Annotated in this window: 52 protein-coding genes and 3 pseudogenes (1 of these 55 only partly in view); 33 read left to right on the top strand and 22 right to left on the bottom strand. The window is 65.0% G+C overall.

The window, feature by feature from the left end; translation table 11 throughout:
• The 8 genes from ggt to GDH07_RS17000 all read left to right on the top strand — a co-directional run.
• Positions 1–1267, top strand: the 3' portion of a protein-coding gene (gene ggt, locus GDH07_RS17035; RefSeq protein WP_343038273.1) for a gamma-glutamyltransferase. 569 nt of this gene lie to the left of the window's left edge; the window shows 1267 of its 1836 coding nt (coding positions 570–1836); its start codon lies off the left edge, out of view; it ends in the stop codon at positions 1265–1267.
• A 140-nt stretch (positions 1268–1407) separates the two neighbouring features.
• Positions 1408–1908: a GNAT family N-acetyltransferase gene (locus GDH07_RS17030; RefSeq protein ID WP_152898356.1), complete on the top strand. Its 501-nt coding sequence runs from the start codon at positions 1408–1410 to the stop codon at positions 1906–1908.
• Positions 1909–1916: 8 nt separating this feature from the next.
• Positions 1917–1997, top strand: a complete 81-nt coding sequence (locus GDH07_RS32770) for a DUF3077 domain-containing protein (protein WP_343038310.1) — start codon at positions 1917–1919, stop codon at positions 1995–1997.
• Positions 1998–2235: 238 nt separating this feature from the next.
• Positions 2236–2538, top strand: a complete 303-nt coding sequence (locus GDH07_RS17020; protein ID WP_152898355.1) for a type II toxin-antitoxin system HigB family toxin — start codon at positions 2236–2238, stop codon at positions 2536–2538.
• Positions 2539–2543: 5 nt separating this feature from the next.
• On the top strand, positions 2544–2915 hold the full coding sequence (locus tag GDH07_RS17015; protein WP_152898354.1) for a helix-turn-helix domain-containing protein: 372 nt from the start codon (positions 2544–2546) through the stop codon (positions 2913–2915).
• A 78-nt stretch (positions 2916–2993) separates the two neighbouring features.
• On the top strand, positions 2994–3806 hold the full coding sequence (locus GDH07_RS17010) for a MerR family transcriptional regulator (protein ID WP_152898353.1): 813 nt from the start codon (positions 2994–2996) through the stop codon (positions 3804–3806).
• A gap of 121 nt (positions 3807–3927) precedes the next feature.
• A complete protein-coding gene (locus tag GDH07_RS17005; protein ID WP_031320518.1) occupies positions 3928–4653 on the top strand; it encodes a purine nucleoside phosphorylase YfiH/LACC1 family protein in 726 nt (241 codons plus the stop codon).
• Between the two features lie 79 nt (positions 4654–4732).
• On the top strand, positions 4733–5314 hold the full coding sequence (locus GDH07_RS17000) for a hypothetical protein (protein WP_343038272.1): 582 nt from the start codon (positions 4733–4735) through the stop codon (positions 5312–5314).
• A gap of 2 nt (positions 5315–5316) precedes the next feature.
• Here the strand turns inward: GDH07_RS17000 and GDH07_RS16995 are convergent, their stop codons facing one another.
• From GDH07_RS16995 to GDH07_RS16985, 3 genes are read right to left on the bottom strand one after another with little or no spacing between them, the layout of a single operon-like run.
• The gene (locus GDH07_RS16995; RefSeq protein WP_022640916.1) at positions 5317–5670 is read right to left on the bottom strand and encodes a gamma-glutamylcyclotransferase family protein; all 354 of its coding nucleotides are present in this window, start codon (positions 5668–5670) and stop codon (positions 5317–5319) included.
• A 32-nt stretch (positions 5671–5702) separates the two neighbouring features.
• Positions 5703–6797: a D-alanine--D-alanine ligase gene (ddlA, locus tag GDH07_RS16990; RefSeq protein ID WP_022640917.1), complete on the bottom strand. Its 1095-nt coding sequence runs from the start codon at positions 6795–6797 to the stop codon at positions 5703–5705.
• Between the two features lie 33 nt (positions 6798–6830).
• Positions 6831–7310, bottom strand: coding sequence for a GNAT family N-acetyltransferase (locus GDH07_RS16985; protein ID WP_053132067.1), 480 nt, complete (start codon positions 7308–7310; stop codon positions 6831–6833).
• A gap of 179 nt (positions 7311–7489) precedes the next feature.
• On the opposite strand from GDH07_RS16985, the gene GDH07_RS16980 reads away from it, so the two are divergent.
• The 5 genes and pseudogenes from GDH07_RS16980 (at position 7490) to GDH07_RS16960 (ending at position 12277) form a co-directional block, all read left to right on the top strand.
• The gene (locus tag GDH07_RS16980; protein WP_022640919.1) at positions 7490–7825 is read left to right on the top strand and encodes a DUF190 domain-containing protein; all 336 of its coding nucleotides are present in this window, start codon (positions 7490–7492) and stop codon (positions 7823–7825) included.
• Positions 7826–7898: 73 nt separating this feature from the next.
• Positions 7899–8705, top strand: coding sequence for an AraC family transcriptional regulator (locus GDH07_RS16975; protein WP_152898352.1), 807 nt, complete (start codon positions 7899–7901; stop codon positions 8703–8705).
• A gap of 79 nt (positions 8706–8784) precedes the next feature.
• A complete protein-coding gene (locus tag GDH07_RS16970; protein WP_022640921.1) occupies positions 8785–9180 on the top strand; it encodes a cupin domain-containing protein in 396 nt (131 codons plus the stop codon).
• 251 nt (positions 9181–9431) lie between these two features.
• Positions 9432–10043: pseudogene (locus tag GDH07_RS16965) on the top strand (biliverdin-producing heme oxygenase); the annotation flags it as partial.
• Positions 10043–12277 carry an ATP-binding protein gene (locus GDH07_RS16960; RefSeq protein WP_152898350.1) on the top strand — a complete coding sequence of 745 codons (2235 nt, stop codon included), beginning with the start codon at positions 10043–10045 and terminating at the stop codon, positions 12275–12277. The pseudogene GDH07_RS16965 and the gene GDH07_RS16960, both read left to right, overlap by 1 nt.
• A gap of 3 nt (positions 12278–12280) precedes the next feature.
• On the opposite strand, the gene GDH07_RS16955 is transcribed toward GDH07_RS16960, so the two are convergent.
• Positions 12281–13180 carry a LysR substrate-binding domain-containing protein gene (locus GDH07_RS16955; RefSeq protein WP_152898349.1) on the bottom strand — a complete coding sequence of 300 codons (900 nt, stop codon included), beginning with the start codon at positions 13178–13180 and terminating at the stop codon, positions 12281–12283.
• A 102-nt stretch (positions 13181–13282) separates the two neighbouring features.
• Here GDH07_RS16955 and GDH07_RS16950 point away from each other — a divergent pair, with 102 nt between their 5' ends.
• Positions 13283–14212 carry a DMT family transporter gene (locus GDH07_RS16950; RefSeq protein WP_152898348.1) on the top strand — a complete coding sequence of 310 codons (930 nt, stop codon included), beginning with the start codon at positions 13283–13285 and terminating at the stop codon, positions 14210–14212.
• A gap of 5 nt (positions 14213–14217) precedes the next feature.
• On the opposite strand, the gene GDH07_RS16945 is transcribed toward GDH07_RS16950, so the two are convergent.
• Positions 14218–15624 (bottom strand): MFS transporter, encoded by a 1407-nt coding sequence (locus GDH07_RS16945; RefSeq protein WP_152898347.1) that lies wholly within the window; start codon positions 15622–15624, stop codon positions 14218–14220.
• Positions 15625–15719: 95 nt separating this feature from the next.
• Here GDH07_RS16945 and GDH07_RS16940 point away from each other — a divergent pair, with 95 nt between their 5' ends.
• Positions 15720–16604, top strand: a complete 885-nt coding sequence (locus GDH07_RS16940) for a LysR family transcriptional regulator (RefSeq protein ID WP_152898346.1) — start codon at positions 15720–15722, stop codon at positions 16602–16604.
• Between the two features lie 6 nt (positions 16605–16610).
• On the opposite strand, the gene GDH07_RS16935 is transcribed toward GDH07_RS16940, so the two are convergent.
• A complete protein-coding gene (locus GDH07_RS16935; protein ID WP_152898345.1) occupies positions 16611–17105 on the bottom strand; it encodes a YbaK/prolyl-tRNA synthetase associated domain-containing protein in 495 nt (164 codons plus the stop codon).
• 12 nt (positions 17106–17117) lie between these two features.
• A complete protein-coding gene (locus tag GDH07_RS16930; RefSeq protein ID WP_152898344.1) occupies positions 17118–17723 on the bottom strand; it encodes a flavin reductase family protein in 606 nt (201 codons plus the stop codon).
• Positions 17724–17885: 162 nt separating this feature from the next.
• Between GDH07_RS16930 and GDH07_RS16925 the strand changes: the two genes are divergently transcribed.
• The 3 genes from GDH07_RS16925 (at position 17886) to GDH07_RS16915 (ending at position 20253) form a co-directional block, all read left to right on the top strand.
• Entirely contained in the window at positions 17886–18659 is a 774-nt protein-coding gene (locus GDH07_RS16925; protein WP_152898343.1) for an SDR family oxidoreductase, read from the top strand.
• Between the two features lie 90 nt (positions 18660–18749).
• Positions 18750–19655 carry a LysR family transcriptional regulator gene (locus GDH07_RS16920; RefSeq protein ID WP_022640932.1) on the top strand — a complete coding sequence of 302 codons (906 nt, stop codon included), beginning with the start codon at positions 18750–18752 and terminating at the stop codon, positions 19653–19655.
• Positions 19656–19704: 49 nt separating this feature from the next.
• Positions 19705–20253, top strand: a complete 549-nt coding sequence (locus GDH07_RS16915) for a GNAT family N-acetyltransferase (protein WP_022640933.1) — start codon at positions 19705–19707, stop codon at positions 20251–20253.
• 44 nt (positions 20254–20297) lie between these two features.
• Here GDH07_RS16915 and GDH07_RS32875 read toward each other — a convergent pair.
• Both GDH07_RS32875 and GDH07_RS32870 read right to left on the bottom strand, forming a co-directional pair.
• Positions 20298–20729 (bottom strand): annotated as a pseudogene (locus GDH07_RS32875) (methyl-accepting chemotaxis protein); the annotation flags it as partial.
• A 162-nt stretch (positions 20730–20891) separates the two neighbouring features.
• A pseudogene (locus tag GDH07_RS32870) lies at positions 20892–21524 on the bottom strand (PAS domain-containing protein); the annotation flags it as partial.
• A gap of 305 nt (positions 21525–21829) precedes the next feature.
• On the opposite strand from GDH07_RS32870, the gene GDH07_RS16905 reads away from it, so the two are divergent.
• Positions 21830–22324, top strand: a complete 495-nt coding sequence (locus tag GDH07_RS16905) for a RidA family protein (protein ID WP_022640935.1) — start codon at positions 21830–21832, stop codon at positions 22322–22324.
• Between the two features lie 75 nt (positions 22325–22399).
• Here the strand turns inward: GDH07_RS16905 and GDH07_RS16900 are convergent, their stop codons facing one another.
• A complete protein-coding gene (locus tag GDH07_RS16900) occupies positions 22400–22732 on the bottom strand; it encodes a DUF2790 domain-containing protein (protein ID WP_031320521.1) in 333 nt (110 codons plus the stop codon).
• 328 nt (positions 22733–23060) lie between these two features.
• On the opposite strand from GDH07_RS16900, the gene GDH07_RS16895 reads away from it, so the two are divergent.
• The 3 genes from GDH07_RS16895 (at position 23061) to GDH07_RS16885 (ending at position 25601) form a co-directional block, all read left to right on the top strand.
• Positions 23061–24389: an OprD family porin gene (locus GDH07_RS16895; RefSeq protein WP_053132092.1), complete on the top strand. Its 1329-nt coding sequence runs from the start codon at positions 23061–23063 to the stop codon at positions 24387–24389.
• Positions 24390–24564: 175 nt separating this feature from the next.
• Positions 24565–24771: a hypothetical protein gene (locus GDH07_RS16890; RefSeq protein ID WP_022640938.1), complete on the top strand. Its 207-nt coding sequence runs from the start codon at positions 24565–24567 to the stop codon at positions 24769–24771.
• Between the two features lie 371 nt (positions 24772–25142).
• On the top strand, positions 25143–25601 hold the full coding sequence (locus GDH07_RS16885) for an REP-associated tyrosine transposase (RefSeq protein WP_022640939.1): 459 nt from the start codon (positions 25143–25145) through the stop codon (positions 25599–25601).
• Positions 25602–25685: 84 nt separating this feature from the next.
• Here the strand turns inward: GDH07_RS16885 and GDH07_RS16880 are convergent, their stop codons facing one another.
• From GDH07_RS16880 to GDH07_RS16870, 3 genes are all read right to left on the bottom strand, one after another.
• Positions 25686–28820, bottom strand: coding sequence for a CusA/CzcA family heavy metal efflux RND transporter (locus GDH07_RS16880; protein WP_152898342.1), 3135 nt, complete (start codon positions 28818–28820; stop codon positions 25686–25688).
• A gap of 27 nt (positions 28821–28847) precedes the next feature.
• Complete coding sequence (locus GDH07_RS16875; protein WP_022640941.1) at positions 28848–30077, bottom strand: efflux RND transporter periplasmic adaptor subunit; 1230 nt, start codon at positions 30075–30077, stop codon at positions 28848–28850.
• A 199-nt stretch (positions 30078–30276) separates the two neighbouring features.
• Positions 30277–31545: a TolC family protein gene (locus tag GDH07_RS16870; protein WP_053132101.1), complete on the bottom strand. Its 1269-nt coding sequence runs from the start codon at positions 31543–31545 to the stop codon at positions 30277–30279.
• Positions 31546–31927: 382 nt separating this feature from the next.
• Here GDH07_RS16870 and GDH07_RS16865 point away from each other — a divergent pair, with 382 nt between their 5' ends.
• Positions 31928–32602, top strand: coding sequence for a heavy metal response regulator transcription factor (locus tag GDH07_RS16865; protein WP_053132105.1), 675 nt, complete (start codon positions 31928–31930; stop codon positions 32600–32602).
• Between the two features lie 9 nt (positions 32603–32611).
• Here GDH07_RS16865 and GDH07_RS16860 read toward each other — a convergent pair whose 3' ends face one another.
• The gene (locus GDH07_RS16860; RefSeq protein ID WP_053132110.1) at positions 32612–33508 is read right to left on the bottom strand and encodes a cation diffusion facilitator family transporter; all 897 of its coding nucleotides are present in this window, start codon (positions 33506–33508) and stop codon (positions 32612–32614) included.
• Between the two features lie 211 nt (positions 33509–33719).
• Here GDH07_RS16860 and GDH07_RS16855 point away from each other — a divergent pair, with 211 nt between their 5' ends.
• A complete protein-coding gene (locus GDH07_RS16855; RefSeq protein ID WP_053132113.1) occupies positions 33720–34139 on the top strand; it encodes a lysozyme inhibitor LprI family protein in 420 nt (139 codons plus the stop codon).
• A gap of 15 nt (positions 34140–34154) precedes the next feature.
• Here the strand turns inward: GDH07_RS16855 and GDH07_RS16850 are convergent, their stop codons facing one another.
• A complete protein-coding gene (locus GDH07_RS16850) occupies positions 34155–35471 on the bottom strand; it encodes an MFS transporter (RefSeq protein ID WP_103326751.1) in 1317 nt (438 codons plus the stop codon).
• An 88-nt stretch (positions 35472–35559) separates the two neighbouring features.
• Entirely contained in the window at positions 35560–35793 is a 234-nt protein-coding gene (locus GDH07_RS16845) for a Pathogenicity locus (RefSeq protein ID WP_053132117.1), read from the bottom strand.
• A 115-nt stretch (positions 35794–35908) separates the two neighbouring features.
• Between GDH07_RS16845 and GDH07_RS16840 the strand changes: the two genes are divergently transcribed.
• The 5 genes from GDH07_RS16840 (at position 35909) to GDH07_RS16820 (ending at position 43987) form a co-directional block, all read left to right on the top strand.
• Complete coding sequence (locus GDH07_RS16840) at positions 35909–37327, top strand: short-chain fatty acid transporter (protein WP_085594650.1); 1419 nt, start codon at positions 35909–35911, stop codon at positions 37325–37327.
• Between the two features lie 188 nt (positions 37328–37515).
• Entirely contained in the window at positions 37516–39216 is a 1701-nt protein-coding gene (locus tag GDH07_RS16835) for an acid phosphatase (protein WP_152898341.1), read from the top strand.
• Positions 39217–39382: 166 nt separating this feature from the next.
• Positions 39383–41080: a molecular chaperone HscC gene (locus tag GDH07_RS16830; RefSeq protein ID WP_152898340.1), complete on the top strand. Its 1698-nt coding sequence runs from the start codon at positions 39383–39385 to the stop codon at positions 41078–41080.
• Positions 41081–41089: 9 nt separating this feature from the next.
• Positions 41090–42697: a J domain-containing protein gene (locus GDH07_RS16825; protein ID WP_152898339.1), complete on the top strand. Its 1608-nt coding sequence runs from the start codon at positions 41090–41092 to the stop codon at positions 42695–42697.
• Positions 42698–42814: 117 nt separating this feature from the next.
• Positions 42815–43987: a hypothetical protein gene (locus GDH07_RS16820; RefSeq protein WP_152898338.1), complete on the top strand. Its 1173-nt coding sequence runs from the start codon at positions 42815–42817 to the stop codon at positions 43985–43987.
• A gap of 52 nt (positions 43988–44039) precedes the next feature.
• Here GDH07_RS16820 and can read toward each other — a convergent pair whose 3' ends face one another.
• Complete coding sequence (gene can, locus GDH07_RS16815) at positions 44040–44684, bottom strand: carbonate dehydratase (RefSeq protein ID WP_053132134.1); 645 nt, start codon at positions 44682–44684, stop codon at positions 44040–44042.
• Positions 44685–44836: 152 nt separating this feature from the next.
• Here can and GDH07_RS16810 point away from each other — a divergent pair, with 152 nt between their 5' ends.
• On the top strand, positions 44837–45169 hold the full coding sequence (locus GDH07_RS16810) for a hypothetical protein (protein ID WP_053132136.1): 333 nt from the start codon (positions 44837–44839) through the stop codon (positions 45167–45169).
• A 22-nt stretch (positions 45170–45191) separates the two neighbouring features.
• On the opposite strand, the gene rimI is transcribed toward GDH07_RS16810, so the two are convergent.
• The gene (rimI, locus tag GDH07_RS16805) at positions 45192–45644 is read right to left on the bottom strand and encodes a ribosomal protein S18-alanine N-acetyltransferase (protein WP_053132139.1); all 453 of its coding nucleotides are present in this window, start codon (positions 45642–45644) and stop codon (positions 45192–45194) included.
• 8 nt (positions 45645–45652) lie between these two features.
• Positions 45653–46438: an energy transducer TonB gene (locus GDH07_RS16800; protein WP_152898337.1), complete on the bottom strand. Its 786-nt coding sequence runs from the start codon at positions 46436–46438 to the stop codon at positions 45653–45655.
• Positions 46439–46616: 178 nt separating this feature from the next.
• Here GDH07_RS16800 and mksB point away from each other — a divergent pair, with 178 nt between their 5' ends.
• The 3 genes from mksB to mksF are packed head-to-tail and all read left to right on the top strand — an operon-like array spanning position 46617 to position 51437.
• Positions 46617–47894: an Mks condensin complex protein MksB gene (mksB, locus tag GDH07_RS16795; RefSeq protein ID WP_053132175.1), complete on the top strand. Its 1278-nt coding sequence runs from the start codon at positions 46617–46619 to the stop codon at positions 47892–47894.
• Entirely contained in the window at positions 47884–48591 is a 708-nt protein-coding gene (gene mksE, locus GDH07_RS16790; protein WP_053132143.1) for an Mks condensin complex protein MksE, read from the top strand. The genes mksB and mksE overlap by 11 nt, the downstream gene beginning before the upstream one ends.
• Positions 48588–51437: an Mks condensin complex protein MksF gene (mksF, locus tag GDH07_RS16785; RefSeq protein WP_152898336.1), complete on the top strand. Its 2850-nt coding sequence runs from the start codon at positions 48588–48590 to the stop codon at positions 51435–51437. The genes mksE and mksF overlap by 4 nt, the downstream gene beginning before the upstream one ends.
• Positions 51438–51501: 64 nt before the next feature.
• Here mksF and GDH07_RS16780 read toward each other — a convergent pair whose 3' ends face one another.
• From GDH07_RS16780 to GDH07_RS16770, 3 genes are read right to left on the bottom strand one after another with little or no spacing between them, the layout of a single operon-like run.
• Positions 51502–53832 (bottom strand): PqiB family protein, encoded by a 2331-nt coding sequence (locus GDH07_RS16780; protein ID WP_053132148.1) that lies wholly within the window; start codon positions 53830–53832, stop codon positions 51502–51504.
• Entirely contained in the window at positions 53825–54448 is a 624-nt protein-coding gene (locus GDH07_RS16775) for a paraquat-inducible protein A (protein WP_053132151.1), read from the bottom strand. The genes GDH07_RS16780 and GDH07_RS16775 overlap by 8 nt, the downstream gene beginning before the upstream one ends.
• The gene (locus GDH07_RS16770; protein WP_152898335.1) at positions 54435–55094 is read right to left on the bottom strand and encodes a paraquat-inducible protein A; all 660 of its coding nucleotides are present in this window, start codon (positions 55092–55094) and stop codon (positions 54435–54437) included. The genes GDH07_RS16775 and GDH07_RS16770 overlap by 14 nt, the downstream gene beginning before the upstream one ends.
• Positions 55095–55308: the final 214 nt, after the last annotated feature.

Genomic DNA, 55308 nt, shown 5'->3' with positions numbered 1-55308 from the left:
CGCCATCTCGCCACGGCTGCACACCATGATCAGCAGCGACAGCGCCCTGCCGCGCTCGCCGGACATGGCCGCCTACTTCCTCAACGCCGATGGCACGCCCAAGGCCGTCGGCACCCTGCTGAAGAACCCGCAGCTGGCCGCAGTGCTCAAGCGCATCGCCCAGGAAGGCCCGGACGCGCTGTACAAGGGGCCGATCGCCGCCGAGATCGTGGCCAAGGTCCAGGGCCACGCCAACCCCGGCAGCCTGTCGCTCGCCGACCTGCAGAACTACCGCGCCAAGGAGCGCGCGCCACTGTGCAGCGATTACAAGCGCTGGCAGGTCTGCGGCATGCCGCCGCCCTCCTCCGGGGGCGTGGCAGTGGCGCAGATCCTCGGCACCCTGCAAGCCCTGGAGCAGCGTGATCCACGCTACACCCTGGCCAATCTCAAACCGCAGAAAACCCAACAGCCGGCCGGCCTGGAACCGGCGCCACAAGCGGTACACCTGATCGCCGAGGCCGAGCGCCTGGCCTACGCCGACCGCGGCCTGTACGTGGCCGACAGTGACTTCGTGCCAGTGCCGGTAGCCGGCCTGATCGCCCCGGACTACCTGGCCAGTCGTGCCGCCCTGATCGGCGAGCGCAGCATGGGCCAGGCCGAGCCCGGCAAACCGCGGGGCATCCAGGTGGCCTATGCACCGGACCGTTCGCCGATGCGCATCTCCACCTCCCAGGTCGTGGCGGTGGATGACCAGGGCGGCGCGGTGTCCATGACCACCACGGTGGAAGCGGCGTTCGGCTCGCACCTGATGGTCCAGGGCTTCATGCTCAACAACCAGATGACCGACTTCTCCTTCATCCCCGAGGAGAACGGCCAGCCGGTGGCCAACCGCGTGCAGCCGGGCAAGCGCCCGCGTTCGTCCATGGCGCCGACCCTGGTCTTCGATCGTGCCAGCGGCGAGCTGCTGGCCAGCGTCGGCTCTCCCGGCGGCTCGCAGATCATCGAGTACGTGGCCAAGTCGGTGATCGGCATGCTCGACTGGAACCTCGACCCGCAAGCCGCCGTTGGCCTGCCCAACTTCGGCAGCCGCAACGGCCCCACCGAGCTGGAGCAGGGCCAGTTCAGCCCGGCGCTGAAACAGGCGTTGCAGGCCCAGGGTCACCAGGTGAATGAAATCGACATGACCAGCGGCACCCAGGCCATCGTTCGCGTGCGTGATGCGAAGGGCAAGGCGTCCTGGGCCGGTGGCGCCGACCCACGGCGTGAAGGCGAAGCGCTGGGGGACTGAGGGTTCTGCGCTGCGCCCGAGGGCTGGCCGTGAGGCCGGCCCTTTTTTGTGGGCCTGTATGCTGTTTTTTGCAGCGCTCTGTATCTGATCGGGCAGGAAGTTCTGCCCTAGCATCAGCGCTTGCCAACGAGGAACAGACAATGCAGCCGATCCCCGCCGATATCACCGTCCCAGGCCTGAGCGTGCGTCGCCTGGGCCTCCAGGACCTGGAACTGGTGTGCGCCCACCGCCAGGCGATGTTCCTCGACGCCGGCCACCCGCCAGCCACCTTGCAGGTCATGACCGAACACTTTCGTCCCTGGCTGCATCAACGCCTGGTGGACGGTCGTTACTACGGCTTCGTGCTGCTGGAAGCCGAGCAGCCCGTGGCCAGCATCGGCCTGATGAACATCGACTGGCCGCCCCACCCGGCTCACCCGACCCAGGATCAACGCGGCTACGTGCTCAATGTCTACGTCGAGCCCAGCCACCGCCGCCGGGGCCTGGCCACGGCGCTGATGCAACTGGCGGATGCCGAGTTCCGGCAACGTGGCCTGGATTTCGCCATCCTGCATGCCACTCGCTCCGGCCAACCCCTCTACCAGGGCCTGGGCTGGGCCGCCACCAGTGAAATGGCCAAGCCCCTGCAACCCTTCGCGTAAGCACGCCCCTGACCACCCACGGTGAAATCCGCTTTTCCCTGTGCGGCGAACACCTGCATCCGCTGTTTCGCGTGAAGGCCGATGTATAGATCGGCGACGCCCTGGAGGCGGCCATGGAGCCACGGTGCGACCGCTATGCTTGGGCGGCACACGTTCCTGGCAGAGATGGGCAAGGCACCGATGGACGACGTGCACGCCACGCTCTCTGCATGGCTTGATCGTCACTCAAGTCGGCGGCCTGTACGGGTAGATCCAACGATCTGCCCGCACACCGCTCGACTCACTCAGTGACTTGTTCAAGTCCCAGGGCGGGACCAGGGTCGCGCCATGAGAATTACTGCAGTCAGCCAGTTGAAGGCCTTCTGGGAGCGCTACCCGGACGCAGAACAGCCCCTGCTGGCCTGGATCGATGAAGCAAGGAATGCAGAGTGGTCCAACCCTGCGCAGATCAAGGACCAGTACCGCAACGCCAGCATTCTCAAAAGCCGCAGGGTGGTCTTCAACATCAAGGGCAACGAGTATCGACTGATCGTTGTCGTGGCCTATCGTTTCGGCGCGCTCTACATCAGATTCGTAGGTACGCACCAACAATGCGATGCCATCGACGCTGACAGCGTAGACATGGAGTAACCCGCATGAACATCCGCCCCATCCACACCGACCGGGACTATCGCGCAGCGCTGAAAAGCGTCTCGCCAATGTTCGACAACGAACCACAACCGGGAACCCCTGAAGGCGATTACTTCGATGTGATGATCACCCTGATCGAAGCTTACGAAGCCAGGCAGTTCCCCATCGACCTGCCCAACCCGATCGAGGCGATCAAGTTCCGCATGGAACAGTCCGGGCTGTCCGCCGCCGACCTGGCCCCCGCCATCGGCCGTACCAACCGCGTCTATGAAGTGCTCAACGGCAAGCGCGCGCTCACCTTGCCCATGATCTGGAAACTGCACCAATTGTTCGGCATTCCCGCCCAGAGCCTGATCAAGCCCATAAAGTCATCCTGAGCACCACGGCCGGGCTTGAGCTTGCCCTTAGGTAAAGGCCCAATATGCCGGCAAGCCCAACAACACCCAGGACGCTCCATGCTCACCATCGGACAAATGGCTCGCTGCCACGGCCTCACCACCAAGACCCTGCGCCACTACGACAGCATCGGCCTGTTCGCCCCCATGCTCACCGGGCGCGACAACGGCTACCGCTACTACAGCCCACAGCAGATCGCGACCCTCGGGCGGATCGTCTGGCTGCGCCAGTTGGGCATGTCCCTGGAGGACATCCGCACCCTGGCCGACCAGGGTGGCCTGGACAGCCCACTGGCCATGGAGCAGGCGCTGCAAGGGCAGGCGCGGCAATTGGAAAGCGAGATCGCTCGCGGCCAGAAGGTGCTGGGCCAGCTGCAACGCTATCTGGCCCAACCCCCACGCCAGCTCCCCAAGGCCCAGGTGCCGGAACGGGTATTTCTCAGCGCGCAGCGGATCATCGGCATGGCCTGGCAGCAGGGCGATGCGGGCTCCATCCCCGAGTTGTGGCAACGCTTCGAACCCCGCGAGCAGGAGATCCAGCGCCTGGCCGACCCCATGGGCACCTACGGCATCTGCCAGCCCCTGGACGACAGCCAATGGCGCTACATAGCCGGCCTGCCGGTGGCCGCCGACGCGCCCCTGGTACCCGGCATGGTGGAGCTGGAAATCCCCGCTCGCCACTACGCTCGGGTGGAGCACCATGGCACCGTGCAAACCCTGCCGGAAACCTTCCGCGCCGCCTACAGCGAATGGCTGCCCACCGCCGGACTGGTACCCGTGGATGCGGTGGAGTTCGAGTACAGCGGTGAACGCTTCCTCGGCCCGATGCACCCCGACAGCGTGGTGGAGTTGTACATCCCGCTCGGCTCCTGAGGCTCTGGCATCGGGGCGACCGCTGGTCACCCCCCTCGCCCCACGGCTTGCCGGTCAGCAAAAATGCATCGGATACCGCTATGCTCTGCCCCCATCCCCGAGGTAACCGAGCGCAGGCCCGATGAGTTTCCAGGCAAACGTGTTGAAGCAGATCGCAGGTATCCGCCATGAGTTCTCCACCATTGGCGCGACGCTACCGGCCAGCCTGTTCTTCTGCTCCCAGGTGCACAGCGGCGATGTCATCGAGGCCAGCACGACCTTGCCCAGCGGGATCATCCGTGGCGATGCGGTGCTGACTCGCTCCAACCGCCCGATCGCCGTGGTCACCGCCGACTGCCTGCCGATCCTGATAAGCAGCGACGACGGTTCCTGGGTCGCAGCAGTGCATGGCGGCTGGAAGGGCCTGCACGGCGGGATCATCGCCAATGTGCTGCAACACCTGGCAACCAAGGGGGTTGAAGCACACCAGGTACGGGTCGCCATCGGCCCCTCGATCAAGCCTTGCTGCTATGAGGTCAGCGCCGACTTCATCGCCCCGTTCTCGACGGACCCGCAGCGCCCCTGGCCTGCCAGCCAGGCCCCCTGGAGCCATGAGCAGCCGGCACCGCTGCTGCCATCGCAGATCACTCCGCCTTCGGCCAGCCAGCAAGGCTCGTTGTGGTTCGATCTGAGCCGCTACGCCGTGCATCTGCTGCATGCCGCTGGCGTGGCGGACGAGCAGATCGAGATCAGCCCGCTCTGCACCTACTGCTCCACCCCCAGCCTGGCCAGCTACCGGCGCCGAGGCCACCGGGGCGAGGAAAAGACCTTCCAGTATTCCTGGATCGGTCGCACGGCCACGCGCTGAACACAAACATCGAGATGGGCTTGTCCCGCAGGGTGGGGTAACGTGGCCGCCTTTTTCAGGCCCAACCCAAGGAGTGCTCGTGTCTGACAACCTCTATGCCCCGCCCCAGGCGGACCTGGCCACCTCCCTGCCGGAGGCGAAGCAGCCGCCGTTCTACGTGGTATCCCGGGGCAAGTTCCTCACCCTGTTCATCCTCACCTTCGGCCTCTACCGGGTGTACTGGGCCTACAAGAACTGGAAGCAGTTCAAGCAGGACAGCGGTGAGGAAATGTGGCCTGTGGCCCGGGCAATCTTCGCCATCTTCTTCACCCATGCTCTGTACCGCGAGGCCGATGCCCGGCTCAAGCGCGATGGCCAGGATTTCAAATGGGAGCACGATGGCCTGGCGACCCTGTTCGTGGTCGTATCGGTGGCCAACAACGTCCTGGACAGCCTGGCGCGCAACAACATCGGTTTTCCGCTGGTGGATATCGCCAACCTGCTGCTGATACCGGCCCTGGCCTGGATCACCTGGCTGGGCCAGCGCGGCCTGAATGCCGCGGCTGGCGACTTGCACGGCCAGAGCAACGCCCGCTTCACCCCGATCAACTACCTGTTCATGGTGCTCGGGACGCTGCTACTGGTAGTGGTGTGCCTGGGGATGATGGTCATGGCGCGCTGAACTCAGGCGCTGACGTAGACCCAGGCCTGGATACCGGAAGACAGGGTCACGCTGACTCGCTTGTAGTCCGAGACTTCATAGCGGTCGGCGGCTGCCAGTTCCTCGGCAGTGATGCGAAACACCATGCCGGGGATCGGTGCGCTGTCCGCCGACCCCGGACGCAGGATCGGGTGATGGGTCTTGCCGCTACTGGCCAGCACTTGCGGGTCGGTGATTTCCACCCAGTGCTGGTCGTAGCCGAGCATGGCGTCATGGCGACCCTCCAGTTCGCGGCCGAAGTTGGCCAGTTGCACCGCCTTGTCCTGCAGGGTGCCGTAGGAAAAAAGATAAACCGATGCCGGTGTTGCCGCACTCATCCGTAGTGTCCCAATCAAGGTTGTGATCCGCTTCAGCGGGTGATTTTCAGCGCCTGCCGCTCGTCGTGCCGCTCCAGAGCCAGCTCGATCAACCGGCTGACCAGTTCGCTGTAGCTCATGCCCGCGGCCTGCCACAGCTTGGGGTACATGCTGATGCGCGTGAACCCCGGCAAGGAGTTGACCTCGTTGATCAACACCTGGCCACTGTCGGTGAGAAACACATCGACCCGCGCCAACCCGGAGCAACCCAGCACCTGGAAAGCCTCGATGGCCAGGGCGCGAATCCGCTCGCTGGCTTCATGGTCGATGGCCGCCGGCACTACCACTTGGGCCGCCTGCTCGTCGATGTACTTGCTGTCATAGGAATAGAAACCGCTGCCGACCACGATCTCGCCACAGCCACTGGCGATGGGCTGGTCGTTGCCCAGTACCGCGCACTCGATCTCCCGGCCACGCACCGCCGACTCCACCAGCACCTTGTGGTCGAAGCCCAGGGCCAGCTCTACCGCGGCCTGGTACTGAGCCTCGTCCTCGACCTTGCTCACCCCCACCGACGAGCCCTGGTTGGCCGGCTTGACGAACAACGGCAGGCCAAGCGCCGCCCGGACCTGGGCAAAGTCATGGCGCGCCCGGTTGGCGCGGGTCAGGGTGACGAAGGGCGTCACCGCAAGGCCGGCATCGCGCAGCAGGCGCTTGCTGATGTCCTTGTCCATGCACACCGCCGAGCCCAGCACGTCGGAGCCGACGAAGGGCAAGTCGGCCATGCGCAGCAGGCCCTGCAGGCAACCGTCTTCGCCCAGGGTGCCGTGGACGATGGGGAAGATCACATCGACGTGCCCCAGCAGCTCCTGGCTGGAGGTCTCCACCAGTTGCCCGCTGGCCTTGCCCGGCACCACCGCCAGTTCGCGGTTGGACTGGTTGAGGGCGATCAGCGCCGGATTCTCCTGGTTGATCAGGAAGTTCGAAGTGTCGTTGAGGTGCCAGTGGCCCTGCTTGTCGATACCGATCAACACCGGTTCGAAACGCGAGCGATCCAGGGCATCGACGATGTTGCGTGCCGATTGCAGCGACACTTCATGCTCGGCCGAACGGCCACCAAAGATAATCCCGACCCGCAGCTTGCTCATGAATGGCTTCCGTCTTGAAAAAGATTCCCGGCCTCAGCTCGGGCTGTAGCGCAGGTGGATCAGCGCCACCCGCTCGTGTTGCTTGTCCTTGCGTTCCTCGATGGCGAAGGGCACGAACCCCAGCTTCGGATAGAACAACAGCCCCGCCACATTGCTGTTGAAGCAGGACAGGGTCACGTCGCTGGCCTGGTGCCGGCTGCGGGCGAGATAGATCATCTGCCCGATCAACTGCGCGCCCAGCCCGACGCTGCGCACATCCGGGTCGACGATCACGTTGCCGATGGTGCAGGTACCGCCCTGTTCCCAGCGATAGAAATTGGCGAAACCCACCACCTGCCCGTCACGCTCGATCACCGTGGAATCGCTGCGCTGGGCGATAGAGTCGCGCAACTGCTCATGGGTCAAGGGCCAGGTGGCGGCGGGGAAAAAGAAGAACAGCTCCTGGGCACTGCGCACAAAGCCGCAGATACGCGGGATATCGGCGTCCACCACCGGGCGGAAGGTCACTGCCATGTTCGGACTCCTGCGGGACGTAGCGTCCTGGTCGAGGTTCGCGTCATGGGCCTCAAACGCTGCCGCATGAGCCTGTAGCGAGGTGGTGGACGCTACTCCTCTCGTTGCGCCCAGGCAACCACCGGGCCGGCCGCCAGCTATGCTCAATTAACGGGCTGCCATGTCGTGGGAGGGCAATCATGCAAGGCTACCTGGTGACCTTCTTCACCCAGCAGAACCGGCGTTACCACGGTCGGATGCTCGGCGACTGGATCATCGACCTGGCCCGGGAAATGGGCCTGCAGGGCGCCACCCTTTCCAGCGCCGTCGAAGGGTTCGGCCATTCCCGGCAACTGCATTCAGTGCATTTTTTCGACCTGGCCGACCAGCCCCTGGAAATCCGCCTGGCCATCAGCGAAGCAGAAGCCCGGCAATTGTTCGAACGCCTGGCCCAGGAAGACTTCGCGCTGTTCTACACCAAGGTCCCCATCGAGTTCGGCCACCTGGGCCGGCAGGCACAACTCGATAGCGCGTGATGGGCCGGGCAAGACAGCCGGTACGGCCTCGGGTTAACGTGCCGGTTTCAGCTACCTGCTCCTGGATTGCCCCATGGCCGGACCGATCATCACCGACTGGGTTCACCGCGCACCGCCCGCCCGGGGCCTGGAACGCATCGAAGCCTACTTCGCCGGCCATGGCTACGACATGCATCGCCACGATACCTACGCCATCGGCCGCACCCTGCACGGGGTACAGAGCTTCCAGTACCGCGGCGGCTGGCGCCATAGCCTGCCGGGCGGAACCATGGTCCTGCACCCCGACGAAGCCCACGATGGCGAAGCCGGGACCCAGGATGGCTTTCACTACCGCATGCTGTATGTCGAGCCGGCGTTGATCCAGCAGATCCTCGGCGGCCAGCCCCTGCCCTTCATCGCTGGCGGCCTGTCCGCCGATCCACGGCTGTTCGCCGCAACCCAGACCCTGCTGCGCAATGTCGACAGCCCCCTGGACCCGCTGGAGCAGCAAGATGCCCTGTTCGACCTGGCCCACGCGCTCAACCGGGTATCCGGGGTCGCGGCGCCCCGGCAACGCTTCGACTACCAGGCCGCCGAACGTGCCCGGGAATACATCCACAGTGCCCTGGACCGCACCCTGACCCTCGATGAGCTGGCCACCCACAGCCAGCGCGATCGCTGGAGCCTGTCCCGGGATTTTCGCCTGCTGTTCGGCACCAGCCCCTACCGCTACCTGAGCATGCGCCGCCTGGACCTGGTCCGGGCGCTGCTGGTGCAGGGCCAGCCCCTGGCCCACGCAGCGCTGGCTGCCGGCTTCGCCGACCAGAGCCACATGACCCGCCAGTTCCGCCAGGCCTATGGCCTGCCGCCGGCACGCTGGCTGAAGATGCTCGGCCGCTGAACCACGCACAATCGTTCAAGAATCCACAGCCGCGGGTTGCCTACCCTGGGCGCTCTTTCACCAGCGATATGGAGCCCCCATGGACAATCCCGCCAGCAGCACCGCGCAACGCCAGTACCAGAGCATCAACTTCGCCCAGAAGCTCGGCCTGTTCAGCGAACAGTGGACCCCCAAGGTGATCGCCGAGATGAACGACTACCAGTTCAAGATCTCCAGGCTGCAAGGCGAGTTCGTCTGGCACTCCCACGCCGAGACCGACGAAACCTTCATCGTGCTCGATGGCCTGCTGCACATCGACTTCCGTGACGGCCAGGTGTCCATCGCCAGCGGCGAGATGTTCGTCGTGCCCCGGGGCGTGGAACACAAGCCCTGGTCGGAACAGGAGGTCAAGCTGCTGCTGATCGAGCCTCGGGGCGTACTCAACACCGGTAACCAGGGCGGCGCGCGCACCGCCTTGAACGACGTCTGGATCTGACCCCGCCCGACAGCCGGCCAGGGGAATTAATGCCGTGCTGTCGGAGTCAGAGCTGCGGTAGGCCGTCGATCGACTACCCTTGAACGATACCAGGAGCGTCGAAAAGCCTGCGTCGTTCCTGAAACCACAGGTAGAGTGGCGCTCCTGTTTTTCTCCGTGCGCTGACTCGATTGCAGGGACCGCAACCTGGTCCCGGTGTTCGATGTCGCCCATGGCGCATCCACCTACCGCAGCGACTCCCGGACCCCTGAATGCCCCAACCGCATCAAGACACTGCCGCTTCCTTCCTGCTCCAGGACCTGCGCGCCGGCACCGCGACCCTGCATGTGGCCCTGGAACAACGCCTGCCATTTTTCTCCGAGCAGCTCGACGCTGCCTGGTACCAACGCCTGATCCAGGCCTACTACGGGTTCTACCAGCCCCTGGAGGCGGCCCTGGATCAAAGCGGGCTGATTCCGGCCGGGTACGAGCCGCAACTGCGGCGCAAGACTCCAGCGCTGAACGGCGACTTGCTGGCCCTGGGCCTGAGCCAGGCCGAGATCGACCACCTGCCACGCTGCCCGCAACTGCCCCGACTGGGCACTCCGGGCGCCTGCCTGGGCACTCTCTATGTGCTGGAGGGCGCGACCCTGGGCGGGCAGATCCTGCGCCGCGAAATGGCCCGGCGCCTGGCCCTGGATGCCGGCAATGGCGGGGCCTTCCTCGACGTCTACGGCGCCCTCACCGGCCGGCGCTGGAAGGATTTCCTCGACTACCTGGGCCGCATGCCCAGCCACACCAGCGCCCGCCAGCAAGTGGTGGACGCCGCGCAATCCACATTTGCCTGTTTCGAGCGCTGGCTCGACAGCCGCGAGGTGCTGCTATGCCCCCCCAGGATTCCCAGGCCTTCGAGCAGTTGCTGGCCAACTGCGCCAACGAACCCATCCGTTCCCCGGGCGCGATCCAGCCCCATGGCGTCCTGCTGACCCTGGACGAGCCAGGGCTGCGCATCCGCCAGGTCAGCGCCAACGTCGAGACCCTGCTGGGCCAGCGCGCCGAGCAGGTCGTCGAGCAGCCCCTGGACAGCCTCCTGGGCGCCGAACACACCCAGAGCATTCGCCAACTGCTGCAACTGCAACGCTTGCTCGATGCCCCGCCGCTGTACCTGGAGCTTCATGGCAGGCGCTTCGAAGCCCTGCTGCATCGGCACCAGGGCGTATTGATCCTGGAACTGGAGCACCAGCTCGAACAGCACCAGGCCCCGGAGCTCAAGCAGCGCACCGACAACCTCGGGCGCCTGCTGCGCCGCCTGCAGACCGCCAAGACCCTGCAAGAGCTGTACGCCATCAGCGTCAGCGAGATCCAGGCCATGACCGGCTACGACCGGGTGCTGATCTATCGCTTCGAAGACGAAGGCCACGGCCAGGTGATCGCCGAGGCCACGCGGCCGACCATGGAAGTGTTCAACGGCCTGTTCTTCCCCGCCTCGGACATTCCCCAGCAGGCCCGCGAGCTGTACCGCAGCAACTGGCTGCGGATCATTCCCGATGCCGACTATCAGCCGGTGCCGCTGGTGCCGACCTTGCGCCCGGACACCGGCCAGGCCCTGGACCTGAGCTTCGCCACCTTGCGCAGCGTGTCGCCGATCCACTGCCAGTACATGAAGAACATGGGCGTGCTGTCGTCCATGAGCATCTCCTTGCTCAAGGACGACCAGCTCTGGGGCCTGATCAGTTGCGGCAACCGCCAGCCACTGCTGGTACCCCACGAGTTGCGCATCGCCTGCCAGACCATCGGCCAGGTGCTGTCGCTGCAGATCAGCGCCATGGAAGCCCTGGAAGTCAGCCGCCAGCGCGAGGAAAAGCTCGCCACCCTGGCCAGCCTCAACCAGGCCATGGCGCAGGCCAGCGGCAGCGTGTTCGCCAGCCTGGCCCAGGAGCCCGGGCAACTGCTGGAGCTGACCCGGGCCGGCGGCGTGGCGATCATCGAGGATCGCCAGCTGCACTGCTTCGGTAACTGCCCGCCGGAGGCTGAAATCCGCGCCCTGCACCGCTGGTTGCAAGAGTCCGGGCAACCGGTGTTCGCCACTCACCACCTGGCCAGCGTCTACCCGCCGGCGGCCAGTTATCAACAGGTGGCCAGCGGTGTCCTGGCCATGAGCCTGCCCAAGCCTGTGGATAACGGCGTGCTGTGGTTCCGGCCCGAGGTGAAGGAAAACATCAACTGGAGCGGCAACCCGCAAAAGCCCCTGGACCTGGAGAACTCCGACGCCGGCCTGCGCCTGCGACCGCGTACCTCGTTCGAGATCTGGAAAGTGGAAATGGCCGGGATCTCCAGCAAGTGGAGCCACGGCGACCGCTTCGCCGCCAACGACCTGCGCCGCTCGGCCCTGGAGCACGACCTGGCGCGCCAGGTGCTGCGCGAACAACAGGCAGTGCGCGCCCGGGACGAGCTGGTGGCGGTGGTGTCCCACGACCTGCGCAACCCCATGACCGTGATCTCCATGCTATGCGGCATGATGCAAAAGGCCTTCAGCTCCGACGGCCCGCACACCTCGCGGCGCATCTCCTCGGCCATCGACACCATGCAGCAGGCCGCCAGCCGCATGAACATCCTGCTGGAGGATCTGCTGGACACCTCGAAGATCGAGGCCGGGCGCTACCGCATCGCCCCCCAGCCGCTGGACGTCGCGCAGATCTTCGAGGAAGCCTATTCGCTGCTGGCGCCCCTGGCCCTGGACAAGTCCATCGATATCAGTTTCCACGCCGAACCGGACCTGACCATCCACGCCGACCCCGAGCGGCTGTTCCAGGTGCTGTCGAACCTGGTGGGCAACGCCATCAAGTTCACCCCCAAGCAAGGCAAGGTCGGGGTGGTGGCGATGTCCGACGGCGAGCAGATCGTGTTCAGCGTCCGCGACTCCGGGGAAGGCATCCCCGCCGACCAGCTGCCGTTCATCTTCGACCGCTACTGGACCATGAAGGAAGGCAACCCCAACGGCACCGGCCTGGGTTTGTACATCACCCAGGGCATCGTCCAGGCCCACGGTGGCACGATCCAGGCCTACAGCGAGGTGGGCAAGGGCAGCGAATTCCGCTTCAGCGTGCCCCGGGCCTGAGCCTCACTCGGCGCCGTGGGCCACCAGCCAGTCATGGAACAACTGGCCGCTGGCCGACAGGCGCCGGTTGCGCAGGTGCACCAGGAAGTCCGCCTGGCCGGTATGGAAGGCCCAGTCGCCAACCCGTAGCAACTCGCCCTTGGCCACCCCGTCGCGGGCCATGAAATCCCAGCCCAGGCCCACCCCCAGCCCCTGCTGCACGGCACTGAACATCAAGGTCAGCTGATTGAAGCCCAGGGCTCCCGGCGGCGCGCTGTAGTCCAGGCCGAAGTGACGGAACCAGTCCCGCCAGTCGATGCAGTTCCAGGCCGAGGCGTCCAGCTGGATCAGCGGCAAGGCCGCCAGTTGCCCAAGCTCGCTGACCACCGGCAACTCCAGGCGCCGGCTGGCGATGGGGTAGACGATCTCGGCAAACAGCGGCGTGGCCGCCAGGGACGACCAGTGCCCCGGCCCGTAGAGAATGCCGAAGTCATGCTCGGCCACGCTGGACTCGTCCATGTCGTTGTTGGCGTGGATGCTCACGGTGATCTCCGGGTGCTGCTTGTTGAATGCCAGCAAGCGCGGGAACAGCCAGAACTGCGCCACCGCATGGGTGCATTGCACGGTGATGGTGTTGGCGTCACGCCCGGCTCGCAGGCGTGTGACGCTGCGCAGCAAGGCTTCGAGCTGGGTGCTGACCTGGGCGAACAGCGTCGCGCCGCTGGCGGTGAGCTTCACCCCGCGGGCCTGGCGCTCGAACAATTCGGTCTTGAGCGACAGCTCCAGACTGCGGATCTGCTTGCTCACCGCGCTCTGGGTCAGGCACAGCTCGGTGGCGGCCCGGGTGAAGCTGGCGTTGCGGCCCACCGCTTCGAAGGTCACCAGGGTTTCCAGTGGCGGCAAGTGCCGGGCGAAGCGACTCATTAGGTATTCCCCAGGAGAATAGGTAGGTGCCTATATATCCTTTGTCCATCCGGTCAGCAATGACTAGCCTGCGCACCTTGATGAATCGCTGCGAGTGTGTGCATGAAACGCGGAGTTGCTTATGCGGTCCTGGCCGGTGCGGTCTGGGGCCTGGCCATTGTGGTGCCCAGCCTGTTGCCGGAGTTCAGCCCGCTGATGCTCAGCTGTGCCCGCTTCACCCTGTATGGTGCATTCTCCCTGCTCCTGGCTGCGCCCCAGGCACGCGAGCTTCTGCAACGCTTGACCTGGAACGACGCACTGCTGCTGGTGAAGCTGGCACTGACCGGCAACCTGATCTATTTCATGCTGCTGGCCAGCGCCATTCAGTGGGCCGGGGTGACCAGTACCGCGCTGATCGTCGGCCTCTTGCCCCTGACCATCACCCTGGCCGGGCGCGGGGATGCCGACGCAGTGCCGTTGCGGCGCCTGCGCTGGCCGCTGCTGCTGGTGTTCGGCGGGATCTGCTGCATCAACCTCGACACCCTGCTCACCGCCCAGGGCGATTCGCCGGAGCTGGGCCAGCGCGCCCTGGGCCTGCTGTGTGCCTTCGGCGCGCTGCTGTGCTGGACCTGGTTCGCCAAGGACAACGCCCGCTACCTCAAGAACAGCCGTTTCGACAGCGGTCAGTGGTCGAGCCTGTGGGGCATCACCACCGGCCTGATGAGCGCCGTGGTCTGGCTGCTGGCCCAGGGCCTGGAGTTGCCGGGAACGCGGATCGAGGCCAGCGACCAGCGCTGGATGCTGTTCTGGGGCCTGAGCCTGTGCAGCGCGGTGCTCGGCTCGTGGTTCGGCAATCGCATGTGGAATGCCTCGACCCGGCGCCTGCCGCTGACCCTGAGCGGCCAGTTGATCGTGTTCGAAACCCTGTTCGCCCTGCTCTACGGCTTCATCTGCCTGCAGCACCTGCCGAGCTTGCTGCAAGCCAGCGCGGCGTTGTTGTTGCTGGCCGGCGTGCTCTGGGCCGTGCGCCGGCACCTGCCCCAGGCTCACTGAGGGCCTCAGCCCGAGGCCGCAGAACAACCCGGCAGCGCCACCGGGGAATGGGGCAGGCGCAGGGCCAGCAAGGCGCCCAACAACGCCAGCAGGGCACTGGCGGCGGTGGCCAGCTCGATGCCATAGGCCTGGTTGCCCACCGGGCCCAGGGTGTTGGCCAGGGACACCAGCAAGGCCAGGCCCAGGGCACCGCCGATCTGCTGGCTGGTGGAAGCCACGCCTGCCGCCACGCCCTGCTCGGTTGCGGCAATGCCCTGCCCTGCCGAGATCCACATGGTGTTCCAGGTCATGCCCTGGCCGATGCTCATGATCACGATCCCGGGTAACAGGCCGACAAAACCACGGCTGCCCGGTAGCGCCAGGTAGATCATGCCGATGCCCAGGGCCCCGGCCAGCAAACCGCAGGCCAGGACCGCCCGCAGGCTGACGCGCCGCAGCGCCCGCTCGCCCAGCCAGATGCCCAGGGTGCAGAGCACCGTCGAGGGCAGGAAGGCCAGGCCACTGTGCAACACACTGAACTGGTAGACCTGCTGGAAGTACAGGCTGAGAAAGTAGTACTGCACGCCGAAGCTGCTCATGAACAACGCGGTGATCAGCATCGCCATGCGCAGCTGTGGATAACCCAGCAGACGCAGGGGCATCAACGGGTCTCGCCCCAGGCGCTCGATACGCAGGAACAACCCGAGCAAGGCCAGCGCCAGCAGCAGGCAGGCCAGGGTCGCCGGGGCGGCCCAGCCCCATTCCGGCCCCTGGACGATGGCGAACACCAGCAAGGTGCCGCCCAGGGTCACGCTCAAGGCGCCCGGCAGGTCGAACTGGCGCCCGCGCTGGCGCGGAGGATCGGCGGGAATCCAGCGCCGGGCCAGCAATGCACACGCACCGGCCAGGGGTACGTTGACCAGGAACACCGCCGCCCAGCCCCAGTACTGGGTCAGCACGCCCCCCAGCAGCGCCCCCAGGGCCAGCCCGGCCGCCGACGCTGCGCTCCACACCGCGAAGGCACGGTTACGCGCCGGGCCTTCGGCGTAGTAGGTATTGATCAGGGCCAGGGTCGCAGGGAACAGCATCGCCCCTCCCACACCCTGCACCGCTCGCGCCAGCACCAGCAACAAGGCGCTGCCCCCCAGCCCCCCGGCCAGGGACGCCAGGGCATAGAGCCCCTGGCCGACGATGTAGAAACGCCGCTTGCCCAACAGGTCCGCCGCCCGGCCGCCCAGCAGCAGGAAGCCGCCGAAGGTCACGCTGTAGGCACTGACCACCCATTGCAGCTGCTGGGCGGAAAAGCCCAGGCGCTGGCCGATCTCCGGCAAGGCAACGAAGACGATGGTGGCGTCCAGGGCAATGATCAGCTGGGCCGTGGCCAGCAACAGCAGCATCCAGCCCGACGGCTTGGCTAGTGGGTTCACGGACATCGCGGGACTCCTCGGATGAAATGACGGCGGCCAGTTTCATCGATGCGTTTTAAATGATAAACAAGCCATTCTTTCTTTCAGTAATGACTTTAATCATGGATCTGAACGCCCTGCGCCTGCTGGTCCGAGTGGCCGAAACCCGCAGCTTCACCCGCGCCGCCGGGGACCTGGGGCTGACCCAGTCCGGCCTGTCCCGGGCCATCTCGCGCCTGGAACAGCAGTTGGGCGTGCGCCTGCTACAACGCAACACCCGCAGCGTCAGCCTGACCCCGGACGGCCAGATGCTGGTGGAGCGTGCCGGACCGCTGCTGGCGGAACTGGTCCAGACCGAGAGCCTGCTGTTGGAACGCCGCGACTCGCCCACCGGCGTGCTGAAGATCAGCGCTCCCTCGCTGTTCGGACGCAAGGTGGTGATGCCGGTGATCGGCGGCCTGACCGAGCGTTATCCGGCCTTGAGCATCGAGGCGGTGATGACCGACCGGATCGTGGATATCGTCGATGAAGGCTTCGATGCCGTGCTGCGTACCGGAACCATCCAGGACCAGCGCCTGATCGCCCGCCCCCTGGCGCCGCTGCGCTGGGTCACGGTGGCGGCGCCGGCCTACCTGGAACGCCACGGCACACCTCGGGACCTGGCCGAGTTGCAGCGCCACAACTGCCTGACCGTGCGCAACCTGCGCAGCGGCCGGCTGGTGGAATGGCAATTCATGGACCAGGGCAGGCCCCTGGACCTGGCGGTCACGGGACGTTTGATCTTCGATATCGGCGATGCCCTGGTGGACGCCGTGCTGGGTGGTTTCGGCATCGCCCAACTGATGGAGTTCGCCGTGCGCGAGGCCCTGGACGACGGGCGCCTGCGGCCCATTCTCCAGGCGTACGACGGGCGCAGCCGCGAGCTGTCGCTGGTCTACCCGCCCTCGCGCCAGTGCTCGGCAAAACTCACCACATTCGCCGCGGCCCTGGGCCAGGTGAGCTGGTAAGGCACGTCAGCCCTCTTCCGGCACATCCTGGGTCACATCGAGCAAGCGCGGCTGGGCGATCCGCAGGTAGTCCTCGGTGGCCAGCACCATGGATGCATCCAGGCGCCCGGCATTGAAGGCGATTTGTTCATAGCGCGAGGTCAGCTGCGGATCGACGATCAACGCAATCCGTGGATCGAAGCTCAGCGGTGGAATGGCTCCGATCACGCAGCCCGTCAGTTCCCGGGCCAGCTGCGGCGCCACGAGCTGGGCTTTCTTGCCTCCCAGGGCCGCGCCGACTTTCTTCATGTCCAGCTTCTGGTCCCCGGACAGGATCACCAGGGCGTAGGCATCGCCACCGCCCTTGAGGCCGCACAGCATGGCCTTGGCCCCCTGGCCCGGCTCGGTGCCGCGAATCTCGGCGACCCGCGCCGACTGCCCTTCTGCCGGATGCTCGATCACCCGGTAACGGGCCTGGTGACTGTCCAGCAGCGCCACCAGGCGTTGGAAAACCTCGTGCATGCAACCTCCTGTTCAGGCCTCGCCGGCCAAGGGCAACTGGCGCCCGTCGATACTCTGGCCAATGGTCAGGAAATGCCCACCGGCCACATGGTGCAAGGTGCGCAGCCGATCATGGCCGTCGAAGTGCCAACGCCCCTCGCTGAACACCCGCGAGTCGGCCTGGGCGGCAATCACTTCGCCGAGGAACAAATCGTATTGCTGGTGGTTGTGGGGCTCGGGCAGCAACCGGCACTCCAGCCAAGCCACGCAACCTTCCAGCAGTGGCGCGACAAGGGCCTGGCCGGTGAAGGTGGCCAGGCCGTAGGCGCTGAATTTGTCGCGACCGCCCTGGTGCAGTTCCAGCCCGGAGCTGTTGCCCAGGCTCTGGGTGATGTCGACCTGCTCCACGCAGGGCACGTTGAGCACGAAGCTGCCGGAGGCCTCCAGCAGTTGCCGGGTCCAGGTGGTCTTGTCGAGCACCACCGCGACCTTCGGCGGTTGGAAATCCAGGGGCATGGCCCAGGCGGCGGCCATGATGTTGCGCTGCCCTTCATGGGCGGCGCTGACCAGTACGGTGGGACCGTGGTTGAGCAGACGATAGGCCTTGTCCAGGGGGACCGAACGACGAAATGCGGGCATGGCAGGCTCCTGAAAAAAAGCGATTGTAGCGCCAAGCCCTGGCCGTGCAGATGGGTCGATTGGACGGATTTCCTGGATGATCCGTCCAGCCCTTGGCGGCTTATCCACAGCGCCCCCCGGACTAGACTCATCCTTCATTTCAACACTTGAAGGATGCGCACCATGGCTGACCATTCCCTGAACGACAAAGTCGTGTTGATCGCCGGCGGCGTGAAGAACCTCGGCGGCCTGATCGCCCGTGACCTCGCCCGCCACGGCGCCCGGGCCGTGGCCGTGCACTACAACAGCGATGCCAGCGCCGCCGATGCCCGGACGACCCTGGCCGCCCTCCAGGAGCTGGGAGTCCAGGCCCAGGCCTGGCAGGCCGACCTGACCCGTGCCGGTGCCGTGGAGCGCCTGTTCGACGAGGTCAAGGCACGCTTCGGCAAGATCGATATCGCCATCAACACCGTGGGCAAGGTGCTGAAGAAACCCATAGTCGAGATCAGTGAAGAGGAGTACGACCAGATGTTCGCGGTCAATGCCAAGAGCGCATTCTTCTTCATCAAGGAGGCCGGCAAACACCTGGAGGACAATGGCAAGCTGGTGACCCTGGTGACTTCGTTGCTGGGTGCGTTCACGCCGTTCTATGCCGCCTATGGCGGCGCCAAGGCGCCGGTGGAGCACTTCACCCGGGCGGCGGCCAAGGAGTTCGGCGCCCGGGGCATCTCGGTCACTGCCGTGGGTCCGGGGCCGATGGACACGCCGTTCTTCTACCCGGCCGAAGGCGCCGATGCCGTTGCCTATCACAAGGGCGCCGCGGCGCTGTCGCCATCGAGCAAGACCGGCCTGACCGACATCGAGGACGTGGTGCCCTTCATCCGCCACCTGGTGACCGAGGGCTGGTGGATCACCGGCCAGACCTTACTGATCAACGGCGGCTACACCACCAAGTAATCCTCGCGTCCAAGGGGTACATTGGCCTGCCGGACCGGCGCCACGGTCCACTCCCCCCAGGCATGCCCGCGAACCAGGACAGTTGCGACGATGGATAAACTTGAGCAGTACCGGGTGTTCATCCAGGTGGCCGACATGGGCAGTTTCATCAAGGCCGCCCATGTCCTGGAGTTACCCAGGGCCACGGTGTCCTCGGCGGTGCAGCAGTTGGAAACCGGCCTCGGCACAAGGCTGCTGCACCGCACCACCCGCCAGGTGCAACTGACCGCCGACGGCGCCATCCTGCTGGAACGGGCCCGGCGCCTGCTGGCCGACGCGGCGGAACTCAACCAGCTGTTCCAGCATCGCCAGGTGGATGTCAGCGGTCGCCTGAACATCGATGTGCCCAGCCGCATCGCCCGGCGCCTGATCGTGCCCGCCCTGCCCCAGTGGCTGGCTCAATACCCCGGACTGCAACTGGCCCTGGGCGCCTGCGACCGCAGCATCGACCTGGTGCAGGAAGGAGTCGATTGCGCGATCCGCGTCGGCAGCCTGGCCGACAGCAGCCTGATCGCCCGTCCCCTGGGCCAGCTGGGGTTGATCAACTGCGCCAGCCCCGCCTACCTCGCCGCCCATGGTGAACCCCACAGCCCCCAGGACCTGCAGCAGGGCCAGTGGATGATCGGTTATGCCTCACCGGACACCGGCCGCGAGCAACCCTGGGAATACCTGCTCGAAGGCCGCGAGCACCTGATGAGCCTGCCCAGCCGGGTGATCGTCAACAACGTGGAAAACTACATCGCCTGCTGCCGCCAGGGGCTGGGCCTGATCCAGGTTCCACGCTTCGATGTGCAGCACCTGCTGGACCGTGGCGAGCTGGTGCAAGTGCTGCACGGGCTGCCAGTGGCGCCGATGGATATCTGCGCGCTGTATCCCGACCGGCGCCATCGCTCGCGCCGCCTCAATGTGTTCATCGAATGGTTCGCCGAGCTGATCCAACCACACCTGCAGACTTGAGCCCCGGGCTTGCCCGAGGGCGGCGAATCGTGAGATGAAAGCGCCCCCAATGGATGGAGGTACCTGGACCATGGCGCACCTGCGGATCGCTGCTCCACAGCTCGACGACCTGAATGACCTGCTGGCCTTCGAAGAGCAGAACCGTGCGTTCTTCGAAGCCTCGATCAACGCCCGGTCGCCCAGCTACTACTGCAGCGAGGGCGTCGCCGAGGCGATCGTCCAGGCGCGGCAAGACGCCGAGGCGGACCGTGGCTACCAGTTCCTGATTCGCCAGGACGGCCTGCTGGTGGGGCGGGTCAACTTGCACCGGGTGCAACGGCACTACTTCAATTGCGCCGAGCTGGGTTATCGGGTTGGCGAGCGCTTCATCGGCCGCGGGATCGCCAGGACGGCGGTAGCCCAGGTACTGCAACGGGCGTTCGGCGAGCTGGGCCTGAGCCGCCTCGAGGCCAACGCCCGGCCGGAGAACATCGGCTCGGTACGCGTGCTCGAGGCCTGCGGTTTTTCCCGCTACGGCCATTCACGCCGCAGCTTCCTGCTCCACGGGCAGTGGTTCGATCGCCTGCACTATGAATGCCACGGGCCGTTGCAGCCCTGAACCGGCCGGCGCCCGCCTGAACGGGCGCCCCTGGCCAGGTGGCGTCAAGTCGAGAGCTGGTTGGCGAACTGCCCCACCGCGCTGACCACCTTCTGGGCGCCGTCCTGGATCTCGACGATCACCGTACCGGCTTCCGCCGCCAGGGCCAGGCCCTGCTCGGCCCGTTGCTTGCCTTCGACCATCAGCTCCACCGCGGTGCGGGCCATGTCCTGGTTCTGGCGCACCACGCCGACGATCTCGTCGGTGGCGTTGCTGGTGCGCGAAGCCAGTTGCCGGACTTCGTCGGCCACCACCGCGAACCCTCGTCCCTGCTCACCGGCCCGGGCCGCCTCGATGGCGGCGTTGAGCGCCAGCAGGTTGGTCTGCTCGGCGATCCCGCTGATGGTCTTGACGATGCTGGCGATCACCAGGGACTGCTCGCTCAGGGCCTCGATGCCGTTACCGGCATCCTGCATGTGCCTGGCCAGGTCCTGCATCACCGTCACCGCTTCGGTGACCACCGCAGTGCCGCGCTGGGCGCTGCTGTCGGTCTGCAGCGAGGTGTTGTAGGCGATGCTCGCCGCCTCGGCCACCGCCAGTTCCTGATTCACCTGGTCGGTGATCACGGTGGCGAACTTCACCACCTTGTAGAGCTTGTTGTTGGCGTCCAGCACCGGGTTGTACGAAGCCTCCAGCCAGACCACCCGACCATGGGCATCGACCCGCTTGAAACGCTCGGCGATGAACTCGCCGGCGTTCAGGCGCCGCCAGAAGTCCTGGTAGGCCGCGCTGTTGTACTCCTCGGGCTCGCAGAAGATGCGGTGATGCTTGCCCTGGATCTGCGCCAGGCTGTAGCCCATGCTCGACAGGAACCGCTCGTTGGCGCTGAGGACGTTGCCGTTGAGGTCGAACTCGATCACGGCGGTGGAGCGCACCAGGGCGCCGATCAGGTTCTCGTGCTCGCGGGATGCCTCGATGGTGCGGGTCAGGTCGCTGGAGAAAATCGCGAAGTATTTGATCCGTCCCTCGGAGTCGCGCACCGGCTGGGAAATCGAACGCAGCCAGGCTTCCTGGCCATTGCCACGCAACAGGCGCACCGCCCCGGCGAAATGCTCGCCCCGGGTCAGGGTGCTTTTGAACCGCAGGTGGAACTCGTCGTGCTTGACGTGGGCCGGGACGATATCTTCCAGAGGACGCCCCACCAGGTCGCCGCTCTTGTAGAGCATTTCCTGGGCGAAGTTGTGGTTGACCGATTGAATCCGTCCATCGGCGCTCAAATTGATCACGAGCATCTCGCTTTCAAGGCTTTCCTTCACTTGCTGAAGGCTCGAAAGCTCTTCACGAATGGTCGCCAGCTCTTGCTTCAAGCGTTTATTGAACATGTGGGTGTACCGGGGGACTGGAAAAAATAGGCTGCCTTGGGCCTAACATCGGCGCTGAAATACATTTCTTAATAGCCGTGCGAGGCTGTCCGACGAAAATAATTCGATGGCTGCCACCCCCCGTGAAACGGGGCTTTGGCCGGGGATTGTGCGGCGCAGGGCAATGGGTATAGTGCGATTTCGCGAATTTCACTGGCGATCGACGGAGTTGGCTCATGGATGCATCACGCAAGGCACTTTTCCTCCAGGCGGCCGAACGGGTCGGCCACAGTTTCGAAGGCCAGATGCGCATTGGCGGCAACTACGTGCCGGCGGTACGAAACGGCGACGAGGTCTACGTCAGCGGGCAGATCCCGCGGGTCGACAACACGGTGATGGTGGTGGGCCGGGTCGGCGCCGAGACCTCCCTGGAACAGGGCCGGCACGCCGCGCGGATCTGCACCCTGCGGGCCCTGGCCATCCTCGAGCAGATGCTCGGCGACCTTGGGCGGATCAAGCGAATCCTGCGGATCAACGTCTACGTCCAGAGCGCGGCGGACTTCACCCAGCAAAGCGAAGTGGCGGACGGCGCTTCGGAAATTCTCTATGCGGTATTTGCCGAGGCCGGCGTGCATACCAGGACTTCGTTGGGGGTCTACCAACTACCGAAGAACGCTTCGGTGGAGGTCGACATGATCGTCGCCTTGCATCCCGGATCGGCGCAGGACTGAAGACGCCGGCAGCGGCCGGGCCGCCCTCGGGGACCCGGCCGGCACATCGCGGGCACGGCAGTGGCCATCCATGGATCAACTGCCATTGTTACGGCACTGGCCCATGATCTGGTACTCGATGGTCTTGAGCTGGCCACTGGAATCTTCATAGGTCATGCGTGAAGGCACCACCTGACAAGACTTGATCGGTGGAGTGATGTTGACCACCTTGACGATATCCAGCTCCATGCCATAGCGGTAGTTCTGCACCACCGGCGCGGTCTTGCCCTGCTTCGCGGCGTAGCGCTCCATGGCTTTTTCGTTCTCCTGCATGGCCCGGGCGAAGGTACGGTCACCGCCACCTTCGGCCAACGCCAGGGAAGAGATGGCAAAGAGCATCGCGGCGATGCTCAAGTTAAGTAGTTTCATGACAGCCTCCTCGTTCTGTTGATGTCCACGAGGATAAAAAACCGACCCTGTCAGAATCATCGCGCGCGCATTACTTATCTGTAAGGCACCTCTCCCACCTTCGGCCAGATTCACGAAAAGCCCGGCCCACAAGGGCTGCAGCTCATCCGAGCGATCTCTGGCCAGCCATTTTCTTGCGCAATTGTAATTGTCGGGTCACCCCGTCGTTATCTGCGGTTTGCAACTATCGACAACGGTTCCGGGCGCGGCGATGCCCCGGCGGCCAAACCAATAAGAACGCCTGCGGCGATATAAAAACCGATAGCTGCACACTCAGGAGCGCCCTCCCATGCGTATCAACCCACTTGTGTCCCTGTCCGCACTCACTGCGGCACTGGGGCTCGGTCCTATGGCGGCGGTAGCTGCCGAGGAACGTCCCGAAGGCTTTATCGAAGGCAGCCAGCTCAACCTGCTGCTACGCAACTTCTATTTCAATCGCGATGACCGCAAGGGCCAGTCCAGCCCCACCGGCAATGGCTATTCCGAAGCCTGGACCCAAAGCCTGATCGGCAAGTTCGAATCGGGCTTCACCCAGGGCACCGTGGGTTTCGGCCTCGATGCTTTTGTCATGCATGCCTTCAAGCTCGACTCCGGAACAGGGCGCAGCGGCGGCAAGGGGTCGTTCGCCATGCTGCCGGTGAACGGCAGGAACGAACCGGCCGACAGCTATGGCAAGGCGGGAGGCGCGGTGAAGGTGCGAGCCCTGGATACCGTGGCCAGGATCGGCGATGTGTTCCCCATGACACCCGTACTGCACTATGGCGACTCCCGGGTGATGCCCCAGAGCTTTCGCGGCTTCACCCTGGAGAACACCAGCCTCGACGACCTGAAACTGCAAGCCGGGCGCCTGCATGCCGTGGGCTCGACGAACCAGAGCAGCCTGCGCGAGGGCTTCGTCACCTTCTACAAGGGCAAGGTGGACTCTCCCTGGGTCGGCTACTTCGGTGGTGACTACCAAATCGACCCCAACCTCAGCGTCAGCCTCTACGGCAGCCGCCTCAAGGAGGTCTGGGACCAGCGCTACTTCGGCCTCTCGGGCAAGTATCCGTTGTCCCAGGACCTCACGCTGCTGGGCGCCTTCAACTACTACAACGTGGTGGACGAAGGCCGCAAAGAGCTGGGCGAGCTGAACAACAACATTTGGAGCGCCAAGATCGGCGCCACCTTCGGCGCCCACACCCTGGCCCTCTCCCACCAGCGCAACAACGGCAACAACCCCTTCGATTACCTGCGCCAGTCGGACTCGATCTTCCTCGACAACTCGCTCCAGTACAGCGATTTCAACGCCCCCAAGGAACGTTCATGGATGCTGCGCTATGACCTGGACATGCAGACCCTGGGCGTCCCCGGCCTGAGCTTCATGGCCCGCTATGGACGCGGCCGGGGCGCCGATTACAGCCATGCCAACGCGCAGTACATGCAACGCGACGCGGCGGGCAATCCACTGACCGGCCAGCGGCGCTGGGAACGGGATATCGAAGCCAAGTACGTATTCCAGAGCGGACAGCTCAAGGACCTGGCCCTGCGCATCCGCCAGGCCACCGTCCGCTCCAGCCGATTCGAGTCGGACCTGGAGGAATTCCGGCTGATCGTCGAATACCCACTGGCACTGCTCTGATTGCTCTGGCCGGGCAGGTTGCGGCCTGCCCGGTGTTAAAACTTCTTCACAGACTCATGTCTTGCAGAACTGTAATATCCACCTCACCTTCTCGTTAGGTTGGTCTCCTTATACTCCTTGGCAGATTCGGATCCGCTGGTTTTTCGAAGGCGGCCAACCTGTCAGGAGAAACATCATGCGTCCCAGCCAACTGTTGTTCATCGGCCTTCTGGCCAGCACCAGCCTCGGTGCCTGGGCCGCCGACGGCAGCGAACGTTCGCAGCAAGCCCGCGAAGCCTTCCTGGTCAGCCAGGAACAGATTCATGGCGAATCCGAGCAGAAAACGGAAACCGCCACCACCGACGCCCCTTCCACACCCAGCAAGGCTGGCGAAGATATTTGACGGCGTTGGCCCACAGAGCACATTCATCTCTTGAAGCGTTTTCATGATGCTCCTTTGGAAAGAGATGAATCTTCAGCGCCCCCTCGGGGCGCTTTTTTTTGCCTTCCTCACGCACCGCCTTCATGGCGACACCCGCGATCTCGCGCCCCGCAAACCTGTGGCCGCTGCCGCAGGCTGCGCCCGGGCGCGTAGCGGCCGCAACATGAAGTCGCCCGGTCGATCGCCGAAGGCCCTACGGGCCTTGTCGTAGCCTCGCGTTGCTCGGCAGCGGCTACAAGGTTGGGACATACGGGGAAACCGGATACATCTGCCAACAAGCCGGGTCAGGGCTAGGTTGAGACAAATCGTTCAACCTGATGGAGCGCAAGGAAATGAGGGGCCGGCCTGATGGTTTCCGTCTGTTCAAGGGACGGCGTTCGGAGATTGGCAGGATCTATTCCGTGACGGTTGTCACCGAGCACCGGCGCAGAGTATTCGACGACTTCCAGCTCGGCCGTCTGGTGGTCGAGCAACTCAAGGATCAGCACGAGGCAGGCCTGACTCGGACCCTTGCATGGGTAGTGATGCCCGACCACTTGCATTGGCTGTTCCAGCTGCAGAAATGCTCTCTGGAGGAGGCGTTGTGCCGGCTCAAGTCCAGGAGCGGACGCAATATCAACCTGCGCCTGAATAACCGTGGCCGACTTTGGCAGAAGGGGTACTGCCAACGGGCGGTGCGCCAGGAGGAAAACCTCAAGACAATTGCCCGTTACATCATCTGCAACCCGGTCCGCGCCGGCCTGGTCCTGCGTGTAGGCGACTACTCCCTTTGGGATGCGGCTTGGCTCTGACCTGTAACCGCGGCCGCTGCGCTTCCGTGCGCAGCCTGCGGCAGCGGCTAAACGAAGCCACTCCCGGGAGCGATCACACAGGCATCACTCCTCCCGGCGGTGGGCCCACTGGTACAGCGCGGGCAGTACCAGCAGGGTGAGGATGGTGGAGGACAGGATGCCGCCGATCACCACCGTGGCCAGGGGGCGTTGCACCTCGGCGCCGGTGCCGGTGGCCAAGGCCATGGGCACGAAGCCCAGGGACGCCACCAACGCCGTCATCAGTACCGGACGCAACCGGGTCAGGGCGCCCTCACGGATGGCCATGGGCAGCGACCGCCCCTCCTCCCGCAGGTTGCGGATGAAGGCAATCATCACCAGCCCGTTGAGCACCGCCACCCCCGACAGGGCGATGAAACCGACCCCCGCCGAGATCGACAGCGGAATGTCCCGCAGCCACAAGGCCATGATCCCGCCCGTCAGGGCGAAGGGAATTCCGGTGAACACCAGCAGTCCGTCCTTGAGGTTGTTGAACATCATGAACAGCAGGCCGAACACCAGTAGCAGGGCCACCGGCACCACCACCTGCAGGCGCTGGGAAGCCTCCTGCAACTGTTCGAACTGGCCGCCCCAGGTGGTCCAGTAACCCGCCGGGACCTTCACCTTGTCGGCGATCAGGGTCGTGGCCTCCTCGACGAAGGAGCCGATATCCCGACCGCGCACGTTGGCGCTGACGATCACCAGGCGCTTGCCGTTTTCCCGGCTGACCTGGTTGGGCCCCAGGACCAAGTCCAGGCTGGCCACTTCCGACAGCGCGATGAAACCAATCTGCCCGTTGACGCTGCCGGCCGTCGCCGGGATCGGGACCAACAGCCGTGACAACCCATCGATGTCGGTACGCAACTGATCGGACAGGCGCACCACCATGTCGAAGCGCCGATCGCCCTCATACAGGATTCCGGCCTGGCGCCCGCCCACGGCCACCGCGATGGTGTCTTGCACATCACCGACGTTGAGGCCATAGCGCGCGGCTTTGTCACGGTCGATATTGATGGTCAGCACCGGCAGCCCGGTGGTCTGCTCCACCTTGACCTCCGAAGCGCCCGCCAAGCCCTGCAAGGCGCTGGCGATCTCGTTGGCAGTCTTGTTCAGCACCGCCATGTCGTCGCCGAAGACCTTGACCGCGACATCGCTGCGCACCCCGGAAATCAGTTCGTTGAAACGCAACTGGATCGGCTGCGACAACTCATAGGCATTGCCCGGCACCATGGCGCTGGCGCGCTGGATATCGGCGATCAGCGCCTCCCGGGACTTGCCCGGGTCTGGCCACTGGGCCTTGGGCTTGAGCATCACGTAGCTGTCGGAAATGTTCGGCGGCATCGGGTCAGAGGCGATCTCCGCGGTGCCGGTGCGAGCGAACACCCGCTCTACCTCCGGCACTTGGCCCAGCAGGGTCTTCTCCAGGCGCTGCTGCATGTCCACCGATTGCGAAAGGCTGGTACCCGGCACCCGCAGGGCCTGCAGGGCCAGGTCGCCCTCGCTGAGGCTGGGGATGAACTCGCTGCCCATGCGGCTGGCCAACAGGCCGCTGCCCACCAGGACCGCGCCGGCCAGGGCGAAGGTCAGCCCGCGCCGCTGCATCACCCAGTCCAGCACCGGTGCATAACCACGCTTGGCGTTGCGCATCACCAGGTTCTCCTTCTCCTGGACCTTGCCGGTGACGAACAGCGCAATGGCCGCCGGGACGAATGTCACCGAAAGGATCATCGCCCCCAGGAGGGCCATGACCACGGTGAAGGCCATGGGGTGGAACATCTTCCCGGACACGCCGGTGAGGGCGAAGATCGGCAGGTACACCACCATGATGATCAACTGGCCGTAGATCAGTGGGCGCCGGGCTTCCTTGGCCGCGGCAAAGACTTCATGCAGGCGCTCCGAGCGGGTCAGCATGCGCCCGTGGCTCTGCTGGGCATGGGCCAGCCGGCGGATGGCGTTCTCGACGATCACCACCGCACCGTCGACGATGATCCCGAAGTCCAGAGCGCCGAGGCTCATCAGGTTGGCACTGACCTTGTTGCTGAACATGCCGGTGAAGGTGAACAGCATCGACAGCGGGATCACCAGGGCGGTGATCAACGCCGCGCGGATATTTCCCAGGAACAGGAACAGGATGACGATCACCAGCAGTGCGCCCTCGAAGAGGTTCTTCTTCACCGTGGCGATGGCTTTCTCCACCAGGTTGGTGCGGTCGTACACGGTGACCGCCACCACGCCCTCGGGCAGTGTGCGATTGATTTCCTCGAGCCGCTTGGCCACCGCCTGGGACACCGCGCGGCTGTTTTCGCCGATCAGCATGAACACTGTGCCCAGCACCACTTCACGGCCATTCTCGGTGGCCGCGCCGGTGCGCAGCTCACGGCCGATTTCCACCTGGGCCACGTTGCGCACGCGGATCGGCGTGCCGTCGCTGCTGCTAATGACGATGTTGGCGATATCGTCGATGGAGGCCAGTTGCCCCGGGGCACGGATCAGCAACTGTTCGCCGCTGCGCTCGATATAGCCGGCACCGACGTTGGCATTGTTGCGTTCCAGGGCCGTCACCAGGTCGGTGAGGGTCAGGCGGTGGGCCGCCAGGCGCTTGGGATCAGGAGCGATCTGGTACTCCTTGGCGAAGCCGCCGATGGTGTTGATCTCGGCTACCCCGGGAACGTTGCGCAACTGCGGCTTGATGATCCAGTCCTGGATCACCCGCAGGTCGGTTGGGGTATAGGGCGTGCCATCCTCCTTGCGTGCGCCTTCCTCGGTCTCCACAGTCCACAGGAAGATTTCTCCCAGCCCGGTGGAAATCGGCCCCATCTGCGCCTCCACCCCTTCGGGCAGTTGCTCGCGAGCCACCTGCAGGCGCTCGTTGACCAGTTGCCGGGCGAAGAAGATATCGGTGCCGTCCTTGAAGATCACCGTCACCTGGGACAGGCCCGAACGCGATAGCGAGCGGGTCTGCTGCAAGCCCGGCAGGCCGGCCATGGCGGTCTCGATGGGAAAGGTGATGCGCTGCTCGGTCTCCAGCGGCGAGAAACCCGGCGCCGCGGAGTTGATCTGCACCTGGACGTTGGTGATGTCGGGGACGGCGTCGATCGGCAGCTTCTGGTAGCTGGCGATGCCGATACCGGCCATCAGCAGTACCCCCAGCAGGACGATGATGCGCTGCTCGATGGCGAATTGAATGATGCGTTCAAACATGGATAGTCACTCTCCGCTAGGGCCTGTTCAGTGGCTGTGCTCGGCCGAACCCTTGCCCAGTTCGGACTTGAGGGTGAAGCTGCCGCGCGTGGCGACCTGGGCGCCGGCGGCCAAGCCTTCGCGGACTTCCACGAACCCATCCTGGCTGGCCCCGAGCACCACGGGCGTAGCCTGGAAACCCTCGGCCACGCGCACGAACACCGAAGGCCGTTCTTCCACGGTCTGGATCGCCTCCTGGGGCACGCTGACCGGCACCTCGACGGCCGCGGTGGCCACCTCGACCGCCACGAACAGGCCCGGGCGCCAGGTCTCCTTGGGGTTGGCCAGGGTCACCCGGACCGTGGCGGTGCGGGTCTGCTCCCCCAGCAGGTTGCCGACATAGGCCACCTGCCCGCGGACCTGGGAGCCCAGTTCGCTGGAGCTGACATTCACCGACTGGCCGACCCGGACCTTGTCCAGGTCCTTGGGGAATACGCCGAAGGTCGCCCAGACCCGGGACAGGTCGGACAGGGTGAAAGCCGCCGTGGTCTCGCCCACCACTTCGCCGACGCTGAGGTGCTTTTCCACCACCACGCCATCGAACGGTGCACGCATTTCATAACGGTTGCCCCCCGCCAGCTGGGCACTGCCAGCTAGCGCCGCCATCTTCTGCCGGGCGTTGCCCAGGGCGATCTCGGCCTCTTGCAGCGTCTGCCGCGCCAGCAGGTAGTCCTGCTCGGCGGAGATCTGGTCGACCCACAACTGACGCTCACGCTCGAAGGTGGTACGGGCCAGTTCCACCCGCCGGCCGGCCGCCGCCAGCTCGCTGCGCTGGTCGGAAACCTGCTGGCTGGCAATCACCGCCAGCAGGTCGCCACGCTTGACCGACTGGCCGAGGTTGGCCTGTACCGACTCCACTACCCCGGCAGCGCGCGGCACGATATGCGAGGTGCGGTCCTCGTCGAAGCGGATCTCCCCCGGCAGGCTGAGCAGGCGATCCAGACGCCGCGGGCCGGCCTCGGCCAGCTCGATCCCGGCCGCGGCAATCTGCTGGGCATCGAGTTCCACCAGGCCTTCGTGGCCCTCCTCCCCATGGCCCTGTTCGCCGTGCCCTTGCTCGGTATGCCCCGGTTCGCCATGCCCGGCGGGCGCCGTGGACGCTGAAGGCTGGCCTGTGGCCGGGGCCTGGCGATTGAACAGGCCCGGCAGCAAAGAGGCCGCCAGCCCCAGGCCGGCCACCGCCACTATGGCCACAACAAGGCTGCGTTTTTTGTCCATGGATGCTCCTGAAAATGTCGAGGGTCGGCGGCGCAGGCGCGGCCTTACGAAGTAGACGGAAAGAAGAACTTCTCCAGGGCCCGGTGCAGCTCGTGCACGCACCAGTGCCGGGGGGGCTCGTGGCTGCTGGCCGGAGGCACCCTGCCGCAGTCGCTGAGCAGCAACAGGGCGAAGTACGCGAGGCCCCGCAGCCAGGGTTTCACCAGCGGCTGAGGTCGCCGTAGATACGCTCGATCCGTACCCAGGCATCCGTGCTTTGCGCTACCGCCACCAGGTACTGGTTGCGGGCGCCAATCAATGTGCGCTGGGCATCGAGCACCTCGAGAAAGCTGAATTTGCCCATCTCGAAGCCACGGGTGGCACTGTCCACCGCGCTCTGGGCGGCGGGCAGGATGGTCTGGTTGAACGACTGCACTTCACGCCGGGCGGTTTCCCACTGCTCCAGGGCCTGGCGGGTCTCGGTACGCAGGCGCAGTTCAGTGGCGTTGCGCAGGTCCCGGGCCTGGTCGGCGCGGCGCGCGGCGGAGAGCACGTTGCCCTGGTTGCGATTGAACAGCGGCAACGGCATCGACAGGCCGACCAGGTTGATCCGGTCCTTCTTGCTGCCGTCTTCGTTCCTGCTGGCGTCGTATTGGCTGCCGATGCTGATGTCCAGGTCGGGAATGCGCTGGGCCTTTTCCAGGTCCAGGGACGCCTCGCGCTGGGCGATCTCCTGCTCTGCCAGGCGCAGCTCCGCAGTCTGGGGCAGGCGATTCAACAGCTGCGCTGGCGCCGGCGGCGCAGTGACGCCCCCGGACTGCTCCTGCACTGCGGAAAAGTCCGCGCTGGCGCTACCGGTGACCCTGGCCAGCTGCCGATAGGCGTTGTCCTGCTCCAACTGGCCACGATTGAGTTCCAGGCGGATCTCCGCCAGTTGCACCTGGGCCCGGGTGGCCTCCACCGGCGATGCCTTGCCGGCACCGACCCGCCCCTGGGCCACGGCAAGACCGCGTTCGGCCAGGGCCAGGGAGCGCCCGGCCAATTGCGTGCGCTCCTGGGCCCGCAGCGCTGCGTAGTAGGCGTCCAGTACATCGGCGCGCAACTGGTTGCGCCGCCGATCCAGCTCCAGGTCCGCGAGCCTCTGGCCCTGGCTGGCCACCTCCACCCGCGCGCCGCGCTTGCCCCCCAGTTCCAGGGTCTGGGTGAGCTTGACCGAGGTGGTGCCCTGTCCGCGCTTGGTGTTCTCGATATCCGTGGATAGCACCGGGTTGGGAATCAGCCCGGCCTGCTGGCGGGCGCCCTGGGCGATATCGATCTCCCAGCTCGCAGCGGCCAGTTCCGGATTGTTGGCAAAAGCCTTGGCCATGGCGCTGTCCAGGCTCAACACCGGTTGCCCGGCGGCATTCGCGGCTTGCCCCGCCAGGACCAGTAATAAAGCCGTGCAACAGCGCCTTGCGGCCCGGGCGCAGATTCTCGGGAAATTCGGCATATCAGGTTCCGACCCTTGCTGAAACGAAGTCTTGGCGCAGGCACGGCGGTATATACCGGTACATATAAAAGGGTTATTCGACCGATATGAATTACACCGCTGTACTTGTCGACAGGGAAATATTCAAGATCGGCCAACTTTAACTTTCGGTCCTTATCAGCAGGGTGGCGCAAAAATTACAAATCTGTAATCAAGGTTTACGGCCTAGGCTTCTGTATTAAGATCCCATCAACAAAGCCAAGTCCCACGGCACTTCCACGCCCACAAAGAGAAGTTCCACAAGCAACTTAACAACTTACCAACGACAACTTGCCCACAACTTAAATAATAACTTTCCAGTGTTTGTCGACTACCAATATCAATTGCAGAGAACTTCCTCAATATGCGCATCCTGGTTATCGAAGACGAACTCAAGACTGCCGACTACCTGCAACAAGGATTGACGGAAAGTGGTTATATCGTGGACTGCGCCAACAGCGGCGCCGATGGCCTGTACCTGACGCGCCAGCATGCCTACGACCTGGTGATCCTGGACGTCAACCTGCCGCAGATCGACGGCTGGGGCGTGCTGGACCAGATCCGCCAGTTCAGCAATACCCGGGTCATGATGCTCAGCGCCCAGGGCCGGCTGGCGGACAAGATCCGTGGCCTGGACCTGGGGGCCGACGACTACCTGGTCAAGCCGTTCGCCTTTCCCGAACTGCTGGCCAGGGTCCGTACCCTGATGCGCCGCAGCGAGCAGTCGCCGGTACCGGATGTGCTGCGGGTCGCCGATCTGGAGCTGGACCAGGGCCGCCACCGGGCCTTTCGCGGCAAGCAGCGAATCGACCTGACCACCAAGGAGTTCGCCCTGTTGCACCTGCTGATGCGCCAGAGCGGCGTGGTGCTGTCGCGGACCCAGATCATCTCCTTCGTCTGGGACATGAACTTCGATTGCGACACCAATGTGGTGGAGGTCTCGATCCGCCGCTTGCGGGCCAAGATCGACGACCCCTTCGAGCGCAAGCTGATCCATACCTTGCGCGGTGTCGGCTATGTGCTCGAGGAGCGCGACTGAGGGCCACCCTCAGTGCTGGTGCGCCTGTTCGTGAAAGCCTGACTGCTCCACCTGCAAGGTGACGTGGGCGATCTCGAAACGCTCCTGCACCAGCTCGCTGACCTCGGCCAGGATCGCCTGCTCGTCACGGCTGCCCAACTGGGCCACCAGGTGCGCGCTGAGCACGTTCTTGCCGCTGGTCAGGGCCCAGATATGCAGGTCGTGCACATCGCTGACCCCTGGCACGCCGCGAATGCCCTGCTCCACCTGGTCGATATCGATGCCTTCGGGCACACCTTGCAGCAGCACGTTGGTGCTTTCCCGGAGCAGGGTCCAGGTCCGTGGCAGCACCCACAGGCCGATGGCCGCGGCCACCAGCGAATCGACCCAGCCCCAGCCGGTGTACATGATCACCAGTGCGGCGAGGATCACCCCCAGCGAGCCGAGCATGTCGCTCCAGACCTCCAGGTAGGCGCCCTTGACGTTGAGGCTCTGGCTGCTGCCGGAGGCCAGCAGGCTCATGGAGATCAGGTTGACGATCAGCCCCAGCACTGCGATCACCAGCATTCCCGTGGACTGGATCTCGGGCGGTGCCTGCAAGCGTTGCCAGGCCTCGAAGAGGATGTAGAAGGCCACCACGAACAACAGCAGGGCATTGAAGGCCGCGGCGAGGATTTCGAATCGCGCATAGCCGAAGGTGCGCTTGCGGTCCGCCGGGCGCTTGGCGACCTGGATCGCCACCAGGGATATCGCCAGCGCCAGGGTATCGGTGAGCATGTGCGCGGCATCCGACAACAGCGCCAGGCTACCGGTGACGAAAGCGCCGATGACCTCGGCGATCATGAAGCTGCCGGTCAGCCCCAGGGCCATCCACAATTTGCGTTCGTGCCCGGCCCGTACCTGTCCGTGACTGTGTCCTGCGCCCATGGAGCCTCCTGCGGTGTGGTGGAAAACCTCGGCCTGATGATAGTCCGGTTGAGCGCCGGACAGGCTCGGCCGGGCGAATTGTCATCGGGCTGTTATCTGCCGGTTATCCAGCGTGCCACCAGGGCCACTCGCGGCCCGCGCGCTCATGTCGCTTTTGTGCCGGCCGCGGCCCTGTAGAATGCCCGCTTCATTCTTCGCCCAAGGGATCGCCATGCCTCGCCAGCCCCGGATCTTCGCTCTGGCCACCGCCCTGCTGCTCGGCGCCGGCGGCGCTTGGCTGCCAGCGCGAGCAGCAGCCCTGGACTGCGCGCACATCCAATACAGCCAGCAGGTCGATCGCTGTGCCCAGCAAGACAAGGAGCTGGCCGACAGCGCCCTCAACCAGAGCTACCAGGCGCTGCTGGAGCGGGTCCACCAGCGTTATCCCGGCAACCTGCTCCAGGAGCAGGAGTACCTGGGCAAGCTGAAGAACGCCCAGCGCGCCTGGATCAAGTACCGCGACAGCACCTGCGTGCTGGAGGCGGTCGACGTGGAGCCGGGCAAACCGGCCCACACCACCTTGATCAACCGTTGCGTAACCCGCCTGAGCAACGAGCGCAGTCACTACCTGGACCAGTTGCTGGTCGACTGAAGCCAGGCCGCCAGCTCAACAGCAGCCGGCTTCCTGGACCTGGGACCGGCGGGCCTCGCCGACCCGGGTGCCGAAATACCCGGCACTGGCTGCCCCGATCGCCCCCATCACCGCGCAGAAGATCACGCAGATCCAAGGACTCCAGGGCATCAGGGCGATCAACAGCAACGGGGTGATGCTGGCCCAGAGGGCATAGGCGATGTTGTAGGTGAAGGAAATCCCCGAGACGCGGATCCGTGCCGGGAACAGCCCGACCATCACCGACGGCACGGCCCCCACCACGCCGCACCCCAGGCCGGCGATGGCGTAGGCCAGGCCGATCCAGGCGCCACCGTTGATCAGGCAGCCGTAGAGCACGGCGATCCCCAGGGGCAGCAGCAGGCTGTAGAACATCACCGTGCGCCAGGCCCCCAGGCGGTCGACGAGCAGGCCCGCCAGGACACAGCCGAGATTGAGGAAGACGATGCCCAGGCTGCTCAGGGCGAAGGTGTGGCTGGCGCTCATGCCGAAGCTCTTCTGCATCATGGTCGGGGTGATGACCACGAACACCACCACCGCCGAGGTCAGCACGCAAGTGAGGATCAGGGCTGGCAGGATCGCCAGGCGGTGTTCGCGCAGCACCGTGCGCAGGGGCAGTTCGCTGGCGTTCTCGCGTTGTTGCTGCAGGGCCATGAACACCGGGGTCTCGCCCAGCCAGCGACGCAGCCAGACACCGATCACGCCGAATACCCCGCCGAGCAGGAAGGGATAGCGCCAGGCGTGGTCGAGGATTTCCTCGGGGCTGAAGACCTGGGCCAGGAGGGTTGCGGTCAACGCCCCCAGCAAATAGCCGAAGGTCAGTCCGGCCTGGAGAAACCCCAGGGCATAACCGCGATGGGCCCGGGGAGCATGCTCGGCGACGAACACCCAGGCACTGGGCACCTCGCCACCCACCGCGGCGCCTTGCAGGACCCGCAGCGCCAGCAGCAACAAGGGCGCGAAATAACCGATCTGGGCATAGGTGGGCATGCTGCCGATCAGCAGGCACGGCAGCGCCATCATCAGGATGCTCAGGCTGAAGACCTTCTTGCGCCCCAGGCGGTCGGCGAAGTGGGCCATGAGGATGCCGCCCAGGGGCCTGGCCAGGTAACCGGTGACAAAGATCCCGAAGCTCTGCAACAGCCGCAGCCACTCGGGCATTTCCGGTGGAAAGAACAGCTGGCTCAGGGTCAGGGCGAAGAATACGAAGATGATGAAGTCGTAGATTTCCAGGGCCCCGCCCAGGGCGGCCAGGCCCAGGGTCCTGTAGTCGGCGCGGGAAAAACGCGCCGTCGATTCGCTGGCAAGGGTCATGAGGGCAACTCGGGTGGCACAAGACAAGGGCGCCATGGTCTACGCAAAAGTCCCGGGGAACAAGCCGTTCCCCGCACCGGGCGCAGATTCAGTTGCCCTTGGCCAGGGCGATGGCGGCCTGGATCGCCGCGCGGGCCTGGGGGCTGTTCTTCCAGCAACTGGAACCCACCAGGGAGGAGGCCCGGGTCACGATATCCAGGGCGTCGGCGCCAGCCAGCTCGGCCAGGGAGGCGATGCCCAGCTGCTCCAGGCGCCCCACCACCGTGGGTCCCACACCCTTGACCTGGAGCAGCGCGGCGCGTTCTTCGGGGGAAAATGTCATGTGCGTTCAATCCTTTGCAGTACGTGGCAATTGCCGCATTCTTGCACAGTTCTCGACCGCCCCAGCCCGGGGCGGCCGACCTCCTTACAAACATAAGAAAACACGAGGTATCCACGTGGCCGCCGATATTCAAGATAGCCGCTCCGCCCGCTTCGCCCTGCGCTGTTCGAACTGGGCCGAGCGCTGGTTTCCCGACTCCTGGGTGTTCGCCGCGCTGGCGGTGATCATCGTCGCCCTGGCCACCCTGGCCATGGGTGCCAAGCCCACCGATGCAGCCATGGCCTTTGGCGACGGTTTCTGGAGCCTGATCCCCTTCACCATGCAGATGGCCTTCGTGGTCATCGGCGGTTATGTGGTGGCCAGCTCGCCGCCAGCGGTGAAACTGATCGACAAACTGGCTCGCATCCCGGCCAACGGCCGCTCGGCGGTAGCCTGGGTGGCACTGATCTCGATGCTCGCCTCGCTGCTCAACTGGGGCCTGTCCCTGGTGTTCGGCGGCCTGCTGGTCCGGGCCCTGGCCCGGCGTACCGAGCTGCGCATGGACTACCGCGCCGCCGGCGCCGCGGCCTACCTGGGCCTGGGTGCGGTCTGGGCCCTGGGGTTGTCATCCTCGGCCGCGCAATTGCAGGCCAACCCCGGCAGCCTGCCACCTTCGATCCTGGCCATCACCGGGGTGATCCCCTTCACCCAGACCATCTTCCTCTGGCAGTCGGGCGTACTGCTGCTGGCGCTGGTGGTGGTGTCGCTGGTGATCGCCTACGCCACCGCCCCCGGCCCCGGCAGCGCCCGTGACGCCCAGGCCTGCGGGGTCGATCCCAGCTTCAGCCTGCCCAAGGCGCAACCACGCACCCGCCCAGGCGAATGGCTGGAACACAGCCCGCTGCTGATCATCCTCCTGGCCCTGCTGGCCGCCGGCTGGCTGTATCACGAGTTCGCCACCAAGCCGGCGATCACCGCGATCTCCGGGCTCAACACCTACAACTTCCTGTTCCTGATGACCGGGGCCCTGCTGCACTGGCGCCCGCGCAGCTTTCTCGATGCCGTGGCCCGGGCGGTGCCGACCACCACCGGGGTGCTGATCCAGTTCCCGCTGTACGGCTCCATCGCGGCGCTGATGACCGTGGTCAAGGGCGTGGACGGCCAGACCCTGGCCCATCACATCTCGACCTTCTTCGTGCAGATCGCCTCCCACGATACCTACGCCTTGCTGATGGGCCTGTACTCGGCGGTACTGGGCTTCTTCATTCCCTCCGGCGGCGGCAAGTGGATCATCGAGGCGCCCTACGTGATGCAGGTGGCCAACGACCTGCAGTACCACCTGGGCTGGGCGGTGCAGATCTACAACGCTGCCGAGGCCTTGCCGAACCTGATCAACCCCTTCTACATGTTGCCGCTGCTGGGCGTTCTGGGCCTGAAGGCCCGGGACCTGATCGGCTTCTCCTTCGTCCAGTTGCTGGTACATACGCCCCTGGTGCTGATCCTGCTCTGGGCCCTGGGCACGACCCTGGCCTACCTGCCACCCATGACCCCCTGAGCATCGCCCAGGCTCCACAAGCCGCCCTGCGCGGCTTGTGGATAACTCCCGGCATAGCCCGGGCTTGAGCGGTTCCACCGAAGCCAACCCACCCCTGCGTCGCTGTAGCTTTTTTGTCATATTCGGTTGTTACCGTGCCTGCGAAATACTTTGTAACGATTACCCGGACAGACGAGCAAGGAGCCGCCATGAGCGACGATACCGACCCGCGTGACACCAAGGAAAACGCTGCCGAGCACCCCACAGGCACCAGCCGCCGGCGCTTTTTGGGCGGGGCCGCGGTGCTGGGCGTCGGTGCCACCCTGGCGGCTTGCGGCAAGACCGGCGACCCCCAGTGCAAGCCCGATGAGCGCCCGCTGTCGCCCACCGAACTGGACCAGGCGCTGCACGAGCAGGTGCAGACCGTGGTGGTGATCTACGCCGAGAACCGCAGCTTCAACAACCTGTTCGCCAACTTCCCCGGGGTCGAGCAGCCGCTGGCGGCCCTCAAGCCCGAGGCGTTCCAACAACGCGATCGCGATGGCCGCCTGCTCGACAAGCTGCCGCCGATCTGGGGCGGCCTGCTGCAAGTCGGTCCGCAGACCCTGGATGGGGTTACCTATCCGGTGGAAAGCCAGTTCCAGGAAAACCTGCCCAACGCCCCATTCCCCCTCAAGGGACCACAGGGCGAGGACCTGCCCCTGGGCCTGGTGACCCGCGACCTGTGGCATGTGTTCTACCAGAACCAGATGCAGATCAACGGCGGCAAGAACGATGGCTTCGTCGCCTGGGCCGACTCCGGCGCCCTGCCCATGGGCTACTACGCCCAGACCCGCTACTCCCTGCGCTTGTGGGACGTGGCCCGGGAGTTCGTGCTGTGCGACAACTTCTTCCAGGGCGCCTTCGGCGGCTCCTTCCTCAACCACCAGTACCTGATCAGCGCCAGGGCGCCGTTCTACCCGGATGCAGCCAACTCGGTGGCCAAGTCGCAGATCGCCACCTTGCAGGGCGACGATCCCAAGGGCACCCGTCTCAAGCCCCTGGAGAAATCCCCGGCCAGCGCCATGGACGGTGCGCCGCAATTCGGCCCCAGCGCGCTGACCCCGGACGGCTACGCGGTCAACACCATGGCCCCGCCCTACTGGCCGACCTGGATCCGCGACCCGGACCGCCCGGACTACGCCAAGCCCGACTTGCCCAGCGTGTTGGTGCCCCAGACCCACGAACACATCGGCGACAAGCTGTCGAAGAAGAATGTCGACTGGGCCTGGTATGGCGGCGCCTGGCAGGCCACCCTGGAGCAGTTCAAGGATTCCGGCGGGATTCCCAAGATCCCCAACTTCCAGTACCACCACCAGCCGTTCAACTATTTCGTGCGCCAGGGCCCGGAGAACCCGGGCGAGCGCGCCAAGCGCCTGCGTGACGGCGGTCTGGGCGACGAGTCGAGCAGCAACAAGTTCTTCGCCGACGCCGAGGCCGGCAAGCTGCCGGCGGTGACCTTCTACAAGCCCCAGGGCAACCTCAACCTGCACGCCGGTTATGCCGATGTCGCCGCCGGCGACCGGCACCTGGACCGGGCGCTGAAGGTGCTGCGCGAGAGCCCGCAGTGGAAAAACATGGTGGTGGTGGTCACCTTCGACGAGAACGGCGGCTGGTGGGACCACGTCGCACCGCCCCAGGGCGACCGCTGGGGCCCGGGGACGCGGATCCCGGCGCTGGTGGTCTCGCCGTTCGCCCGCAAGGGCACGGTGGACCATACGGTCTATGACACCGCCTCGGTCCTGCGGCTGATCACCCGGGTGTTCCAACTCGAGACTCTCGACGGCCTCAAGGAGCGCGACCAGGCCATGGTCGCTCGTGGCCAGAAGCCCATGGGCGACCTGACCAACGCCCTGCACTTCAAGGCCTGACCCGGCCCCCGGTGCGCCATTGCCGCCAACCAGGGGCGGCAATGGTTGGCGCGCCCCTATAATAGCCATGTGACATCATTTTCTTTACCCATTCCCCCGCCGGGTAATATCCTGCGCGCCTCTTATTCGTTTCAGCCGTTATACCCCCGCCAAGGAGTTCGTCGTCATGATCGTAGGCATCGACCTGGGAACCACCAACAGCCTGGTCGCGGTCTGGCGCGAAACTACCAGCGAACTGGTGCCCAACGCTCTGGGGCAGCTCCTGACGCCCAGCGTTGTGGGCCTGGACGACGAAGGCCGGGTCCTGGTGGGCCAGGCCGCCAAGGAACGCCTGCATACCCATCCACACCTGACCACCGCGCTGTTCAAGCGCTACATGGGCAGCAACACCGAAGTACGCCTGGGCGAGCGCTCCTGGCGCCCGGAAGAACTCTCGGCGCTGGTGCTCAAGAGCCTCAAGGAAGACGTCGAGCGCAGCTATGGCGAACCGGTGGTAGAAGCGGTGATCAGCGTGCCGGCCTACTTCAGCGACGCCCAGCGCAAGGCCACGCGGATCGCCGGCGAGCTGGCCGGGCTCAAGGTCGAGAAGCTGGTCAACGAACCCACTGCCGCCGCCCTGGCCTACGGCCTGCACCAGCGTGACAAGGAAACCTCGTTCCTGGTCTTCGACCTGGGCGGCGGCACCTTCGACGTGTCGATCCTGGAACTGTTCGACGGGGTCATGGAGGTCCGCGCCAGCGCCGGCGACAATTTCCTCGGTGGCGAGGACTTCGACAGCCTGTTGCTGGAGCACTTCCTCGCACAACAGGCCCAGGTCCCGGACTTCCCCGAGCGCCAGAGCGTGCTCCAGGCCCTGCGCCGCGAAGCCGAGCGCGTGCGCCGGGCCCTGGGCCAGGACAGCAGCGCCGAATTCAGCTTGCGGGTGGACGGCCGGCAGTGGACCCAGACCATCACCCAGGCCCAGTTGGCGACGCTCTGCGCGCCCCTGTTGGAACGCCTGCGCCTGCCCATCGAGCGGGCCCTGCGCGACGCGCGGATCCGGGTCAGCGACCTGGATGAAATCCTCCTGGTCGGTGGCGCCAGCCGCATGCCCCTGGTGCGCAAGCTGGCAGCCGGGCTGTTCGGCCGGTTTCCCTCGATCACCCTCGACCCGGACCAGGTGGTGGCCCAGGGCGCTGCGGTGCAGGCCGCGCTCAAGGCACGCAGCCTGGCCCTGGAAGAGGTGGTGCTGACCGACGTCTGCTCCTACACCCTGGGTATCGAGACCACCCAACAGCACGGCAACCAGTTCGAAAGCGGGCACTACCTGCCGATCATCGAGCGCAACAGCGTGGTGCCGGTGAGCCGGGTCAAGTCCGTGCAGACCCTGCACGACAATCAGGACCATGTGCTGCTGAAGATCTTCCAGGGCGAGAGCCGCCTGGTGCGCGACAACGTCGCCCTGGGCCAGCTGGAAATCAAGGTGCCCAAGCGCCCGGCCGGGGAAGTCTCGCTGGATGTGCGCTTCACCTACGACATCAACGGCCTGCTGGAGGCCCAGGTGACCATTCCCCTGACCGGGGACAGCCACTCGCTGGTGATCGAGAACAACCCGGGCGTACTGACCCCGGAGGAAATCCAGGAGCGCCTGCTGGCCCTGGCGCAACTGAAGGTCCACCCTCGGGACCAGCAGGCCAATACCCTGCTCAGCGCTCGCCTGGAACGCCTCTACCAGGAGAGCCTGGGGGAACTGCGCGAGCAGGTCGGCTACTGGGCCGGACAGTTCCAGCAGATGCTGGACACCCAGGACGAGCGCCGGATCCGTGAACTGCGCAGCCAGCTCAACGAGCAACTGCAGCGCCTGGAAAACGGCCACTGGCACTAGGAGCCACCCATGGACTGCTGGTCGGTGCTGGAGCTGCCACAAGATGCCAATGAACGAGAGATCAAGCGCAGCTACGCCCGGCAGTTGAAGAGCGTGCGGCCCGACACCGATGCCGAGGGCTTCCAGCGCTTGCGCGAAGCCTACGAACGGGCCCTGCAACTGGCCCGCTGGCGAACCAGCGAGGCTGCGCACGAGGCGCAACAGCCAGCAGCCGACAACCTGCGGCAATGGTCGACCCTGGTGGAACTGGCCCCTTTGCCAGTGCCCGGCCCCGCTCCGGTGCCGGTGCCGGTGCCGGTGCCGGTGCCGGTGCTACGATCGCTGCAGGACGGCCTGGACGCCAGCAACCTGCCACAGCGCTGGCAGCAGGCCCAAGAGCAGGACTGCGCCGAACCTTTCCTCAAGCATTTGCTGGCAATCTGTTACGACACTCCCGGACAACACCTGGCGCTGATCGAATGGGCCGTGGCCCACCTGGATTGGCTGACGCCCTGGCAACGCCCGTCGATGACCGCCTTGCAGGAAGCGGTACTGGTACAAGGCCTGTTGCAGCAATATCGCCGAGTGCTGGAAGAACTGCTGGCCGCAGGCCGGGACCGGCAGTTCCTCGAATGCCTGGGCGGCTACTGCGCACAGCCCTGGCTGCAGATCTTCGACCATCGCCAGTACTGGCAGGGTGAGGTCCTGGAACTGTTGCATCAGCAGCCCTGGCCGGCGTCGGTGTTCGAAGGGGTATGCCAGCTGTTCGGCTGGGATGAAAAGCGCGGCGCGACCCCGGAACCCGAATGGATGTGGCGAGCGCTGGCCGAGCGCTACCAACAGGAAGCCTTCTACCAGAAGCTAGAGGCCGATGCCGCCAACAACGCGGATACCACGCCCCAGTCCGCAGCCGCGCGGCTGTTCCTGACCCCGCCGTCCCGGCGCCGCCAGGTCGCCCTGGTCCGTCACTTCCAGAGCGAACACTGGCAGGCCTGCCTGGAGCTGTCGCATACCTTGGCCTCGCGCTTCCCGGCCCTGGTGGAACGCCTGCCCCAGCACGACCTGTTGTTCTGGAGGAGCCTGGTTCCACGCCTGATAGGTGTGGACAACTGGATACGCTGCAGCCTGGGCAGCGGCCTGGCCCTGGGCCTGTACTTCATGCCCAGGCCAGGCTACGGCCCTGAGCTGGCGCTGATCCTGGGGCTGGTCTGCAGTGCCATGCTGGGAGGGTTCGGGATCCTCCTGCTCAGCAATTGGCAACAATTGATTGGCCACTTGCTGTTACCGGACCTGTGGTTGACCGAGCGCCTGGTGCCCAAGCGCCTGAATCCAAGGAGCTACTGGCTCATCCTGCGCCACGGAGTGCCGCAATTGGTGATGCTGGCGCTGTTCGGCTTCTGGCTCGGTCTGCTCGGAATGCTCGGCTACCTGGGCTTTGTCCTGATCGGTTGGCTGCACTCAGGACGCATCGGCCAGGCGAACCCGCAATTCCATGCCCGGCATCCGTGGCTGGGGGCACTGCACTGGAATCACTTCAGCCCATGGCAACCGGTGTACCTGTTGCTCATGGTGGTGCTCGTACGCGCCTGCCAGATCCATGGCCTGGGCTTTCCCCTGACCCGCCTGATCCCGGGGTAGGTACCGACAAGCGGCCGGATGGAAGGTATTTTTTCAGCGCCGGCTGTCGCTGCGCCCGGCGCTGTACCAGTATGTCTTGCCCCCTTCGACGGGGTTCACGCTGAAAAGGATCTGAGCATGTTGAAACTCGCAGGACTGACCCTCGCGCTGGCCGCCGCTACGCTGAGTTCCACCGTCATGGCCGATGTCGAGGTCGACCTGGGCAGCCCGCAACGGGTGACCCGGCTGTTCGCCTTTCCCAACAACTGCAACGTCATCTGCTATCGCGACTGGACCCTGGAACAGACGGTGGCGCACTACCTGACCCAGAGCGTGCAACGCGATGGCTATGCCAACGCCAAGGTCAGCGTCAAGACCACTGGCGACAAGGTCATGGCCTCGTTCAGCGGGGTTCCGGCGGGCTACGGCAAGCCCCTGGGCGCCTTGCTGGACGCCGGCGACCTGGCCTACAAGGGCGCCAGCCAGCTCAACAGCGACGGCAAGTGGGCCTACAGCTGGTACCTGTTCCTGCCCTTGGGCATGGCCCTGGAAAACCGCAAGAGCGTCGAGCTCCTGCACTTCCCGCCGGACTACTCCCTGACCCAGGCCCAGGACTACCTCGAATCGGCTACCACCGATCGCTGGGCCACCCTGCTGGTCGCCAACGGCATCGACGCCACGCAGACCCCGGCCTACCAGACCATCGTCGACATCGCGCCGATCGCCGCACCGTCCAATGCCGGCAAGGACCTGGAAGGCGTCTACGGCTACTTCAACAACTACCAGACCACCATGGTCAAGGAGGTCAGCCAGGGCAGCAGCGGCGCCGCCCTGCCGATGGTGGCCTTCGGTGCGCCGGTGCGCAGCTGGCTCAAGCAGCAGTACGGGGTAACGGTGAATGTGCTGGGCCTGGCGCAGATCAGCCCCAGTGCCGGGCTCAAGGTGCCGGTACTGGGCTCCAACCACCCGAGCTACATCTGGTATGCGGCAGATCCGGCCAACTACGACGATGATGAAACCAAGGCCGATGCCGCGGGCTTGAAGGTGATGGGCCAGGATTTGAGCGCGGCCTGCTGGCAGGCGGGAATGGGCAGCAAGCCGGGTAGCGATGCGCAGGCGCAGTTGAACAGTTGCACCCAGACCTGGCAGGTGACGCAGAAGGCCAAGACCTGCGAGTTGTTCTACACCTCGATCCGCAAGCTGGACCAGCAGCAGGCAGCGGCCAAGTGCGCCAGCGCAGCGGTCAAGAGCCAGTTGCTGCAGCTCCAGTCCCCCGCACCGGCACCCAGCACCGAAGTGCCACACCTGTGAGGTCGCGCCAGCGTCGGCCCGGACCGGGCCGGCGCTGGGCGCTGCAGGTGCCTCAGGGCGAGCCCACCGGGCGCAGGCGGTACTGCGGCGGCAACTGCTCGGGGCCGCTGATGGTGGTGTTCAGGCTCTTCCAGCGGCCATCCTTGATCCCATAGATGCAGCCGTGGATCGACAGGCTCTGCCCACGATGCCAGGCGTTCTGCACGATGCTGGTGTGACCGACGTTGGCCACTTGCTGGATCACGTTGAGTTCACACAGGCGGTCGACCCGCTCCTCTTCCGTGGTCAGGGCCCCCAGCGCATCACGGTGTTCGTAGTAAAGGTCGCGGATCGAACGCAGCCAGCCATCGATCAGGCCCAGCTGGCGGTCCTGCATCGAGGCCCGTACACCGCCACAGCCATAATGGCCGGTGACCAGGATGTGCTTGACCTTGAGTACATCCACCGCGTACTGGATCACCGACAGGCAGTTGAGGTCGGTGTGCAGCACCACATTGGCCACGTTACGGTGTACGAACAGGTCGCCCGGCAGCATGCCGACAATCTCGTTGGCCGGCACCCGTGCGTCCGAACAGCCGATCCACAGGTACTCCGGGGTCTGCTGGCGGGCCAGCTTGGAGAAGAACTCCGGATCCTGCTGCTTGATCGCTTCGGCCCAACGCTCGTTGTTATCAATCAGGTCTTGTAGTTCGTTCATGCTGTGAAGCCTCAGGAATGATGCGCAGGTTTGACAGACGACCTCCGGCCGGGGTCACGCGCGATGCGGCAGATACCGGTCATCCCATGGGGGGAATCTTCGGCAAGGGGCTCGGTCCACCCCTACAAGCCCCTGAAGTTCGAGGACCTTCCATGACTGAACCACGACGCCCCTACAACGCGCCCCAACCCGAGCCCATCGATGACGACCAGGACCGCATGGGTTCGATGGAGGAATTGCATTTCGACGACCAGGCCCCGGTGGCTGGCGGCGACGGCCCGGCCACCGAGGACGGGTCCACCGCGAACGACCTGAGCCCGGAGATCCTGACGCCGGAAGATGGCGCCCGCTCCGTCCGGGAGAAAGGGGCCAGCCGGCCCGCCGACTGGGACCTGAGCATCGTCGACGATTCGCAGATCGGTGGTGGCTCGGGCCTGGATGAAGCCGAGCTGGCCAGGCGCAAGCCACTGGATGACCAGCGCTGAGGAAAGCGCCGGCTGGCGCGGCTCAATCCACCAGGGTGCAGGCCATGACCAGCGCATCTTCGCGCCCGCCCACCGCCGGGTAGTAGTCGCGGCGGCGCCCGACCTCGTTGAAGCCATAACGCTCGTACAACCGATAGGCGGTCTGGTTGCTGGAGCGCACTTCCAGGAAGCATTCCCGGGCGTCCTTCTGGTAGGCACGCTTCATCAGTGCCTCCAGCAGGTGCAGGCCCAGGCCGCGGCCCTGGTTTTCCGGCTTGACGGTGATGTTCAGCAGGTGGGCTTCGTCGATGATCACCTGGATCACCCCGTGCCCCACTTGCTGGCTGCCTTCGAACATCAGCCAGACTTCATAGGATTTGAAGGCATCCATGAAGATGCCGCGGGTCCAGGGGTGGCTGAACGCGGCATATTCGATCTTCAGGATGGCATCCAGGTCCGCCTCGGTGGCCAGGCGGAAGGTCAACGCGTCACTCATCGCTACTCTTACTCATCATTGCTTTTCCAGCGCGCCATCAACCGGCGCATGGCTTGCCAGACGTCGGCCTTGCGCTGCGGCTCGTCCATCAACAGTTCCAGCCCGGGCAAGGCCCAGGCCGAGCCCAGGCCCTCGACCTCCAGCTCACGGTTGTAGGACTCGGCATCGGCCTCGCCGGCAAAACGTATCGCCGGCAGGCCCACCAGCCACAGGCAGGCGCAGGGTTGTTCTTCGACCCGCATGCCGACGAAGGCCTGGACGAAATCCCGTGCGGCCTCGGGGCCCTGGTCCAGGTTGCCGCGGGTCAGGCGCGGCCAGCGCACCGGCTCGGCGAGGATCTGCGGGCTGTCCGGCAGGCCGGCGGCGCGCAGCATGTCCTTGAGCAGCAGGTAGGCCGGGTCGCGGCTCTGGAACGCCTCGCCGGTGGGCAATTCCACCAGCAACAGGCAATGTCCGGCCCGCAACAGTTGCAGGGCGAAGCGCGGCGGTGGGACCACCGGCGCCTTGACCACCGGGGCGGCTTCCTCGTCCTCGACCACGGGCTTGGCGACCAGACGGGCAGAGGCCGCAGCCGGGCGCGGCACTTCGATCTTCGGCCGCTCGACACTGCGCGCCACCGGGGCCGCTGCGGCCCGGGCCTCGGCGACGGGCGCAGGCGGCGCCTCCACCACCGGCTCCGGCAAAACCAGCAATTCGGGGCGCGAGGGGGCGGCAAAGGGCAATTCGCTGCGCGGCACCCAACTGACCACCTGCATGGCGGACAGATAAGCGCGACGACGGGACTCGATAAGCAAGGGTCGGCCACTTGTGGATAACTGAGGTGGGGGATTCTACCGTCCTTCGCCGAAGATCGCCCGCAGTTGATGCAGCGCAAAAGCGACAGTCCGTCTCCTTACTGGATCCTGGGTGAATCGTCGGCCCCCTGATGCAGTACAATCGCCGCTTTTCATTGCCAACCAGCCGGCCATTCCGATGATCGAACCCAAGCGCGTGTTGCGCGCCCTCGCCGAACACTGGGCACTTCTGGAGCCACTGTGCGAGCACTTCGACCAAGGCACCCTGAGTCTTGCCGAACTGCGCTCACAACTGGCCACCCAGCAACTGGACAGTACGCCCCAGGACATCACCAACCTGCTGGACGTATGGATACGCCTGGACATCCTGGTCCCGGTGGCGAAAAGCCCGAACCGCTTCGAGCTCAACGCGCAGATCCACGACTTCCTCGCCTACCTGCGGCGTGAACACCGCCTGGGCCTGTGCCTGGAGATCGAAGCCTACCTGCGCCACCTGGAGCGCCTGGCAGGTTACATCCAGGACGCCTTCGAGATCCGCGACGGCCACGACCTGGCGCGCCAGCTGCGCCTGCTGGACATGCGGGTACGCGATGTCCTGAAGAAACTCGCCAACGACGAACAGGCCCTGGTGGCGGTGGCCGAACGGGCCAAGACCAGCGACCGGCAGATCCCCCTGCGCCAGCGCTACGCCGAGGTGCTGGCCACCTGGGACGAATACGTCGAGCCGATGATCCAGCTGGTGAACGCCGACGGCGCCTTCGAGCAGGGCGTGCGCAAGGTGGAGAACGTGCTGCTGCGCATGCTCACCGAACAGCAGCGCCTGGGCCACCTGGTGGACGACGACATGCTGCTGCGCACCCACGCGCGGATCCTGGAGATGCAGACCAGCGCCCAGCTGACCCTGCGCCATGCCCGGGAACTGCTGCTGCCGCTGCGCGAAGAAGCCCGCCGGCACAATGCCGTGACCCGCGGCGCGGCCCTGGCCCTGTCGGTCATCCGGCGCAAGGGCATCGATGCGGTGCCCCAGGCGGCGATGCCGATGTTCACCCGCCCGCAGAGTACCTTCCTCGGCAGCTCCGGCCAGGTGGAGGCCTATGTCTACGCCCTGGCCCGCTTCGAGCCCAAGCCGGCGCGCTTCCCCAAGGCCCACAAGACCCACAAGGGCCTGGCCCCCAAGGCACCGCGCACGGTCCGGGAAATGCTCGAACGCTGCGAGAACGCCCTGCCGATGCCGGACCTGATGAGCTGGCTGCTGGACCAGGAACCGGACGGCGCCACCGACGAGCTGCTGTACTGGTTCTCGCGCCTGTCCCGGGAAAAACGCTTCAAGCGCGAGCGTCTCGAACGCCGCGAATACCACACCCAGGAGCACCAGGTCAGCCTGCGCTCCTTCGCCCTGCTCTCGGCTCGCGACGACCAGCCCGAGCAAACTGCGAGTAATGCCAATGCATCTTGATCTTTCCGAACTGTCCCAGCTGGCGCCGATCTTCCGCGAGCTGTTCAAGGGCTACCACGTCAGCCGCCGCGATCCGGAGCTGTACGCGCAACTGTCGAACTTCCAGGACCAGTACCGCACCCTGTTCAAGGCCCTGGGCTTCGAGCTGGTGTGCGATACCCGCGGCTTCTATTACTTCGTGCCGGAAAACGCCGCGGCGCAGGTGAACAAGACCGCCCAGCGCCTGGCGCTGTTCACCTTCATCCTGGTGGAGCACCTGGCCGACCAGGGCCGCGACCCGATCGCCGTGCTCGACGGCGGCAGCCTGGGTCGCGACGAGCTGCCCTCGCTGCTGGACAAGTACCGCGACCTGTTCATCCAGGCCGAAGTGCAGACCCAGGAAGAGCTGGAAGAAAAGATCATGCGCCGCATGACCCAGCTGGGCTTCGCCCTGGAGGAGCCGGGGATCTACCGCTTCCTGCCGCCGATGCACCGCTTCCTCGACGTCTGCCTGTCGGTACAGCAAGACCGCGACCTGGCGGCCAGCCTGCACAGCGTGCTGCCATTGCCGACCCCGGTGCTGGTGGACGAGGACAGCGACGAGAAACTGCTGCAAACCGATGACCCGCTGGACCTGAGCGAATTCGACGAGTCCGAGGAAAGTGAAGAAGACGCGCTGGCCCGGGCCATCGCCGAAGAACAGGAGCTCGACGCATGAGCAAGGAACGCTACGGCATCCGCCGCTTTGCCCTTTTGAACACCGCTGGCTACAGCCTGGGCCTGTTCCCCCTGGAAGAGCCGCTGTCGGTCTACGGTGCGAACAACCTGGGCAAGTCGGCGTCGATCAACGCCCTGCAATTCCCGATCCTGGCGCGCATGTCGGACATGAGCTTCGGCAAGTACAGCCTGGAGCAGTCGCGGCGCTTCTACTTCGCCTCCGACACCAGCTACATCCTGGTGGAAGTCTCGCTGCCCCACGGCCCCCACGTCATCGGCGTGTCGGGACGCGGACCGGGTGGTGGCTTCGGCCACCAGTTCTTCGCCTACGCCGGACAACTGGACCTGGCCCACTACCAGAAGGACGACACCTGCCTGCGGCAGAAAGAGCTGTTCACCAACCTGGAGCGCCATGGCCTGAAGGCCTACGAGCTCAAGCCCGATGAACTGCGGCGCCTGCTGGTCGGTGGCCACACCTCGATCCCGCTGGACCTGACCCTGATTCCGCTGCGTTCCACCAGCGAACAGAGCCTGAAGACCTTCCGCGCGCTGTTCATCAACCTGCTGCACATGCGCGAAATCACCGCGGCCAAGCTCAAGCAGCTGTTCCTCGATGCCTTCGAACACAGCCTGCGCTCGGGCAGCGTCGACTACATCGCCGCCTGCGACGAGGCGTTCCGCGATGTGCGACGCATGGAGCAGGACTACAACTCGCTGGTGGCCGCAGGCCCGCTGGTGGAGGCCCTGGCCAACGGCGTGAAGCAACGGGACATCCTGCGCGGCAAGCTGCATCGCCTGTCGCCGCTGCTGGACTCGCTGCTGGGCACCTGGTCGGACTACGCCAGTGCGCGCAAGGAAGAGCTGACCATCCAGGCCGAGCACTACCGCAACGAGCAGGACGCCCTGCAGAACGACCAGCGCAGCAGCACCCAGGAAATGATGCGCCTGGAGCGGGAAATCACCGGCACCCAGCGCTGGCTGGGCGAGCTGTCGGTGCTCAAGCACCGCTTCGCCCTAGTGGATGACGTCAAGGTCCTGGAGCAACAACTGCTGGCGGCCAAGGATGCCCACGACGAACTGGCCGGCGCCCTGGCCCAGTCCCGGCAGTTCTCCGCCGAAGACCTGGAAGAGCGCCTGCGCGACCTGGAAAAACGCCTGAAGTCGGTGAAGCAGCAGCTCGACCACGCCGACAACAACAGCTACGCCCGCCTGCGCGAGGAGTTCTCCCAGCAGGATGTGGAACGCCTGATGCGCCTGTTCAACAGTGCGCTGTTCAGCCTGCCCCTGGGCGAGCACGGCATCGCCCTGGACGACAATGGCGAGTGGGTGAAATCCGTGGAGCTGATCCTCGACGGCTTCAAGGGCGAGCGCTTCGAAGTGCCCGGTCTGACCATCGACATCTCCCATATCGAACCACCGGCGTTGCAGGCCCTGGCCGACCGCGCGGCCCTGCGCGACCAGAAGGAGCGCCTGGAGAAGGAGCTCAAGCAGCTCAAGACCCAGGCCGCCGTGGCCGCTGACCGCGCCGCGAGCAAGACCCAGACCGAAGCCCTGTACCAGCAGGTACTGGATGCGCAGAAAGCCCTGGAAGACTTCCGCCGGACCCAGACCCTGAGCGCCGAGGAAGGCGAGAAGCTGGAACAGCTGGCGCAGATGGAGGCCGCCCAGGACGAACTCAAGCGCTCCAGCGACGCCTTCACCGAGCGCGTCCAGCAACTGTCGGCCAAGCTGCAACTGGTGGGTCGCCAGATCAGCGACATGGAAGCCAAGCAGCGCACCCTCGACGACGCCCTGCGCCGTCGCCAGCTGCTGCCGGCGGACCTGCCGTTCGGCACACCGTTCATGGACCCGGTGGACGACTCCATGGACAACCTGCTGCCGTTGCTCAACGACTACCAGGACAGCTGGCAGGGCCTGCAGCGGGTCGATGGCCAGATCGAGGCGTTGTATGCCCAGGTGCGCCTCAAGGGCGTGGCCAAGTTCGACAGCGAGGATGATGTCGAGCGTCGCCTGCAATTGCTGATCAACGCCTATTCGCACCGCACCGAGGAAGCCCTGACCCTGGGCAAGGCGCGCCGTGCGGCGGTCACCGACATCGCCCGGACCCTGCGCAATATCCGCAGCGACTACGACAGCCTGGAACACCAGCTGGCGCTGTTCAACCGCGAGATCAACAAGCGCCAGGTTTCCAACCTGCAGAGCTTCCGCATCGTCCTGGCGCCGAACAAGGAGGCGCTCAAGCACATCGACCAGATCATCCACAGCGCCGGCCAGTACGAGGAAGGCGAGACCCTGTCGGTGTTCGACCTGAGCCAGAGCGCCGAGCAGGACAACAAGAACGAAGAGGCCAAGGAGTACCTGGCGCGGCTGGTGGCGGCCAACCACAACCAGCTGGGCCTGAAGGACCTGTTCGAGCTGGCGTTCGAGATCACCAAGGTCAACGGCCAGCCGGTGATCCATACCGACATCGATGGCGCGGCGTCCAACGGCACCACCATGACCATCAAGGCGCTGACCAACATGTACTTGTTGCTGCACTTGATGGACCGCGACCAGGCCGGGCGTATCCGCCTGCCCTACTACCTCGACGAGGCGGCGGACATCGACGAACGCAACCAGGCGGCGCTGCTCGAGACCAGCCTGCAACTGGGCTTCGTGCCGATCCTGGCCAGTGTGAAGCCGCAGGTTTCGGCCCAGGTGGCCATCGACCTGGAAGGCGGTAGCGGTCCGAACGGCATCTATATCGATGAAGCGGACTGGAAGTTCATCCGGCGCCACGACCAGGTCAAGGCGGTGATGAACGAACACGCCGAGGATCAAGCACAGGCGGAGTTGGACGAAGCCTGATTTCCCTGCGCTGAAACACAAAGGCCGCCCTCTTGCGAGGGCGGCCTTTTTTATTGGGTTGGCGCTAGCGCGTCACTGGGGCGGCCGGTTGCTTGCCGAGGGGAATCTTCGGCGCCCAGGTCAGCCATTCATCCTCGAACTGATCGAACAGCGGGAAAGTCTGCTCGGGCCGCGCCGGGTTGCCCATGCGCTCTCCCTCCGGGGTGGCGAAGGCGATACCGCCCTGGATCAGGGTCTCCAGGGATTCAGTACGCACGGTCGCGCCCTTGAACAGGCCGAAATCCACGCCAAAGCCGCTGCTGTTCCAGAAGCGTGTGCCACCGCGTACCAATGGCGCGTACTTGGGCTCGATAAGAATGTGGATCAGGACCCGATCGGCCGTTTGCCCCAGTTCGTAGCCAGTGACCTTGCCCACCGTTATCTCGCGGTAGGTCACCGGTACGCCGATCTTCAGCGATCCACGCCGGGCAGCGCTCAGCACCAGGCTCAGGCCAGGCTCCTGGACACTGGCCTGTGGTGGCTGTGGCAGGGCCACGAAGCTGGTTTGCGCGCCGAGGTTTTTCTCCGGTGGCTGGACCTCGATGTACTGGCCGGTGACCAGGGTCTCCAGGTTCGAAGTCTTCATCAAACCCAACTCGGGCTTGACCACCCAGAACTGGCTACCGACCCGGGCAATACGCTCAGGCACCTCGGTGATGCGCGCCTTGAGCATCACCGACTGCATATCGGGGCTGAGGGTGACTTGCTCGAGCTTGCCCACATCCAGGCCCTTGAAGCGCACCGGGGTGCCGGCACGCAGGCCATCGGCGCGATCGACCTTGATCTGCACCACGATGCCGCGCTGCGCCGCCTCTTCCTGGTTGGCGAACAGGCGGAACCGCGGGATGCGTTTTTTCAGCGGTACATCGGGTATTGGCGTATCGAAAGCGATGCCGCCGGCCATCAAGCTTTGCAACGACTCGCTCTTGATCTGGATGCCACCGGTCAAGCCACCCGTGAGGGTGATGCCGCTGACATTCCAGAAACGAGTCGAGCCGTTGACCAGCTTCTCGTACTCCTTCTCGATATGGACGCCGATCACCAGCTGCTTGCGGGTGTGGGAGAACTGGTAGCTCTGTACCGCGCCGACCTTGACCTGTTTGTAGAGGATCGGGCTGCCGACCTCCAGGGAACCGAGGTTGTCGGTGAACAGCACCATGTGCAGGCCCGGTGTGCGCAGGTCCAGCGGTGGCGCCTTGGCCCGAGCCTCGAATTCACGCTGCGGTGCGGCGCCCTTGTCGCCGGGGCGAACGGCGATGTAGTTGCCCTTGAGCAGGGCCTCCAGCCCGGTAATGCCCGCCAGGGTGATGGATGGCTTGACGGTCCAGAACTGGGTCCCCTGCACCAGGTAGTCTTCGGCCAGCGGGTCGAGGGTCAATTCGGCGGTGGCGCTGGTCAGGTCGGCATCGACTTTCAGGGCTTTCAGGCTGCCGACCTGGATGCCCTTGTACATCACTGGCGTATGCCCGGCCTGCAGGCCTTCGAAATCGCTGAGCTTGACCTTGACCCGGATACCGGCCTGGGCGGCGTCGAAGTCTTCGTAGAGGCGAAACGGCAGGCTCGGGTCAGTCGGCGGGCTGTCCTTGCGATTCTCCGGAGTGGCGAAGGCAATACCACCGGCGACGATGCTGGCCAGGGATTCGCTGCGGATTTTCAGCCCGCTCAGGTTGGCGTCGACACTGATGCCGCTGGCGTTCCAGAAACGCGTGTGCTTGCGCACTAGGCTGGCATAGGTCGGCTCGATGTAGACCTTGAGTTCGACGGTGCTCTGGTCTTCGGAGAGCAGGTAGCTCTTGATCTGGCCGACCTGGATCTGTTTGTAGAACACCGGACTGCCACGGGTCAGCGAGCCCAGGCGCTCGGCCTTGATGGTCAGGTGCAGGCCGGGCTTGGCATCGGACAGGGGCGGCTCCTCGACCAGCGCGGTGAACTTGCGGGTCGGTTCTCCACCTTCTCCCGGGCTGACGGCGATGTAGTTGCCCGAGACCAGGGTTTCCAGGCCGGTGATACCGGCCAGGCTGACGCTCGGCTTGACCAGCCAGAAGCGCGTGTTGGTCTTCAGGTACTGCTCGACATCCTTGCTCATCTCGACGGTGGCGACCACGCCCTTGGAGCTGCCCTCGTCATCCAGTTCCAGAGACTTGACCTTGCCCACGGGCATGCCTTTGTAGAACACCTCGGTCTTGTTGGCCTGGACGCCTTCGCCGCTTTCAAAGCGTAGCTGGATCAGGATCCCGGTCTCGCTGTAGGCGCGCCAGCCCAGCCAGCCACCAATGACCAGGGCAATCAGGGGCAGCACCCAGATGGCCGACCAATTGGAAGCCGGTCGGGTTTTGGCAGTAGGCAAATCACTCATGGTCGTCGTCCGACTCCGTGTTGTCCCAGATCAGTCGGGGATCGAAGGTTATCGCAGCCATCATGGTGAGGATCACCACACTGGCAAAGGCGACCGCACCGAGGTTGGCTTCGATGCTGGCCAGCCGGCCAAAGTTGACCACCGCCACCAGGATGGCGATGACGAAGATATCCAGCATCGACCAGCGGCCGATGAATTCGATGAAGCGATACATGACGATCCGCTGCCTAGCCGACAACGGTTGGTGGCGTTGCACCGAGAACAGCAGCAAGGCGATACCCACCAGCTTGAAGGTCGGCACCAGGATGCTGGCGACGAATACCACCGTGGCGATAGGAATCATGCCGTGCTGCACCAATTGGATGACACCCGACATGATGGTGCTGGGGCTGCCTTGGCCCAGGGCGCTGACCGTCATGATCGGCAGGACGTTGGCCGGGATATAGAGGATGGCCGCCGTGATCAGCAATGCCCAGGTCCGCAGGATGCTGTTGGGACGACGGGCATGGACCTTGGCTCCACAACGTGTGCAGGACTGGCTGTGACTGTCGGCCTGCTGCCGGTTCAACTCATGGCATTCGGTACAAATCAGGATGCCCGCATCAATCGCCCGCATGCACGTCTTCTCCGGATAACGCCTGCCAGACCTGGTGTGGCGACATCACCACTTCCAGCCAGACCTGGATCAACAGCAACGCGATAAAGCACACCAGGCCCGGGCCCACGGTAATGGACGCCATATCGGCCAGCTTGACGATGGCTACCAGCACCCCCATGAGGTAGACCTCGAGCATGCCCCAGTCGCGCAGGTGGTGATAAATACGATAGAGCAACAGACCGTAGCTTCGACCGATGCACCAGCGAATGCTCAACAGGACCAGCAATTGGCAGATCAGCTTCAACAACGGGATGCCCATGCTGCAGAGGAACACCACCACTGCCACGCCTTGCATGCCCGTGTCGAACAGCCCTAGAACTCCACTCCAGACCGTATCGTCGGAAGACTGCCCCATGAGATCGAGCTGCATGATGGGCAGGAAATTGGCCGGCACATAGAGCAGCAAGGCGGCGATCACCAGGGCCAGGCTGCGTTGGACGACGTTGTGCCGGTGGGCATACAACTCGTAACCGCAACGCGGGCATTGGGCTTTTTCACCATGGGCGAGTCTTGGCTTGCGCATCAGCAAGTCGCACTCATGGCAGGCGACCAGATCATCCAGCGGCAATTCCGACACCCCGGGGGTATCAACCGGATCCAGCATAGAGGGCTCGGGAATTGAGAAAAATAGCCACTATTCTAGTGTTCCGATTCGAAAATAACTGTGCAAATTTGTCCTCGAATCGGAATGTTTTTCGTCCGCGCAAAGACAAAACCCCAACTGCTTTCGCAATTGGGGTTTCGGAATTTAATCTTGACGATGACCTACTCTCACATGGGGAAACCCCACACTACCATCGGCGATGCATCGTTTCACT

The sequence above is a fragment of the Pseudomonas piscis genome (assembly GCF_009380155.1).
GTDB lineage: Bacteria > Pseudomonadota > Gammaproteobacteria > Pseudomonadales > Pseudomonadaceae > Aquipseudomonas > Aquipseudomonas piscis.
The sequence above is the reverse complement of the archived record's forward strand: the minus strand, read 5'-3'. Positions and strand labels throughout refer to the sequence as shown.

Excerpts from the sequence above, each read along its gene's own strand:
- GDH07_RS16920 (WP_022640932.1), top strand. The coding sequence starts at position 18,750 with ATGGATAAACTTGAGCAGTACCGGGTGTTCATCCAGGTGGCCGACATG.
- GDH07_RS16880 (WP_152898342.1), bottom strand. The coding sequence starts at position 28,820 with ATGTTTGAACGCATCATTCAATTCGCCATCGAGCAGCGCATCATCGTC.
- GDH07_RS16870 (WP_053132101.1), bottom strand. The coding sequence starts at position 31,545 with ATGCCGAATTTCCCGAGAATCTGCGCCCGGGCCGCAAGGCGCTGTTGC.
- GDH07_RS16845 (WP_053132117.1), bottom strand. The coding sequence starts at position 35,793 with ATGACATTTTCCCCCGAAGAACGCGCCGCGCTGCTCCAGGTCAAGGGT.
- mksF (WP_152898336.1), top strand. The coding sequence starts at position 48,588 with ATGAGCAAGGAACGCTACGGCATCCGCCGCTTTGCCCTTTTGAACACC.
- ddlA (WP_022640917.1), bottom strand. The coding sequence starts at position 6,797 with ATGAGCAAGCTGCGGGTCGGGATTATCTTTGGTGGCCGTTCGGCCGAG.
- GDH07_RS16980 (WP_022640919.1), top strand. The coding sequence starts at position 7,490 with ATGCAAGGCTACCTGGTGACCTTCTTCACCCAGCAGAACCGGCGTTAC.
- GDH07_RS16890 (WP_022640938.1), top strand. The coding sequence starts at position 24,565 with ATGCGTCCCAGCCAACTGTTGTTCATCGGCCTTCTGGCCAGCACCAGC.
- GDH07_RS16770 (WP_152898335.1), bottom strand. The coding sequence starts at position 55,094 with ATGCTGGATCCGGTTGATACCCCCGGGGTGTCGGAATTGCCGCTGGAT.
- GDH07_RS16955 (WP_152898349.1), bottom strand. The coding sequence starts at position 13,180 with ATGAGTCGCTTCGCCCGGCACTTGCCGCCACTGGAAACCCTGGTGACC.
- GDH07_RS16960 (WP_152898350.1), top strand. The coding sequence starts at position 10,043 with ATGCCCCCCCAGGATTCCCAGGCCTTCGAGCAGTTGCTGGCCAACTGC.
- GDH07_RS16930 (WP_152898344.1), bottom strand. The coding sequence starts at position 17,723 with ATGCCCGCATTTCGTCGTTCGGTCCCCCTGGACAAGGCCTATCGTCTG.
- GDH07_RS16985 (WP_053132067.1), bottom strand. The coding sequence starts at position 7,310 with ATGGCAGTGACCTTCCGCCCGGTGGTGGACGCCGATATCCCGCGTATC.
- GDH07_RS16865 (WP_053132105.1), top strand. The coding sequence starts at position 31,928 with ATGCGCATCCTGGTTATCGAAGACGAACTCAAGACTGCCGACTACCTG.
- GDH07_RS16975 (WP_152898352.1), top strand. The coding sequence starts at position 7,899 with ATGGCCGGACCGATCATCACCGACTGGGTTCACCGCGCACCGCCCGCC.
- GDH07_RS16825 (WP_152898339.1), top strand. The coding sequence starts at position 41,090 with ATGGACTGCTGGTCGGTGCTGGAGCTGCCACAAGATGCCAATGAACGA.
- GDH07_RS16940 (WP_152898346.1), top strand. The coding sequence starts at position 15,720 with ATGGATCTGAACGCCCTGCGCCTGCTGGTCCGAGTGGCCGAAACCCGC.
- GDH07_RS16780 (WP_053132148.1), bottom strand. The coding sequence starts at position 53,832 with ATGAGTGATTTGCCTACTGCCAAAACCCGACCGGCTTCCAATTGGTCG.
- GDH07_RS16970 (WP_022640921.1), top strand. The coding sequence starts at position 8,785 with ATGGACAATCCCGCCAGCAGCACCGCGCAACGCCAGTACCAGAGCATC.
- GDH07_RS16925 (WP_152898343.1), top strand. The coding sequence starts at position 17,886 with ATGGCTGACCATTCCCTGAACGACAAAGTCGTGTTGATCGCCGGCGGC.
- can (WP_053132134.1), bottom strand. The coding sequence starts at position 44,684 with ATGAACGAACTACAAGACCTGATTGATAACAACGAGCGTTGGGCCGAA.
- mksB (WP_053132175.1), top strand. The coding sequence starts at position 46,617 with ATGATCGAACCCAAGCGCGTGTTGCGCGCCCTCGCCGAACACTGGGCA.
- GDH07_RS16905 (WP_022640935.1), top strand. The coding sequence starts at position 21,830 with ATGGATGCATCACGCAAGGCACTTTTCCTCCAGGCGGCCGAACGGGTC.
- GDH07_RS17015 (WP_152898354.1), top strand. The coding sequence starts at position 2,544 with ATGAACATCCGCCCCATCCACACCGACCGGGACTATCGCGCAGCGCTG.
- GDH07_RS16950 (WP_152898348.1), top strand. The coding sequence starts at position 13,283 with ATGAAACGCGGAGTTGCTTATGCGGTCCTGGCCGGTGCGGTCTGGGGC.
- GDH07_RS16835 (WP_152898341.1), top strand. The coding sequence starts at position 37,516 with ATGAGCGACGATACCGACCCGCGTGACACCAAGGAAAACGCTGCCGAG.
- GDH07_RS16895 (WP_053132092.1), top strand. The coding sequence starts at position 23,061 with ATGCGTATCAACCCACTTGTGTCCCTGTCCGCACTCACTGCGGCACTG.
- GDH07_RS16885 (WP_022640939.1), top strand. The coding sequence starts at position 25,143 with ATGAGGGGCCGGCCTGATGGTTTCCGTCTGTTCAAGGGACGGCGTTCG.
- GDH07_RS16900 (WP_031320521.1), bottom strand. The coding sequence starts at position 22,732 with ATGAAACTACTTAACTTGAGCATCGCCGCGATGCTCTTTGCCATCTCT.
- mksE (WP_053132143.1), top strand. The coding sequence starts at position 47,884 with ATGCATCTTGATCTTTCCGAACTGTCCCAGCTGGCGCCGATCTTCCGC.
- GDH07_RS17010 (WP_152898353.1), top strand. The coding sequence starts at position 2,994 with ATGCTCACCATCGGACAAATGGCTCGCTGCCACGGCCTCACCACCAAG.
- GDH07_RS16915 (WP_022640933.1), top strand. The coding sequence starts at position 19,705 with ATGGATGGAGGTACCTGGACCATGGCGCACCTGCGGATCGCTGCTCCA.
- GDH07_RS17005 (WP_031320518.1), top strand. The coding sequence starts at position 3,928 with ATGAGTTTCCAGGCAAACGTGTTGAAGCAGATCGCAGGTATCCGCCAT.
- rimI (WP_053132139.1), bottom strand. The coding sequence starts at position 45,644 with ATGAGTGACGCGTTGACCTTCCGCCTGGCCACCGAGGCGGACCTGGAT.
- GDH07_RS16830 (WP_152898340.1), top strand. The coding sequence starts at position 39,383 with ATGATCGTAGGCATCGACCTGGGAACCACCAACAGCCTGGTCGCGGTC.
- GDH07_RS16820 (WP_152898338.1), top strand. The coding sequence starts at position 42,815 with ATGTTGAAACTCGCAGGACTGACCCTCGCGCTGGCCGCCGCTACGCTG.
- GDH07_RS17030 (WP_152898356.1), top strand. The coding sequence starts at position 1,408 with ATGCAGCCGATCCCCGCCGATATCACCGTCCCAGGCCTGAGCGTGCGT.
- GDH07_RS16875 (WP_022640941.1), bottom strand. The coding sequence starts at position 30,077 with ATGGACAAAAAACGCAGCCTTGTTGTGGCCATAGTGGCGGTGGCCGGC.
- GDH07_RS16810 (WP_053132136.1), top strand. The coding sequence starts at position 44,837 with ATGACTGAACCACGACGCCCCTACAACGCGCCCCAACCCGAGCCCATC.
- GDH07_RS16855 (WP_053132113.1), top strand. The coding sequence starts at position 33,720 with ATGCCTCGCCAGCCCCGGATCTTCGCTCTGGCCACCGCCCTGCTGCTC.
- GDH07_RS16935 (WP_152898345.1), bottom strand. The coding sequence starts at position 17,105 with ATGCACGAGGTTTTCCAACGCCTGGTGGCGCTGCTGGACAGTCACCAG.
- GDH07_RS16995 (WP_022640916.1), bottom strand. The coding sequence starts at position 5,670 with ATGAGTGCGGCAACACCGGCATCGGTTTATCTTTTTTCCTACGGCACC.
- GDH07_RS17020 (WP_152898355.1), top strand. The coding sequence starts at position 2,236 with ATGAGAATTACTGCAGTCAGCCAGTTGAAGGCCTTCTGGGAGCGCTAC.
- GDH07_RS16945 (WP_152898347.1), bottom strand. The coding sequence starts at position 15,624 with ATGTCCGTGAACCCACTAGCCAAGCCGTCGGGCTGGATGCTGCTGTTG.
- GDH07_RS16850 (WP_103326751.1), bottom strand. The coding sequence starts at position 35,471 with ATGACCCTTGCCAGCGAATCGACGGCGCGTTTTTCCCGCGCCGACTAC.
- GDH07_RS16860 (WP_053132110.1), bottom strand. The coding sequence starts at position 33,508 with ATGGGCGCAGGACACAGTCACGGACAGGTACGGGCCGGGCACGAACGC.
- GDH07_RS16775 (WP_053132151.1), bottom strand. The coding sequence starts at position 54,448 with ATGCGGGCGATTGATGCGGGCATCCTGATTTGTACCGAATGCCATGAG.